Source organism: Psychrobacter sp. UBA3962 (assembly GCF_002385225.1).
Lineage (GTDB): Bacteria > Pseudomonadota > Gammaproteobacteria > Pseudomonadales > Moraxellaceae > Psychrobacter.
In genome coordinates, this window is the sequence record NZ_DGDC01000010.1 from 115,343 (window position 1) to 173,013 (window position 57,671).

Genomic DNA, 57,671 nt, shown 5'->3' on the forward strand with positions numbered 1-57,671 from the left:
GTATTTATGTTAAGCCGATGATTGCTTGGCTATGGACTGGTGCTATCGTTATGGCATTAGGGGCGCTTATCAGCATGCTAGATCGCCGCTATCGTCTAAAAAAATCTGCATAGATTTTATTTCCGGTAATCATTAGTGAAAGGCGATTATCGGTAAGAGCGGTAAAGAATAACGGTAAATAACTGATGCAAAATTTGTATTAAGGATATGGTAAATGTCTGACCCATTGATGAGTAAATCACAGTTTAAGGTTTGGTTTTTAATTCCTCTGATTGTTTTCTTAGGTCTTATCGTTATGTTCTTTGCCCGATTAGGTAAGGACACTAACGTGGTATTTGATAATGCATTAAACCGACCAGTGCCAGAGTTCAATTTACCTTTATTGTCTGACCCTGACACCAAGGTAACCAATGCTGATTTACCAAAAACCCCTTTCATCATTAACGTTTGGGGCTCTTGGTGTCCTACTTGTTACGAAGAACATCCTTTCTTTATGGAGCTGCACCAACAGCAGGTGCCGATAGTCGGGGTTAACTACAAAGATGAGCTGGATAAGGCTCAAGAATACCTCACAAATGGCGGTGACCCCTATGTATTTAGCTTCAGAGATTTTGATGGTAGTTTTGCCATTGATTTAGGGTTAACTGGTGCCCCTGAAAGCTTTATCGTTGATACTCAAGGTAATATTCGTCAACATATTGTCGGTGAAATTAGTGCCGAAAATTGGCAGTCTAGGATTAAGCCTTGTATGGACTTATTGACAGAGATGGGTCAAAAACAAGCAGCACTAGATACTCCAGAGATCACTAAGCAGATTGCTGAGGTGTGTAAATGATTACTATAAAGGCCACAGCCCTAACCAAGCGTCTCATTGCTTTATTTAAAGTGTTGGCTTTGGTGCTTACCTTAGGCTCAGTGAGCAGCTTATCAAATGCTGCTATTGAGGTATTTGAGTTTGATAACCCAAGACAAGAAGCACAGTACCAAGCTTTGATTGAAGAGTTTCGTTGTCCAAAGTGTCAAAACCAAAACTTAGCAGGATCAGATTCTGTTATCTCTCAAGATCTAAAAAGAAAAACTTATGAAATGGTTATGGCAGGGCAGTCCGATGCTCAGATACGCGAGTATATGTATGAGCGTTATGGAGACTTCATCAGTTATAAGCCACCGGTACGGCCTTCGACCTGGATTTTGTGGTACTTCCCACCCGTGATTTTATTATTATTAATAGCAGGCTGGCTGATGCGTACTAAAAAAGCCAATAATAAAAAACAGGTCAGTAGCGTACCAGGCGGTGCTCAAGCTATTGACTTAGATAAGGTCGGGTCAAATTTAAGTGATGAAGAAGCCCAAAAACTTAAAGCATTACTTAAAGAGCATAGTAACGACAATATAAGCGATAAGAAATAATTAATCGCTAATACTTGTGTATCTAAGACTAATGTTTACCCAAGATTAATGTTTACCCAAGACTAAAGTTAAGCAGTGCATTTTGCTGTCACCACCATTGCGGTTTATATCTCAACTTGTAAGGAGTTAAATCATGCCAACGTTAGTGATTTTTGTCGCGCTGGCAATTTTATTGGCAATCATATTAGCAATTATAGTGCTTATGCCATGGCTGCGGGTGGATAGATCTGCTCAAAACGATCAGCTGATAGCGCTTAATGTTGAGGTATTTAAAGAGCGACTGGAAGAGCTAAAAGCTGACTTTAATGCCGGAGCAATGACAGAGTCTGAGTTTAAGACTCAGAAGACAGAGCTTGAGCGTCAGCTATTATTAGCCAGTGATGATAAGAATAGTGTGGTGTTAAATGACGGGCTTAAAGAAGAGAGCTTTAGCAGTGAGCAGCTGCTAAAAGCAAAGCGTGAGCAACAATTTACACGAAGTAGCAAAGCACGTTTAACACTGCTAATTTGTGTGCCTATCCTAATGATACTGGGCTATTTCCTCGCAGGCGATAGATCGCCGGTGGTCAACTTATGGCAGGCACAGGATAAAGTAGGTCAAGTAGCCGACGATCTATTGACGGGTAAGATTGATGCGCCGCCAGAATGGGCTACTGAAGACTCAGTGGGCCTAATGGGTGCCATTCAAACCAACGTCCATCATCATGCTCACGACCCTATGCGCTGGATGAGATTGGCAGATATATTATTGGCTTTCGAGGCCAATGAACAGGCCATGGAAGCTCAGGCTCGCGCGTATCGCTTGGCGCCTGAAGATGAAAACATTGCTGTCAGCTATGCTCAAACTAACTTCTTCACTAGCGGAGGTATGTTAGATGCTAGTAGTCGAAAAGCGTTAGAAGGGGTACTACAAAAGAATCCGGAGCATCAAGGGGCTCAAATGTTGATGGCAATGGGAGAAGCCCGTTCAGGTAACTATCAGCAAGCACAGGCCTGGGTAGAAAGATTGAAAGCAGGCATTATGGCAAGAGAGGGTGATCACAGTGAGGCGCTAAATAGCCTGGATGAGCTGAGTCGCAATATCGCTCAACAGCAGCAAGCAAGTCTTTCTGCAGCCAATAATGGCACGGCTGCCGCGTCAACCCAGACAGTGGCGGTAACCGTCACCCTGAATCCCAGCTTGACTCCATTATTAGCACCTTCGGACATCTTGTTTGTAACGATTCAGCAAGCCTCAGGTGGCGCTCCGCTAGCAGTAAAACGTCTACCAGCTTCAGAGTTGGCAAATGCAGCGAATGGCTTTAATATTAAGCTAAGTGATGAAGATGCTATGATGCCGACACAAACCTTGTCAAAAGCGATGCAACAAGGCAAGCAGTTAGTGTTGAAAGCTAGAGTAAGTAAATCGGGACAAGCGATGCAAGAAGCAGGTGATTTGGCTGCTAATGATTTACCGCTTAACTATCAGGATAATACTGAAGGTGAGCTGAAAGTAACTACTGAAATTAATAAACAGCTTCCTTAGTTAATTGACAGCGAAGATTTAAGTTTTGTTTGACTACTAAGTTTTAATTATAGCGGTATTTATTATTAAAATAGCTTGAGCTTTTTTTCATCTCAAGGTAAGGTATTTATGCTTAATATAACAGTCAAACAAGACTTGTCTGAGGCGTCATTAGTTGTAGCCACCTAATGAATCAACCCTATTCAGGGCTAGGGCTTGTGGTTACCATTATATTGTTATTTAAGACATATTGTTATTTAAGACGCTTTTTTTTAAGATGATTTTTCATCGACACAATTCAAGAGGATTACCACTATGATGCGTATTATTTTGCTAGGGCCTCCAGGGGCAGGTAAAGGGACCCAAGCACAGTTCATCTCTAAAGAATACGATATTCCACAAATTTCAACCGGCGATATGCTACGTGCTGCTATTAAAGAAGGAACAGAGCTAGGCAAAAAAGCTGAAGGCATCATGAAGTCAGGTGGTTTAGTCTCTGATGATCTAATCATCAATTTAGTAAAAGAACGTATTGAGAAACCTGACTGTGCAAACGGTTGTATCTTCGATGGTTTCCCACGCACTATCCCTCAAGCAGAAGCTTTGATTGAAGCTGGCGTTGATATCGACCATGTGGTAGAAATTAGTGTCCCAGATGACGAAATCGTTTCTCGTTTATCTGGTCGTCGTCAGCATCCAGGTTCTGGCCGTGTTTATCACCTAAAATACAACCCACCTAAGCAAGAAGGCTTAGATGACGTTACTGGTGAAGCGCTAATCCAACGTGATGATGACAAAGAAGAAACGGTTCGTGATCGTCTGGCCACTTACCATGAGCAAACCTCTACTTTGGTTGGTTTCTATCAGAATAAAGCCAAAGAAGATGCTAATGCGCCTAAGTATCATCAGTTTGATGGCACCAAAGATATCGAAGTGGTTAAGCAAAATATCCTTAGCGCACTTAAAGGCTAATTTGATTTTATAACTAAATCAGAAGCTGAATTGAAGATTTAGTATATAAGTCACTAAAAAGCCCCTTAATCTAATAGATTAAGGGGCTTTTTTATTGGTCATGAAAAAAGCCACTATAAGTAACTTATAGTGGCTTTAGTGAGATTAGTTATATAACTGATAACCGATCAATCATAGAAGGATTAAGCGTTGCCTTCAGCGTCAGCAACTTGCTGTTGACTCTGAGCATAGGCTTGGTCAAAGTTAACAGGGGCTAACAATAATTGTGGGAAGCTACCGCGGGTTACGATATCACTGATCACTTCACGAGCATATGGGAACAAGATATTAGGGCAGTAAGCACCTAAAATTTGACCAATTTGATCTTCTGGAATGTCTTTGATTAAGAAGATACCAGCTTGATGAACTTCAGCGATAAAGGCTGCTGAACCTGCGTTTTGTGCATTTACAGTAACAGTTAAAACCACTTGATAATGATCTTCATCTAAGGGTTCTGCATTGGTAGCTAGATTAATGTCTAGCTCTGGTTGCCATTCTTTAGTAAATACTTCTGCACCTGCTACCTCAAGTGACATGTCTTTTACATAAATACGCTCAAGGGCTAGTTGAGGTTGTGCTTGTTGTTCAGCCATGAAAAATGTCCTTTTTTAAATTAGATTTTATGATTATAAAATTATAAAGCATACCCAATGCATAAATATTAAGCATTTAGCATTTCATCAAGTTTACCACTTTCATTCAAGGCGTTTAGTTGATCAAAGCCACCGATGAAAGTTTCGCCGATAAAGATTTGTGGCACAGTTCTGTAGTTGTTGGTCTTCTTCATTAAAGCCATACGCTCATCAGAACTCATATCATGCATACCAATTTCTTTATACTCAATGCGTTTTGATTTCAAAAGTTGTTTGGCGTTTGAGCAATAAGGGCAAATAGGGGTTGTATATACAGTAACAGGAGCAGTCATGAACAATCCTTTTAGTTTTATAAAATATTTACGGGTGTGGCCTTTAATATTAATTGTACCAAAACACCGTTCCTTATAATTAAGGGTTTATCTGACATTTTGTACCAGATATATTACTTAATGTGTGCAAGGTATCGTAGGGTAACTGCAGTCTATAAACAATCGCTGCTTTAAGGTAAAAATCAAAATAATAACATTAAGGCCATACTAAACTGTATAAACAGGGACGACCTTATTTTTGTTATTTATTTAGCTTTTACTTTGGCTTTTCCATCCACAGTTTTTGATTTTTTTACTGTGCCGCCAACCAGTGGCATGCCTGCTGCTTGCCAGCCACCAATACCGCCGTCAAGACGAAATACGTTTGGTTTGCCAATCATTTGAACCGCAGCCCCTGCTTGAATACCCATATCACAAACTACCACAACTGGAGCTTCAATGGCTCTGATCTCTTCTAAGCGGTCTTTTAATTGGGTGAAAGGGATATTGCGGCTACCCTGGATATAACCTGTCTCAAACTTTTTCTTAGCACGAATATCAATAATTTGTGCATTTTGAGAGTTAACTAAGGTACCTAAAGTATTGGGCGAAATCTTTTTACCACTGCGTTTGTTTTCCACCGTGAAAAATAAAAAGATAAGGACAGCTAGAGTACCAAATAAAAAAGGGTGGTTCCCCATAAATTCAAGCCAACGATCTAGTGACAAAACACTTCTCCAGTAAAATTTTTATGGCAATTATTATAACGTGATAAGCGTTAGAATGCATTAACGACAATAGAGAATTGCTAACTTAACGGTTAGAATTCTCTATTTAAAGTATTTGAGTCAATATCTAATAAGTGGGGGTGTCTGCCTCTGCTTGCAAGGTCACTAAGCTTTCGACCCGGCGCTGCATGACCTTACCTTCTGCTACCGCTTCCCACAGCGCACAGCCTTTACTATTGTGGGTATGTTTGCAGTCTCTAAACTGACAGTCACCAGCCAAAGGATATAATTCAACGAAGCCTGCAATAATATCATCCGGAGTTAAGTGCCAAATGCCGTATTCACGAATACCTGGGGTATCGACAATACCGCCTTGAGTAAGGTCTTCAGGATTAAAAGGCAATAAGCGACTGGTGGTAGTGGTGTGCTGACCTAGCTTGGAGTTGGTAGAGATGACATTAACGCTTTGATCAGAGTTGGGCAGTAAGGCGTTAACTAAGGTGCTTTTACCCACCCCTGATTGACCAGCAAAGATCACCAGCTTATCTTTAATTTGTTGCTGTAAATCAGTAAGGCCCAGTTCAGCCTGCTGCTGTAATGGCTCAATGTCTGTCAGCTTAGTCTTATCTGCAACTTTTTTACTACTGGCCTGTGAGGGATTGAGTAAAATATTTTCAGGGCAGGGGGCTGCGGTTAGCACAGTCTCATAGCCCAAGCTTTCATATTCGCTAAGTAAGTTCTTAGTGAAAGCGTAGTCTTCAATTGCCAATAGATCGGCCTTATTTAGCACCAACAGAGGCTTAACATCGGCATGATGACAAACCACCAAATAACGGTCTATAAGATTAGGAGCAGCAGCAGGCAGCGGGGCAAAAACAATGGCTAAAATGTCTACATTGGCGGCCACTGGCTTAAGCTTATGGTAACGGTCTGGGCGCGAGACTAAAGAGGTACGTGGTTGAACCGATTCAATACGGCCAAAGCCCGTATTAGGGTCAGCGACCCAGCGAACCTTGTCTCCCGTTGCTAACATAGGTAAGTTGGTACGGACATGACAGCGCCAAATATCACCTAACTCGATGGCCTGCCAAAAAGGTTCAGGCTCACCTTCTTCCACGACAGGCGGGTTTGGAATAATGGCCGGTAATGAGGTGACTTGAACCTCTAGCTGTTTGCCATAATGAGCCATAACCACACCATCCATCAAGCTACCATCAATTGAGTCTTGTTGCTGAGCTTGTTGTTTATCAATGCGTCGAAGTTGTTGCTTGGTTAGCTTACGTTGTCTTATCAAAGCCATAAATTCAAGTTACCTATAATATTGCAGTGTGCTTAAGTAAGCGCGAGGGTTACTAAAAACAGTGACAGTGAGTATCAGAGTGTCTAGGATATAGTTTATTGGGCGTTGGTACAATAAATTCAAAGTTTAAGTGTTATAGTGCGTGAATAGTTAAGGAGCCAGAGGCTAAATTTGGTAACATAGTCAGATTGAGTCTTCTAGCTATTTGTAGACCCTAATAAAGGACTTAGCTCCCTATAATTAACTCTATTTTTAATCTATTTTTGTGAACTAAAAGTGTCTAGGAAATGTTATGAGCGATCATCCCAATAAAATTAAAATTAAAAACCAAGGTAAAAAAGGTCTTATCTGGATTGATTTGGAAATGACTGGTTTAGATACCATGAATGACGATATCATTGAAATTGCAACCATCGTAACTGATGAAGACTTAAATGTACTGGCTGAAGGCCCAGTGTTTGCTATCAAGGTTTCTGATCAAAAGTTGAATGCCATGGATGAGTGGAACACCAAGCAGCATGGTCAATCGGGGTTGATTGATAGAGTGCGCCGTAGCACTGTGACGCTTGAGCAAGCCGAAAAAGAAACCATAGAATTTTTAAATAAATGGGTAGATGAAGGCAAATCTCCGATGTGTGGGAATTCAATTTGCCAGGACAGACGTTTTTTAGCGCGTCAGATGCCTCAATTGGAGCGCTTCTTCCATTACCGTAACCTAGATGTCTCTTCTATTAAAGAGCTATGCTACCGTTGGCGTCCTGATATTCTTAAAGGGGTAGAGAAGACCGGCAGTCATTTGGCTATGGATGATATTCGTGACTCGATTCGTGAGCTTAAGCACTACCGTCAGCATTTCTTTAAGTTATTAGACTAATCAAATGATATTAAAAGGATAGTCTTTAGGGAGTAATATCTCTTTTGTAAGCTAATATCTGGAGCTATCCAAACCGAGCCTTTGGCTAACTGAGTTTGTGTTTAAACTTTGATCATGAACTTAACCAGCTGAAGGCTTTCTTTTTGCTCTAATTCTGTGCTTGTGCTTACTGCAATAACAGCTTCGACCTGTTGATAAGAGCTGTCAGGATTTATTACTCGCCAATCCCCCAAAACGTAACGGGGCTTGGTTGAATTGTTTTCGTTATCAGTGATAACTTCATGGACATTAGGACGGTGAGTGTGACCATGTAATAAGGCCTCTACAGGCTTTAAAGCCTTATGTACTGCCTGTTGATTAACGTCCATAATGGACATTGATTTTTGGGTTTTATTTAAGGCACTTTTTTGACGAATTTTTCGTGCCCAAGCTATTCTTTTATGCAGGGGTCTTTTTAATAGTATCCACTTGATAAGAGGGTTACGGGCTATGACCCGAAAACGTTGATAGGATTTATCATCGGTGCATAACGCATCGCCATGCTCAAATCGGAAGGTTTTATTGCCGATACTTACTAAGTAGGGCTCAGTAACTAGCTCACCATGAAATAAATCACAGAAGCGTTGCCCGATCAAAAAGTCACGATTGCCGTGCATTATTTTAATTTTGCAGCCTTGATTACTCAGGTGCTTCAGCTTCTCGATGATAGGAGTGAGCCAGTGTTGTTTGGCTTCAACAGCTGTTAAACTTAAGTAGCGGTCATCACCGACCCAGGCATCGAACCAATCTCCAAGAATATAAAATTCAGTCAAATTGGGTAAAGCGATTAAATCATCAACTAAAGCTAAAAAAGCCTGCACTAAGGCAGGCTCATCCGCTGATAAATGCAAGTCACTGATAATCACTCGGCGTATATCATAGGGCCGAGTGGTTATCAAATGGCTATAATCAATAACAGCAGGGTCATCTGTTAGCATCATATCATCAGTAACTTATAATTAGCGATGGGCTAAATTATTCAGAAACCATAACTGCAGATTCGATGATAACAGGCTCTTTTGGCACATCAGCATGCATACCGTAACGACCTGTTGGAACGCCTTCAATTTTCTTAACCACATCCATGCCGCTGGTTACTTTACCAAATACAGTGTAGCCCCAACCTTGCATGTTTTTGCCAGAATGGTTTAAGAAAGCGTTGTTTTTTACGTTAATAAAGAACTGGCTAGTGGCTGAATGTGGGTCTTGAGTACGAGCCATAGCGATTGTGCCTTCTTCGTTCTTAAGGCCATTGTCTGCTTCGTTTTCGATAGGAGCGTTTGTGCTCTTTTCGTTCATGTCAGCGTCCATACCGCCGCCCTGTACCATGAAGTCTGGGATAACGCGATGGAAAATAGTGCCATCATAGTGACCAGATTTTACGTAAGACACGAAGTTTTCTACAGTCTTAGGTGCTTTTTCAGAATTTAATTCGATAACTACTTCACCCATTGAGGTGTTTAACTGAACTACAGGCATATCACTCATTTTTGTATCCTTAACATTGGTTGTAACATTGGTGTTGGTATTGGTGCCGGCATTATTAGTTGGGGTTGTATTGGTGTTGGTACAGCCCATTAAAAAAAGAGGCATCATTAAAGTGCCAAAACCTAAAGTTTTAAATGCATTCACAAGATGTCCTAGAGGGCTTTTATTGGACTGAGTGCCAAATAAACCCAAGCTATATTAACATTTGATTAATAATTGGTTTTTTTAGGGGTTAAAGATATTAACTACAACCAAGTCTTCGTTAATTTATTTCTGCTAGTAGCAGATAACCCCTTGTTTAAAAGGCGTATTAACTCTATATAAGTATTATTATTTAGTATATAGAATGGATACGCTTAAATTTAAAGGGGTAGTCTAACCTCTTTTTTTTAGGTTGTCATGTGTCTAGCTGTTACAGGGTTTGGTAAACCTGATAGAATGGGGCAAATTTTTACAAATTCAAAAGTAATACCCAAGTTTTTATAGGAGAAGTAATTCGATGAGTACTGAAAATAATAAAACAAATGCCTCAGCTGAGCCCAAAGAGGATCAAAAAAACGATTTTATTCGTCACATCATCCGTGAAGATGTTGCCAACGACAAATATGAGCAGATTATCACTCGCTTCCCGCCAGAGCCGAATGGCTATTTGCACTTGGGTCATGTGAAATCAATCTGCCTAAACTTTGGTATTGCTAAAGAGTTTGAGGGTATTTGTAACCTACGTTTTGATGACACCAACCCCACCGCCGAAAAGCAGGATTATATTGATAATATCAAAAATGATGTTAAATGGCTGGGTTTTGAGTGGGCGGATAAGCCTTACTATGCTTCTGATTATTTCGATCAGTTACATGAGTGGGCCATTAAGCTAATTAAGCAAGGCGATGCTTATGTAGACTTGCAAACTCCTGAACAAATTCGTGAAACTCGAGGATCATTTAATGAACCAGGTAAACCTTCTCCGCAGCGTGATGCGAGTGTAGAGGATAACTTACAGCGTTTTGACGATATGAAAAACGGTAAGTATGCAGAAGGTGAAGCGGTATTGCGTGCCAAGATTGATATGGCCAGCCCTAATATGAACATGCGTGACCCTGTAATCTACCGTGTGATGAAACAGTCGCATCACCAAACGGGCGACAAATGGTGCATCTATCCGATGTACGATTACGCCCATCCTTTATCAGATGCGATTGAGGGGATTACCCATTCAATTTGTACTCTAGAGTTTGAGGATCACCGTCCATTTTATGATTGGGCAGTAGAGAAAGTTAGTGCTGAAGGGGGTATTAAATACCCACCCCATCAATACGAGTTCAGCCGTCTAAATGTTGACCATACCATGACCAGTAAGCGTAAGCTTAAGCAATTGGTAGATGAAGGCATTGTGACTGGTTGGGATGATCCTCGTATGCCTACCATTGCTGGTATGCGTCGTCGTGGTTACACCCCTGAAGGTTTACGTGATTTCTGTGAGCGTGTGGGCGTAACTAAGTCTGATAGTGTTGTGGATTTCCGTTTACTTGAATTTAGTATTCGTCAGTCGCTTGAGAATACAACAGCACGCGGTATGGCGGTTCTAAAACCTCTTAAAGTAACCATTACTAACTTTGAGGAAGCTTTAAGTGAGTGGGAAAGCTTAAAAGATGAAGGGGTAAACGCGCGCTGGGATGAGGCTGAAAAAACCTTATGGATTAACCAGCCTAAGCATCCTAACGTGGATATGGGTGAGCGTGAAATTCCGTTTACTGAAACGATCTATATTGATCAAGGGGATTATGAACTTGAGCCACCAAAAGGCTACAAGCGCTTGTCTCCTGAAAAATCAGAAATCCGTTTACGTAACACCTATGTATTGGCAGTTACCGAGCATGTGCTAGATGACGCAGGCAATGTAGTGGAGTTAAAAGCCACCATTGATAAAACTACTTTGGGTAAAAACCCTGAAGACCGTAAAGTCAAAGGTGTTATTCACTGGGTATCTGCCACCAAAGGGGTACCAGCCACTGTGCGTATGTATGAGCATTTATTCTCAGCAGAAAACCCAAGTGCGGTGCCTGATCTTCATGATGCCTTGAATCCAAATTCATTGACCGTACTTGAAGCGGTGGTAGAGCCCTCATTGGCCAATGCCGAAGCGGGCAGCCGTTTCCAGTTTGAACGTGAAGGCTACTTCGTGGCAGACGCAGAAGAGCACACTGCGGATAAGCCAGTGTTTAACCAAATTGTTAGTCTGCGTGATAACTATAAGCCAGAATAGCACAAGCTATAAGCTAAGGTAGTAAACCGTAGATGCCCATACTTCATAACTCTTATAAGTAGGGCGCACAATAAAAAGAGGAGCTATATTTAGCTCCTCTTTTTTTATGGATAATTTATGGTAGGGAAGCTTTGAGAGCTTGGCATTAAGCGGTCTTTTCTTGTTTTGCAGTGACCAAGTGCTCAGTACCAAATTCTTTGCGTTTATTGGCAAAGAATCTATCTAGTCTGTCCATGGCATCTTCTAGATCAAACAAGTTTGGCAGGAAGACCACGCGGAAATGATCGGGTGCGTCCCAGTTAAAGCCGGTACCTTGAACCATTAATACTTTTTCTTCGATTAATAGATCCATCATAAACTGCATATCATCTTCGATAGGATAGATGGTGCGGTCTAATTTAGGGAAGCAGTAAAAGGCACCTTGTGGCATAGTGCAGGAAATACCTAGAATGGCATTTAAGCGCTCAACCGCCAATTGACGCTGCTTATACAGTCGACCTGATTCCGCTGTTAAATCTTGCATACTCTGATAACCGCCCACAGCAGTTTGAATCGCATGTTGAGCCGGCACGTTGGCACACAGTCGCATTGATGCCAACATATCCAAGCCTTCGATGAAGTCGCTAGCATACTCTTTATTACCTGATAGCATTAACCAGCCTGCACGGAAGCCGGCAATACGGTGCGATTTAGACAGACCATTGTAGGTTAGGGTTAAGACATCTTGGGCTAGGGTACACATAGGGGTATGAACCGCATCATCATATAAAATACGGTCATAGATCTCATCAGCCATTACCACTAGGTTATATTCACGAGCCAGCTCAAGAATCTCTAATAGCACTTCATTTGAATACAACGCCCCTGTTGGGTTATTGGGGTTAATGACCACAATACCGCGGGTTTTATCGTTAATCTTCGAGCGGATATCTTCAATATCAGGTTGCCAGTTTTTATCTTCGTTACAGCGATAATGGACGGCCGTACCCCCAGCTAAGTTAGCCGCTGCGGTCCATAGAGGATAATCTGGCATTGGGATAAGCACTTCATCACCATCATTCATCAGCGCTTGCATGGTCATAACAATAAGCTCAGACACTCCATTGCCTAGATAGACATCACGAACATCGACCGCAGATAACAAGCCTTTTGATTGGTAATACTGCAGAACCGCTTTACGGGCTGAGAAAATCCCCTGAGAATCTGAATAGCCTGTTGCATTATGCAGATTTAGAGCCACATCTTGTAAGATTTCATGAGGAGCATCTAAGTTAAAAGGCGCAGGGTTTCCCACGTTTAGCTTTAAAATTCGTTGACCTTGAGCTTCCATCTGCATGGCTGTCTTTAACAAAGGACCACGGATGTCATAGCAGACGTTTTGAAGTTTGTCAGATTTTTTTAGAGGTCGGCGATTGGGGGTAGGGGCAGTATTGGTCATGGTACGGTTACTCGTGCTTTGATTAGAAGACTGGGAATTAGTGGAGATTTGCGTTTCAGGGTCTAAAGAGATTGAAGGGTCAGCTGAGTTAGTAGCGGTATCTGGTAATTCACCGCGTAACAAATAACCTTCAGAGCAGCCTAAGATAGTGGCTAGAGCGGGAAGTTTTGAGGAGACAATACCATTTATACCTCGTTCCCAATTTGATATGGCACCACGGCTAACCTTTGAGCCGGCATCTGTCATGGCGGTTGCCAGTTGCTCAGCGGTTAGTCCTTTGGCTTTACGCAGCTTACTAAGCCGTTCTCCTTGAGCCTTGAACTCTGATTGCTCACTCATAGCGACTACTCTCTAAGTATTAAATTAAATAACAGCATTAAAATGCTTATAAAGGTCATTGCTAATAAAACAAAATCTATCAGCTTATGCAAGATATTATTGCATTGATAATTATTTTGCAATAGCCATAATGCAAGTAAAACTTGCATTCTAATATTAATTCTAATTTTCTATGCTAAGGGTCTATCTCAGCACTATTTAAAAAAGACCAGTAAAATAAATAGGTTAGTAATTAATATCAGTCCATTAAACTTACGAGAAATTATCTATTTATCATTATGTAACCAATCATGGAATTTAACTTTAATTTAGCTGTTGTCTCAGTTAGAGGTTGAAGCAGACGTTTTTAGCCTCATTAATTAACTTAGTCTCATTCAATTAATAACACAGTCACACTAGTATTGAAGTAGAGAAATAATCAATACTTTAGATTCCGGACTTTAAATTCAGAGTTATTAAAATAAATAGTTATTAAAATAAAATGAGTCAACAAATATTATAAATAAGGAACAGCTATGCAAGATTCTCAATTAACTAAAGAAGAAATTGCCCAATTAACAGAAGCCGATTGGCGTGAGCGACTTACTGATTCGGAGTATTTTGTACTACGTGAAAAAGGAACGGAACGACCTTTTACGGGCATTCACAATGATATGAGTGAGGAGGGAATTTACCGCTGTAAGGGGTGTGGTGCTAAATTATTTGACTCGAATAATAAGTTTGATGCTGGATGTGGTTGGCCAAGCTTTGATGCTACAATTGAAGAGTCGGCCATTGATGAGCACCTAGACACCTCTCATGGTATGCGTAGAGTTGAAGTGACTTGTAGTAACTGCGGTGGGCACTTGGGGCATGTGTTCCCTGATGGGCCTAGAGAGACCACAGGATTAAGATATTGTATTAACTCTGTGGCCATAGATTTAGAGCCCAAAGCTTAATTCTGTGACCAACTATTTTGTGACAAGCTATATAGCCCTAGATAATAATAATTCACTTCAAGGAAGCACACATGACAACAATTTATGATTTTAATGCCAAAGATTTAAATGGCAATGAGGTTGACTTTGGTCAATTCAAAGACAAAGTGTTATTAATCGTTAATACTGCCAGTAAATGTGGCTTTACCCCGCAATTTGAAGAGCTAGAAGAGTTGCACCAAAGCTATAAAGATCAGGGTTTGGTGATTATTGGTTTTCCTTGTAATCAATTTGGCAGTCAAGACCCAGGTAGTAATGAAGAGATTGGTGCTTTTTGTCAGAAGAATTACGGGGTAAGCTTCTTAATGATGCAGAAAATCGACGTTAATGGAGACAATGAGCATCCTCTATATACTTGGCTAAAAAAACAAGAAGGCGGGTTTTTAACTGATGGTATTAAGTGGAATTTCACCAAGTTTCTGATAAACCGTCAGGGTGAGGTAGTTGATCGCTATGCTCCTACTACTAAGCCTAAGGCCATAGAATCAGATATAGTCAAACTATTGGCGTAGCGTCGTTGCTACAGCAGTGATTTTGGTAGGTTTGGGTTAAATTTAATATTTGATCTCCATAGCCCATCAGTCATAAAACTATTTACCTAGAAAACACTGGTTGGCTGACCCTTAATATTTTATAAAACTAGCTTAAATAATGGGTAACACTTGAGGGTGTTATCCATTTTGTTTTTTGGCTAAAGTGTTAAACTATCGGCTATTGATAGATATTTTAAATTCAAAATAAAAGTTTTAGTGAGAAAAATCATGCGAATTCGTAAACTATTTAAATTTGAAAACGCACATATTGTGCGTAACTGTAGTTCGGATAGGTGTAAGCGCTCTATACATGGGCATAGCTATCAGATCGAGCTTATTTTGCAAGCTGATAGACTAGATAATGGTCAAATGGTTTATGACTTTGGACTGTTAAAATCGTCTATTAAAGACATTATTGATAGCTTTGATCATGCCATTTGTTTTTGGAACAAAGATGATCCTGAATACATTGAGATGTGTAAGAAATTCAGTGCCCGCTGGATTAGTTTGCCTGTTTCTCCTTCCGCTGAGCAGTTTTCAAGAGTAATTTTCTTTTGGGCGCAAAGTATTCTTGATCAGACTAAAATGGCCAATGGTGAGGCGGGAGTTAGTGTTTATTCTGTTATTGCTCATGAGACGGCGACAGGATATGCGCAATGCTTTGCAGAGGACATTACTAATGAACATATGGGCTTATTAAGGTTGGAGGACTTTGAATTTAGTCAGCAGGTAATGCAAGAGTGGACCGACCCAAAAATGTATCAAAAACTGATAGCGGGCGAGCCTTTTGTGAACCCTGAAGTGACGCTTCAAGTAAAAGCTTAATGCTTTAATTATATGAGCCAGAAATAACAGCTCAGTCCTTCTAATAACCGCTCAATTATAATAAGTAATATAAATATCGCCTTTAAAAAATTGATTGATAGTAACTATGCGAGGCAGACAATGGCAAGCCAACAAAAAGAGATTATCTTAAAATCTGAAGCAGATACCGAAGCTTTGGCTCAGAAATTGGCTAAGGCCAATCTTACTGGTAGCGTCTGGCTGTCTGGCGATCTGGGCGCAGGTAAGACCACTTTGACCCGCTATTGGCTAAAAGCCTTAGGCCATCAAGGCTCAGTAAAAAGCCCAACCTATACTTTGGTTGAGCCCTACGAGTTGGCTGAGTCTAACAATGCGTTGATAGAGCGTGTTTATCACGCTGATTTGTACCGATTACAAGACCCTGAAGAATTATCATTTATAGGTTTTGAAGAATATCTAGAAGATGATAAAGCCTTGGTTATCATTGAATGGGCCAGCCGAGCAGAAGACTACTTACCACCGCCCACAATGACTCTGGATATCACGGTGACAACCCAAGAGGGTGAACAAATTAGACGAGTCAATATACAGTCTAAGGAAGATATTAGCTTTGATATTCTTTGATTTCATTAGAGGTTACATGCGACTAGGCTAAAACAAATTAACCACCATAAGGTAGCCGTCTTGACGGATAATATTTTTTAATATCAGTGTTTATAACCCTCTGCATCTATCTGTTTTTCAATTCAATTTTAACTTCATTGACAGCCTATTATGACTTTCAGTAGTAACTCAACATCACTATCGCAGGAGCAAGCTGCTGCGGCTGGTGGCAGTAACCGTATCAAAAAGCTACCTCCGCTGTTGGTCAACCAACTTGCTGCGGGTGAGGTAGTAACGCGTCCAGCTTCTGTGGTGAAAGAGCTTATTGAAAATGCCATTGATGCTGGGGCCAAGCATATTGATATTCGAATTACTCAAGGCGGCATGGGCATTATTGAGGTAGCTGATGATGGTTGCGGTATTCATCCTGATGACATGATTATGGCAGTCACCCGATTTGCTACCAGCAAAATTGCTGATGTGGCTCACCTGCAAGGAATTGCAACTTTAGGGTTTCGTGGTGAAGCGCTGGCCGCGACGGCGGCAGTGTCTAGGCTGACATTGACCAGCTGTAGTGATGATAGTGGTATAGGGCGTGAATTGAATGTGGCTGGGATTTTGGAAGATACGCCGCAGCTGATACCTGTAGTTCGCTCTAAAGGCACCACAGTAACGGTCAAAGATTTATACTTTAATGTGCCGGCTCGGCGCGGTAATTTAAAGTCTATTTCAACTGAATATGCCCATATTGAAATGGTGGTAAAACAATTAGCCTTGGTTTCCAGTGATGTAAGCTTCAGCTTATGGCACAATGATAAGCGTAGATTTAACTTCGAATCTATCGCCAGCAGTGATAAAGGGACCACTTATAGTATTAGGGGTTCCGAAGCGATGAAATCTACAGTGATGCAGTCAGTGCTGGCACGATTGACAGCATTGCTGCCAACCAGCCATGATCAGGCTGAACTGTTTAGTGACAGTAACTTGCAGCCCATAAATATCAGTTTGGAGGGGCTGCGACCCCAAAGTGCATGGCAGGAAGGAACTGAGGAGAATTTAGCCATCACCGGCTTTCTGATTCCTAGCCCAAGAGCCCTATCAAGCTCAAGCTACAAACTCATTTATATTAATGGTAGATTGGTAAAAGATAGGCGGATTTCGCAAAGTATTCGTGACAGTGCGGCCAATTTATCAGGCATTAATAGTCTAGGCTATGTGCTGTTTTTTAATTTACCTAAGGCGTGGCTAAACTTAAACGTTCATCCCTCGAAACAATGTATCAAGATTCAAAACCTAGCCAATGTGATGGCTCATCTTGAAATAGGGGTTCGAGATGCGCTTCAGCTTTGGCAACATCGTCAGCCAGCTGAAGTTGTAGACGATGAGGCGAATCCCTCATCATCAACAGTAGCTGGCACTGATTCGGATTCGGTTGCGCCGAGCCAGTTTATCGATAAGGCTACTGATGACTTCATTAATTCCTCCATTAATAACGACAATAATTATTTAACTAAGCAGTTAGCTAATAATTTGAATAAAGTTCAACAGTCTAAAAGTGACTATGAGCTTAGCGAAGGGCAGAGTAATTTAACTAGCAAAGTAGATCGTGACGCCAGTACTGCTGTAGACTCTAACCAGAAGTTGCAAACTTTATTTACTCAGAACGTGGCTGCTAGCATTGTGGCTGGGACAGAAGCTGCTGAAGTAGCCTCAAATCAGTTGATTGGTCTGGCTATCTTAGATAAGTGTCAAATATCTCAAGCACTATTAAATAAACTGCAGGGAAATGAAGGGCAGGATGACCACTCGTTGTCGTCATCTGATAATGGCTTATTGCTGTTAATCCAGGCCAATCAAAGTGTTTATTTGTTGACAGAGCAGGGGTTTAAGTCAGGATTACAAAATATCAGCATAGATTTGGCCTCTTCCTTAACCAATCTTCAGTCATTGTCCGAGTTAAATGGGATACTCAGCAGAGTGGCGCTATTATCAGACGCAGACCATCAACAGCTTTTAGCAAGAGCTGTAACCCAATTATCGTTCCTAGAGCTGGCTTCACTGATGATTAAAAGGTTTTAAACAAAACCGCTATCAAAGTCACATACATCATTAACAATATATTCATACATTACTCAAAGAGAGCGTTATTATGAGTGTAGTTGACCACTCGATAAAATTAGCATCGGATCAGACAATTTTGCCAAAGCAGGGTTTACCAAAAATGCCTTTACCAAAAAACAGTGTGGTTTGTTTGATGGCACCCACCGCCAGTGGCAAAACCTCTCTGGCATACGAGCTATACGAGACAGGCAAATTTGAGATTATCTCTGTAGACTCTGCTCTGATTTATAAAGATATGAATATTGGCACCGCTAAGCCAACATCAGAGGAGTTGTTGCAATATCCGCACTATTTGGTTGATATCATTGACCCTACCGACACTTACAGTGTGGCAAGCTTCGTCAATGATGTGGAGCGTTTGATCGAAGAGATTCATGGTCGCAATAAAATCCCGTTACTTGTGGGTGGCACCATGATGTATTACATGGCTTTATTTGATGGACTTTCTGCAGTCCCAGACACTGATACACAGGTGCGAGAGGAAGTAGAGCAGTGGCGAAAACAGCAGGGTATAGAAGCGCTACATCAGTATTTGCAGCAAGTAGACCCAGTTATTGCTGAGCGTTTGCCATTAGGCGATACCCAAAGGATTACCCGTGCCATTGAAGTTTATAAGCAAACCGGTAAGCCATTAAGTGAGTGGCAGAAATTGCCTAAGCAGGCTTTGTCTAATAATCCAGAACAGTACTGGTTAGGGTTGGCAGTGATGCCAGATAGGGCTTGGTTACATGAACGTATTGAGCTGCGATTGCAACTTATGTGGCAGCAAGGTTTCTTTGAAGAAGTGATTAACTTATTACAGCAATATGAGCTATCAGCTGATATGCCTTCAATGCGCTGTGTGGGTTATAGACAGGTAATAGATTACTTGTTTTTAACAGATCATCCGGCGGCAAAACTGCTAGTAAATAATGGTGAAGCTGTTGAAAATAAAGGTTTAACTGTTGATGGCCTTGATGAGGTGACTGCTTGTCAAGATATGAAAAATAAGGCATTATATGCCACACGACAGCTTGCAAAACGCCAATATACTTGGCTTAGAAATTTAGTAGCCAGTTTTGATCCCTCTAATGTTGAACTAGCGAATGCTGACCAACAGGATAGTAATATCACTGATCAGCGTCAGATCCCTCAGACAGATACCCTCAACACGTCTGCCCAACTTGACTGTGGCAACAAAGTGGTTCATGCTTTTGCGACTATTACTGAAGCCAAAGATTATTTAAGCTCTAGATTGTAACAGTTCTAAAGCCGGTAATAAGTTTTCTAAAGCTAATAATAACAAGCTAAAAAAATTTACTTACACTATATAACACTTACTCTGGACTAATTTGCTAGTACGGACAGCCAAAAAAATGATATGGTAAAGCTATTATAAATATAAACGACGATATTTGAGAATAGAACCAATTTATAACAAAGCTTAATGGCTATTTTAGATTGACCGTATTAATCTAATAACTAATCTGTCATCCACATATAATAAATTAAAAATTTAGGAGACACACCCGATGTCAAAAGGACAAACATTACAAGACCCGTTTTTAAATTCATTACGTAAAGACCGAATTCCAGTTTCTATTTTTTTAGTAAATGGCATAAAACTGCAAGGGCAAATTGAATCATTTGATCAATATGTGGTGCTATTAAAAAATACAGTTAGCCAAATGGTGTATAAGCACGCTATTTCAACGGTAGTTCCCGCTCGTAATCCACGTAGCAGTGGAGCGACACCAGGAGGTATTGCCCAACAGCCCGCTGGATACCAAAGTGGCTTTGGGGCTAATCCTGCTGCTACTGGAGGCTTTGAGCGCAGTACTCCTGGCTTCGAGCCTGGTGGGTTTGCTAACAAACGTAGTAGTGGCTTTAATCGTGGTGGCTTTGCTGATCGCGGCTTTAATCAAGAAAGAGGTGGGTTTGCTCAAGAGCGAGGCTTCGGTGTTGAGCGCGGCTTTGAAGGCGATCGCGGTTTTGATTCTGATAGAACATTTGGTGTCAACCGTCCACAGCATGGTTTCGGTACACGTGGTTTTGAAAAACGTGGCTTTGCTGCTCCAGCGCATCAAGATGATGATGAAGATTTAACCAATAATTATGGTGATGACGAATAATCGTTTTGTGATCAACTATACAAAGCTTTTAATTTTATATTAGGCTAAGAGAGACAAAAAACCTGCATATAGCAGGTTTTTTTATTACTAAATTATAGATATTAATACAGGTAACTTACATCCTAGACTGCTTGTAACAGAGCTAATATGCTAAACTTAGTCCTTAATATAATTTTTGCAAAATTCTATAAATATAAGTTTGATAAGTGACGATTTTTCGACTAAAAACTTCACTAATCAAAAATATACCAACTAAAATTGTTATCGTATTAATCATAAAAATAACGAAAAGTATTCAAACACTATGAAAACACAGATTGAGCCGCCTACTACCGAACAATACATTACTTACGCTGTCGATGCGATTCGTACCGAACAAAACGCTCTTGAGCTGTTGATACAACAGTTAGATGAGAGATTCGTCCAAGCTTGTGAGCTTATCCGTAACTGTAAAGGACGAGTGGTGGTAACCGGAATGGGCAAATCGGGCCATATTGGTCGTAAAATTGCTGCCACTTTTGCGTCAACAGGTTCGCCTGCTTTCTTTATGCATCCTGGGGAAGCGGGACATGGTGATTTAGGTATGCTTGTGCCTGGAGATGTGTTGTTGGCCATTTCTAATTCAGGGGAGTCTGATGAGATTAAGACTTTATTGCCTGTAGTTAAACAGCTATCGATCCCTTTAATTAGTATCAGTCGTGATAAACGAGGCATGTTGCCCAAGTCAGCAGATGTGGCTTTAACTTTAGGCGCCTCAGAAGAAGCTTGTCCTTTGGGTTTGGCTCCTACCTCGAGTACTACTGCAACTTTAGCACTTGGTGATGCCATTGCCGTTGCTTTGGTTCATGCCCGTCAATTTACCTCAGAAGATTTTGCTTTATCGCACCCTGCCGGCGCTTTAGGTCGTAAGCTATTGATGCGAGTGAGTGACTTGATGCATCAAGCAGAAAAAGACTTACAACTTCCTTTGGTGAACACGGACACCACTTTGCACAATGCGCTGTTTGTAATGACCAGTGGTCGTTTGGGTATGGCTGTGGTAGTAGATGATAATAATAAGGTGGTGGGAATCTTTACCGACGGTGATCTACGTAGATGCTTAGAGAAAAAGATTGATTTGGAAACGCCAATGTCTCAAATCATGACTCCAAATCCAAAACAGGTCTCAAAAAACATGAGAGCCTCTGATGCACTTAGTGTCATGAATGAAAAAGCCATTAGTCAGTTATTGATTGTCGATGAAGAGCAACAGTTGGAAGGTGTCATTAGTATTCATGACTTATTACAGGCTGGTGTGAGTTAAAAACATCGTTCTTTGATACTCAAGTGTTGTAATCTATTCAGTATTTTTTTAATAAATAGAAGGCAGTTATGCAGGATTTAATTCAAGCAGCATCGAAAGTTAAATTACTGGTATTAGATGTGGATGGTATTTTATCTAATGGTCATATTATCTATGATGCTAATGGGGTAGAGACCAAGTGCTTTAACGTAAAAGATGGTATGGGCGTCAAATCGGTTAAATTAGCAGGGGTGAAAACTGCTATTATTACTGGTAGAAGTAGCGCTATGGTCAATCAGCGTGCCAAAGAAATGGGCATTGATTATGTGATTCAGGGACGTGATGATAAGCTTGAGGCTCTAAAGCAGTTACTCCTTGATTTGCCTATTGAGCTTGAAGAATGTGCTTATATGGGGGATGATTTACCTGATATTAAGGCCTTACAATCAGTAGGTTTTTCGGCCACTGTACCCAACGCTCATTCAGAAGTATTAAGCCGAGTGATGATGGTTACCACCAATGTGGGCGGTGAAGGTGCAGTACGAGAAGTGTGTGACTTAATCCTAAAAGGTCATGGCAAGTATCAAGAGTATATCAGTCAATACGTCCTTGATTAGTGTCTTAATAATCTCCATCTAATAAATTATCAGCTTAATTGGCCATAATTGGTGGTTATAAAGAGGTGTAATGAATACCCGGTTTCTGTTCGTAATTTCACTATTGATAGCCATGTTTGCGGTTTGGTTTTATAAAAACCAAGGCGATCTAGACGAAATTTTAAATATGTCTACCACCAATATTGAGTATGAAGCTACCGATATCTTAGCCGTCCAAACTAATGAAGAAGGGGTGGCGGAGTATTCACTCACTGCCGATAATTTAACCCACTATTCAGACCAGAACTTCGATAAGTTAGTGGCAATGAAACTTAACTGGCGCCCTAGTAGCAGCCAAAATGTAATGATTAATGCTGATGAAGCGGTCATGTATCACGAGCAATCTAAAGTGGTGATGACCAATAATGTGCTATTTTCTAGTCAATCAGATGCCAATACACAGGCAGCAAAACCGCCGATGAAGTTGGTTGCGTCTGAACTGATTGGAGATTTGGAACAAAACAAAGTCTTTAGTGAAAAGCCCATTAAAGTGACACAGGCTAATAATAGCTTTGAGTCTTCAAGTTTTGTGGCTGACGTAAATAATGGCGAATATGAATTCTCCAATGTTGCAGTGACTTTTATGCCTCCAGCACGCAGAGACGTCCCCTTATTCTAAAGAAAAATTATTAAATCAGATCTGTTAAATAATCGGTTAATTAACAAAATAGTAATTTGTTAAACCAAATTTGTAGGAACTAAACTGTGAATAAACGCTCTAATACACAAGCGCTAATCAACTCAAATCAATATTCAAATACCCTCAAAGAGATGGGCTTACCTATGTTAAATTTACCCAGAGTTGCCTTATGTGCTACTGCAGTAATAGCCTCAATGGCCGCTTTCCAGGCCAATGCACTGCCTTCAGATGCACAGCAGCCTATACGCTTATTGGCCGATAAAGCTACCTATAGTGAGCGGACAGGGGTAACCTCCTATTCAGGCAACGTTACTATTACTCAAGGGACCTTAAAGCTGGCTGCAGATAATATTACTGTGAATTTATCAGATGGTCGTAGTATCCAATCCGCTGTTGCAACAGGTCGCCCAGCTACCATGCAGCAAGTGGTTACCAAAGAGAAGGGGCTGGCCAAAGGTCAAGCCAATAAGATTGATTACAATGCCCAAAATGGCATTGTCACTTTGACAGGTAATGCTAAGTTAACCCAAAATGGCGCTAGCTTTGCAGGTAACGTGATTCGCTATAGCCTAAAAGTGGGTGATGTTGAGGCCACTTCAGGGGGCAGTCAGCGTGTTGAATTGATTTTCCCACCGAGCCAGTTAAACAGTCGTACAGGAATTAGATAGACCATGAGTAATTCACAGCCTCCAATCCCCTCTGATTCAGAGCAGGATTCAAAGCAAAATACAGCCAACACTTCAGGTGCTCAATCTGAGTCGGTCGCTACCCAGAACTTGATTCCCGAAGCTTCTAATACAGCTTTGACCATGCGCAATTTAGGTAAGCGTTATGGTAAACGCTGGGTGGTGAAAGACGTCTCTTTTAGTGTTGAGCCTGGACAAGTGGTTGGTTTGCTTGGACCGAACGGAGCGGGTAAAACCACCAGCTTCTATATGGTGGTGGGCTTAGTCAACATGGACAAGGGGGTAGTGAGGCTTGGTAATCAAGATTTATCTAAGTATGCTATGCACGAGCGGGCTAGGGCGGGGATTGGGTATTTACCCCAAGAGGCGTCCATCTTCCGTAAGCTGACGGTGGAAGATAATATTATGGCTATCCTAGAGACCCGAAAAGATCTGGATAGAGCGGCACAAAAACAAGAGTTAGAAAAGCTAATCTCTGACTTTAGTCTGGCCCACGTGCGTCATTCCTTAGGAATGAGTGTCTCTGGCGGTGAGCGCCGTCGCTGTGAAATTGCTCGTGCCTTAGCGGCTAATCCAAAGTTCATTTTATTAGATGAGCCGTTTGCTGGAGTAGATCCAATTTCTGTGAGCGATATTAAAGAGGTTATCATCGCGTTAAAGCATAGAGGCATCGGGGTTCTGATTACCGACCATAACGTGCGTGAGACTCTAGCTATTTGTGAACATGCTTATATCGTTAGTGAAGGGGCTATCATTGCGCATGGTAGTTCAGAAGAGGTGTTGAATAACAGCTTAGTTAAAGAAGTTTATCTGGGTAAAGATTTCCAAGTCTAGCAGACAGTAATCACTTAATCATTTAAACGCTTAGCAAGTTAACAGCTTTGCTATCGATCACCCTCCTTAATTACCTAATTATAAAAAATGGCTGGCTGAAATAAGCTGGCCATTTTTATCTTGTCATTTATAAGGGATCGCTATTATGTCCAAATCAAAAACCAGCTTTGTTTGTCAAAATTGTGGGGCACACTTTGGTAAGTGGTCTGGACAGTGCTCTGATTGTGGCGAATGGAATACTCTGGTTGAAGCACCGAATGTGTCTATGCCTCATCATAAAAAATCTAGCAAGCCGTCAGTATCTACTGGTCCCAACTTAGGCGCTATCGCAAAAAATGATAGGATGAACTACTCAGGATCTCAAAGTGGGGTGGTCACACTGGGGTCTGTGAATGTCACTTTTGATACTAGATTACCTACGGGTATTAGTGAATTTGACCGGGTGTTGGGCGGCGGATTGGTTGCTGGTTCAGTAGTACTGATTGGGGGTGACCCTGGCATTGGTAAATCGACAATCTTGCTGCAAACTGCGGCCAATATGGCAAATCCTGAATCTTTGGCAGGCAGTGCTTTATATGTAACTGGTGAAGAGTCTTTATCACAGGTGGCCATGCGCGCTCAGCGCTTAGGGCTTTCAAGCGATTACTTAAAAGTGATGACCGAGACCAATGTCGAAACCATCTGTGCGGCACTGACTCAAGAGCAGCCGGCTGTGGCGATTATTGACTCTATTCAAACTATCTATACCGATGCCATTAACTCAGCGCCTGGTGGTGTGAGTCAAATACGGGAGTCTGCAGCCATGTTGACTCGCTATGCCAAGCAGACAGGTACGGCCCTATTTTTAGTAGGCCATGTAACCAAAGAGGGAACGCTGGCTGGCCCCAGAGTGTTGGAGCATATGGTGGATACTGTATTGTATTTTGAGGGACAGTCAGACTCCCGATTTCGTATGATCCGCGCCGTTAAAAACCGTTTTGGGGCGGTCAATGAGCTGGGTATCTTTGGTATGACCGATACCGGACTAAAAGAGGTGGCTAATCCTTCGGCTATTTTCTTAAGTCGCTACGATAAACCCATCTCAGGCTCCGTGGTAATGGTCAGTCGTGAAGGGACTAGACCCTTATTGGTAGAGGTGCAGGCATTAGTGGATGATTCAGCCGGTCAACCAAGACGTATGGCATTAGGTCTAGATCCACAGCGCTTGGCCATGCTTCTTGCGGTTATGCATCGACATGGGGGGATTCATACCAGTGGTCAGGACGTTTATGTCAACGTGGTGGGCGGGGTTAAAGTGATGGAGACCGGCTCAGACTTAGCAGTGCTATTGGCCTGTGCTTCGAGTATTAAAGAAAAACCTTTGCCATCCTCTTTGGCCGTATTTGGTGAGGTAGGACTGTCAGGGGAGATTCGTCCGGTACCTAATGGGCAAGAGCGTCTTAAGGAGGCCATGAAGCATGGCTTTACCCATGCTATCGTGCCCAAGGCCAATGCCCCAAAAAATCTGATGGGGCAGTTTAAAGGAATCAATGTTATCACGGCCGACCGTCTGGACGATGCCATCGATCGGGCGTTCGAACTTTAATGGCATTTGTCTTAGTAGTATTTATAAAAGTGATGGACTGGGCCATGACCGTGACCCACGTTTAAAGTATCGGCTTTACTTAATGCGCCCGTCAGGTACTGTTTGGCTTTATCACAAGCAGTATATAAGCTATCGCCTTGGCCCCAAAAAGTTGCAATCGCTGCTGATAAGGTACAGCCGGTGCCGTGGCTATTCTTAGTATTGATGCGCTCTCCTTCAAACCAGCTTAACTCACCTTCAGCGCATAATAAATCTGGAGATTGTTCACTGCCCGCTAGATGGCCTCCTTTTAAAAAGGTGGGTACTTGCAAGTGCTGAGCTTGTTCAATCATTTGTTCGCGACTGGTGGCTTCAGCAGTTCCCAATAAGTCAGCAGCTTCTGGAAGGTTTGGGGTGATAAGTCCTACTTGAGGGAGTAAAACATCTTTTAAAGCCGCTACAGAGTCAGCATCTAATAACCGATCGCCACTCTTGGCTACCATAACGGGATCTAATACCACTTTGCTAGGCTGGTATTTGGCTAAAGCTTGGGCAACGCACTCAGTTACTTCTGCATTGCCTAGCATGCCAATTTTGACAGCATCTACTTGGACGTCTGAGAAGACTGAGTCAATCTGGGCTCGAATCATTTCAAGCGGCATCATTTGGATTTTTTGTACCCCTTGCGTGTTTTGGGCCACAACGGCGGTAATAACACTCATCGCATAGCTACCGTTAGCACTAATGGCTTTAATATCTGCCTGAATCCCAGCGCCACCCGTACAGTCTGTGCCAGCGATGGTCAGTATATTGGTAATCATGCTTACTCTCCTTCATTATGGTTCTAATTATAGTTTTATAAATTATTGTGCTAAAAAGTGTTGTTGTAATAAGTTTTGCGCGGCAAGTTTAGGCTCATCAGAGGCGCAAATAGCTGATACCACTGCGATACCATCACAGTGAGTTTTATATACTCCGCGGGCATTGTCTAAGTGGATACCCCCAATAGCAACAGTAGGTAATAGGCTGGCTTGTGCCAAGTCATCAAGCCCTGAAATACCTAGGGGGCGGGCATGATTGGGTTTGGTGTCAGTTGCAAATACTGGGCCTAAACCAAAGTAATCAAGTTGATCTAGGTGATGGTTATGAGCATATTGCAACTGAGATAGGGTGTTTATTGATAAACCCAACCAAGCGTCCGGGCCCAGTATTTGTCGGGCTTCAGTGACATTAAGATCGCCTTGGCCTATGTGAGCGCCGTCAAGATTTGCTTTTTTGGCAATACGTACCTTATCGTTGATTACCAAAGGCACTCTACCTGCGATGGCTTCTTTTAGTTCACACGCCATCTGATAAAGCTGCTCATCGTCCGCCTGTTTGTCTCGAAGCTGAACAAAGCTTACACCACCATCGATGGCTTCACAGACCGTTTCAATTAACCCCAGTTTTTGGCACATCACCCTATCTGTCACCAAGTATAACTTTAGAGCCGAGCCACTTTTATCTATTACAGCATGTGAATGAGCTGAGGAAGCTTGGTGTTGAGCGTCAAGGGTATTCGAAGCATTAGCTGCGCTAGTCATGATGAGGTTACTCGTAAATGATTGATTAGAGTTTGAGCTTCAAGGTTATATAAAGCATCTAAAAAATGGACATAAAAGCTGCCAGGGCCTTCAGCCTTCTGTGCGGCTAACTCTCCAGCTTGACCGTAGTAGCATAAGGCAGTGGTAGCAGCATTTAATAATAAGTTGCTATTAGATTCTGTTGCCTTTGGGCCATCAGCTCCGATAAAACCAGCTATCACAGCTGTTAAGGCGCAACCTATGGCAGTCACTTGGGTCATCATGGGGTGCCCATGATCAACTGAGTAGCTGTGAGTACCATCAGTGGCCCAATCTATCGCCCCAGTAATGACTACTACTTTTGCATATTGGGTGAGCTGCTGAGCGGCTTCTTTGGCTCGATCCACGCTGTCGCCACTGTCTGTTCCTTTGGTACGACTGCTCATCCCTGCCAATGCTAATATTTCGGACGCATTGCCTCGAATAACATCCGGTTTAAACTTTAAAAGTTCAGTACAGGCCTGCTGTCGAAAGGAGGTTGCGCCCACAGCGACAGGATCAAGTATCCAGGGAATACCCTCACTATGAGCCACTGCTACTGTGGCCAACATGCTTTGTAAAGTGGTCTGGGTCAAAGTGCCAATATTTATAGCAAGAGCTTGGGCCAATTTAACAAACTCGGGGGCTTCATTAATATCATGCACCATTGCAGGAGAGGCGCCGGCAGCCAGTAATACATTGGCAACGGTATTATTGGCCACATCGTTGGTGATGTTGTGTACTAAAGGGGAGGTGTCTTTGAAGGTGGTGAAACAGTGGTGAATAAGGTCGGATTGCATATTCCCTCCATATGGATAAAGAGGGCGTGAGAAACACACAGCAAAACAGTAGAGGGCTTTAAAAGAGTTGGCTCAGACTACTGCAACTGCTATACACTCCCTACGCCAGTATAATCTGGATCAGGTTCAAAGGGTGCATCTCAGCCATAAGGCGCCCCTGTGAATAACATTAATTATTTTTGATAAAACATCATAACCAACTTAAAGCCCAATCACAAGTTAAGACCATAAAAGTCACAAGTTAAGATAATAAAAACAAAAAAAAGACCTGCAGTGCAGATCTTTCTTATTCCATACTCAATGAGTAGGCAGAGTTTATAAGTTTAAAGGAGTAGGGGCAACGGATGTTGCTTGGACACCAATTAACAATTAAGGAGAACCTACTCTTTCAATGGTTACGTTAGCAATACCACGGCTAACCAAACCAATTTGCTTGGCAGCAGCATAAGATAAATCTAACACACGGTTGCCATGGAAAGGACCGCGGTCATTTACTTTTACTACTACGCTCTTACCATTACCTTTGTTGGTTACTTTAAGATAAGTGTTAAAAGGAAGAGAAGGGTGAGCTGCGGTTAATGAGTTCATATCAAAGCGTTCACCACTGGCAGTTTTTCTGCCATGGAATTTACCACCGTACCAAGAGGCACGACCACTTTGTTTGAATTTATTTACGGCATTCGAAGCCACTAAAGTTAAATGAGATAACACATCCTCATCACCTTGATTGGCTTTGCTAGAACCTCTATTACTAATCAATGAGCTGTTTGTAGAAAGCGTTGATGGCTCAAAAGAAGTTTGGAGTAACGAGGTGGGTTGATTTTGTTTACGTGCTAACTCGTTGAGGACACTGTCGATATCGCTTGGGCTTTTGACGCTAAGAGCTTGCTTTGATTCAGTAGCTTGAGCTAAGTTGCTAGCTCCTACCATGCAGGCTAATGCACATAAAGCTGATGAGAATTTCTTCATAATTGCCTCGTAAGCATTTATCTATTGTAATAATGCCACAAAAGATCATGCATTTACTATTTAAATAATACGTAATTAAAAACTTAATTAACAAAGTAATGAGAGTGATAAATCTCTGTGTAAATTATTAACAGAGACTGTAAAACAGTAGTGACTAAAGATACACACAAAGTGTCACAATTTGATTTGTAAATGTAGTTCGTTTGTAACTTAACATTAACCAATGTGAATATGCAAGTGACGCTAGAGTTCAATTTCGGGAGAATATTTATCAATATTTTCTTGTAGCGCTTGTAAACAGTGAACTCTAGCGAATAGGGCGGGCAGTATAAATAATTGTTAAGTTCTAATAATTATTCATAAATTACTTCGATGATTTCGAATTCAACCAAGCCACTTGGGGTTTCGATACGGGCTTCATCCCCTTCTGATTTACCAATTAAGCCACGAGCAATGGGAGAGTTAACCGAAATTTTATTGTTTTTAAAGTCGGCTTCATCATCACCAACAATTTGATAGCGCTTTTCTTCTTCAGTATCTAAGTTTTCGATTACAACGGTTACTCCGAAAACCACACGGCCTTCACGAGGTAAGGTTGCTGGATCAATAACTTGGGCACCTGATAGTTTGGCCTCGATATCCCGGATACGAGCCTCACAAAAGCCTTGCTGCTCACGAGCGGCATGATACTCGGCATTTTCTTTTAGGTCGCCATGTTCACGAGCCTCAGCAATGGCTGCAGTAATACGGGGACGATCTACAGTCTTGAGTTGTTTAAGCTCTGCCTCTAACGTAGCATGTCCTTGCGGAGTCATAGGGTAACGTTGCATATCATCTTCCTCATATACATATATAGATGAACGATTAAATAAAAAAACACCCCAACACCCTTAATTAAAGGTGCTGTAAGTGCATAATTTAGGATAAGTTTTGTTTTGTAGAGCGGTTAGAACCTCACTACAAAGATTTATCTTTACTGGCCTAAAAAAAGCCAATGGCTTATAACAAAAATTGCTAACCGAAGCCTTCGATTAGCAATTGATAAAAATAAGGGGTATAAATTAGCGAATACAAACTGAACTTACTTAAAATAATAGCCTATTATAAGCGTTTAGTTAAGATTGTACCGCTAATTTTTGTTACTTAGCTTTTAACTAGCCATTATTAGCAGCCAGCTGGGCTTGCTCATGTAAGGTTTGAAGTTTATAAACCTCAAAAGGAAGCTTAATGGCGTAAGACTTACAAACCGCTTCTGCTGCCCCTAAAGTGGTGACATAGAACACCTTGCTTTGTAAGGCGTTACGACGGATTGAGAAAGAGTCTTCCTGAGCTTGCTTGCCCTCTGTTGTATTGATAATAAGGTCAATTTCGCCATTTTTCAAGGCATCGACCACATGAGGACGGCCTTCAGTGACTTTATTGATACGCTTACATTCAATACCTTGCTCAGTCAAATATTGTTCGGTACCCGCAGTAGCCACAAGATTAAAGCCGTAGTCGATTAACTGCTTAGCAACAGCAGCGATGCCTGGTTTATCGCTATCGCGTACTGAAATAAAGACTGTCTTATGCTCACCTTCTTCTGGCAGACCTGGTAGACGCTCGTTAGTACCGATAATACTCTTATAGAAAGCTTCACCAAAAGTCTTGCCCACACCCATAACTTCACCAGTAGATTTCATTTCTGGGCTTAGAATAGGGTCAACGCCTGGGAACTTAGCAAACGGGAAGACCGATTCTTTCACTGCGAAGAACGAAGGCTTAATTTCTTTAGTGAAGTTTTGCTCTTGTAGCGACTGACCTGCCATACAACGAGCCGCTATTTGTGCCAATGAGGTGCCAATACACTTAGAAACAAAAGGCACAGTACGCGCAGCACGTGGGTTAACTTCTAGAATATAAACGGTACCGTCTTTCACAGCAAACTGAACGTTCATTAAGCCCACCACGCCAAGCTCTTTAGCCATAGCGATGGTTTGTGTACGCATCTCATCACAGATCTCATCTGATAATGAGTAAGGCGGTAGTGAACAGGCTGAGTCACCTGAGTGAACACCCGCTTGTTCGATGTGCTGCATGATACCGCCAATAACTACTTCATTGCCATCACTGACACAGTCCACGTCAACTTCGATGGCGTCATCTAAGAAACGGTCTAGTAGCACAGGCGCCTCATTCGAAGCTTGCACCGCAGTACGTAGATAGTGCTTTAGCTCTTCTTCGTTATAGACGATTTCCATTGCGCGGCCGCCTAAAACATACGATGGACGGACAACTAGAGGATAGCCCACATCTTTGGCTTTCACTAAACCGTCTTCCATGCTGGTCGCTAAAGCGTTAGGCGGCTGGATTAGGTTTAACTGATGGATCATGTGCTGGAAACGCTCACGGTCTTCGGCGCGGTCAATAGCGTCAGGTGAGGTACCGATGATGTTAACCCCAGCTGCTTCTAAAGCACGAGCAAGCTTCAGAGGTGTCTGACCACCGAATTGAACGATAACGCCTTCAGGCTTCTCAATACGTACAATCTCTAGCACGTCTTCTAGGGTGATAGACTCGAAGTATAAACGGTCAGAGGTGTCATAGTCGGTTGATACCGTTTCTGGGTTACAGTTGACCATAATGGTCTCATAACCGTCTTCACGCATCGCTAAGGCAGCGTGTACACAGCAGTAATCAAATTCAATACCTTGGCCGATACGGTTTGGACCGCCGCCGATAACCATGATTTTCTTGTTATTGGTTGGGTTGGCTTCACACTCTTCATCGTAAGTTGAGTACATGTAAGCTGTTGAGGTAGCAAACTCAGCGGCACAAGTATCCACACGCTTATAAACAGGGAAGACTTCTAAGTCCCAACGCTTTTTACGTAGCTGCTTTTGTGATACGCCCAGCAGGGTGGCCAAACGTAAGTCTGATAAGCCTTTGCGTTTCAGCTTGCGTAAGTTCTTAGCGGTTAGGCCGCCGAAGCCTAATTGTTTAACTTGTGCTTCAGTTTTAACGATATCTTCAATCTGAACTAAGAACCAAGGATCAATATTGGTGTAGCCAAACACTTCTTCTACACTAAAGCCTAGACGGAAAGCATCTGCAATATAGAAGATGCGTTCAGGAGTTGGTACGGTTAAGCGTTGTTTGATTTCAGATTTAACTTTATCTTCGCTGATTTTTCCTGCTTTTAAAGCAGCAAAGTCGATTTGCTCATCAAAACCGTCAGCGCCTGTTTCTAAGCCGCGTAGTGCTTTGTGCATAGATTCTTGGAAGTTACGGCCAATGGCCATGACTTCACCCACAGATTTCATCTGAGTTGAAAGAATGTTGTCTGCTTGTGGGAATTTCTCGAAGTTAAAGCGAGGAATCTTAGTCACAACATAGTCAATTGATGGCTCAAAGCTGGCTGGAGTTTGACCGCCAGTGATGTCGTTTTGAAGCTCATCTAAGGTGTAACCTACGGCTAACTTAGCGGCGATTTTGGCAATAGGGAAGCCAGTCGCTTTAGAGGCTAGAGCCGATGAACGAGACACACGAGGGTTCATCTCAATCACGACCATACGGCCTGTTTTTGGGTTAACGCCAAACTGTACGTTTGAGCCCCCAGTTTCCACCCCAATCTCACGCAATACAGCCAATGAGGCATTACGCATGATTTGATATTCTTTGTCAGTTAGGGTTTGTGCTGGTGCGACTGTGATTGAGTCACCGGTATGCACGCCCATAGGGTCAAAGTTTTCAATCGAGCAGATGATGATACAGTTGTCGTTTTTGTCGCGAACCACTTCCATCTCATACTCTTTCCAGCCGATTAACGACTCGTCAATTAATAACTGGTGAGTAGGGGATAAGTCAAAACCGCGTTCACAGATTTCGATAAATTCATCACGGTTGTAAGCAATACCACCGCCTGAGCCGCCCATAGTAAAGGAAGGGCGAATGATACAAGGGAACCCAAGCTTGGCTTGAATTTCAAACGCTTGTTCCATAGTTTCAGCAATTTCAGCACGAGGACACTCAAGACCAATACGCTTCATGGCTTGGTCAAACAGGTCGCGGTCCTCGGCCATTTCGATGGCTTCTTTGGTGGCACCAATTAGCTCAACATTGTATTTTTTTAGCACGCCGTGCTTGTCTAAATCTAGCGCACAGTTCAGAGCAGTCTGCCCACCCATGGTAGGTAAGATAGCATCAGGACGCTCTTTATCGATGATTTGCTCAACCGTTTGCCAAGTGATTGGCTCGATGTACGTGGCATCCGCCATAACGGGGTCAGTCATGATGGTGGCTGGGTTTGAGTTAACTAGGATAACTCGATAGCCCTCTTCGCGAAGAGCTTTACATGCTTGAGCGCCAGAGTAATCAAACTCACAAGCTTGGCCAATGACGATTGGGCCTGCGCCAATGATTAGAATGCTTTTGATGTCGGTACGTTTTGGCATAAGTCTCTCTTTTATATAATTAGTTCTGCGTAAGTTCTTTAGCAATCCGATTAAAACGGCGGTTTAAGCTTGTTTGGCTTGTTGCATCATCTCTGCAAATTTATCAAATAAGGCCGATGATTCATTAGGACCAGGGCTGGCTTCTGGGTGGCCTTGGAAGCTAAATACTGGCTTATTGGTTAGCTCAATACCTTGGTTGGTACCGTCAAATAAAGAGCGGTGCGTTGATTTGATGTGGGCAGGCAAGCTGTCTTCATCTAAAGCGAAACCGTGGTTTTGACTGGTAATCATCACCACTTTTGTCTCTAGGTCTTGCACCGGGTGGTTGGCACCATGATGGCCTGTTTTCATTTTCATGGTTTTAGCACCGCTGGCTAGTCCAATGATTTGGTGACCTAGGCAGATACCGAAAGTTGGGATATCCGTTTCTTCAATAAGATGACGCACGTTTTCGATGGCGTAGTCACAGGCTGCAGGATCGCCAGGGCCATTCGATAAGAAAATACCATCTGGATTCATAGCCAGCACGTCAGCAATAGGAGTTTGGGCGGGAACCACAGTGACTTTACAGCCTCTATCGACCAACATACGTAAGATGTTGGTTTTTGCTCCAAAGTCATAAGCCACCACGTCAAACTTAGGCTCGATATGCTCACCTAGTTTTTTGAAATAGCCACCGGTTTCACTTTCAGTGACGCCATGTACGCCGCGGTCTGCAAGCTCCCAAGTCCCTTCAGTCCAGACAAAGCCTTCTTTGCTTGAGCATTCTTTGGCCAAATCTAAGCCTTCAAGGCCGGAGAATTCATTAGCAAGCTTAATGGCTTGCTCAATGTCAGCGTCGGTAATGGTTTCACCATTTGAGGCAGTGAAGATACAGCCATTTTGTGACCCTTTTTCACGAAGAATACGGGTTAATTTACGAGTATCAATCTCAGCAATGGCAACTGTCTCATGACGCTTAAGATAATCTACTAAGCTTTCAGAACTGCGGAAGTTTGAAGTGGTCATAGTGATGTCACGGATAATTAAGCCTTCAGCCCAAACTTGATGTTTGCGATTGATATCACCAGACTCGCCATCCTCAGTGTTGGTTCCTGTATTACCAATATGAGGGTAGGTTAGGGTAACGATCTGTTTGGCATAGCTGGGATCAGTTAGGACTTCTTGATATCCTGTCATTGATGTATTAAACACCACTTCACCGACGCGACTCCCTGCTGCACCTATTGAGATGCCACGGAAGATGCTGCCATCAGCTAAAGCTAAAATAGCTTCGACTTCATTTACGCTATTATCTATTGTGTCTTGGTGTATACCCATATTCCTACCCTTTAAATTCGTGTTTATCATGACCTGACATTGGTTAAAGTTGCGACCGATTGAGTGCTATAAAAAATGAGTGTTGTCAAATTTTAGCCACAAAAAAGCGAGTAAGACAATAACAGAAAACAACAATATCACTAAAGTAATGGTCATTAGTGAGTGTTGCTAACTGGGTCATGTCTACTCGCTTAGGTACAGATTTTGCGTATTATACAAAACCTTACTCTAAATGGCTAGGCAATACTAAAAATAATAAATAAATATCTTGTTTGACTTCTCTAAAATTAATATTGCCTAATCTAAAGCTGATATTTTCTATCCTAAAAACTGATACTGTCAGCCCTAAAATCTATAGTGCATCGCTACTTGATAGGATTCAGGAGCTAAGTTGGCACTGATGATTAAATCATCGTTATGATAACTCTTTGTCAAAAACATACTGCTGGCCACGCCTAGTGCAGCCCCTGCCAAGACATCTGTGGTGTCATGTTTATCAGCATCAATACGACTATAGCCCACGAACGTTGCCCCGACATAGGCAGGGATACTATATTCTAAGCCGTAGCGTTTATGGATAAAGCTGGCTCCCTGAAAAGCCACTGAAGTGTGTCCTGAGGGAAAAGAATCATTATCACTGTGATCAGGGCGCTCTTTATCAATCGCTTTTTTTAAACCATAGGTTGCCACCGCATTGGTTGCAAAAGAAGTATAAAACTGCTGACGGCCTTCAGGGTCATCCATATAAAAGGTAGAACCGTAGGCAATCGCAGGAATGGTTACCGCAATAATATCGCCTGCAGTTTCTATATCTGATTTGGCATAAGCGGGGGTAATTGCCAATGCCGAACCGGATAATAATAAAGCAGTGATAACAGAGTTTTGCTTATTTAGCATCTATCAGCTTCCTAATTAGGGCTAGGTTGTGGGGTTTTAAGTGTAAATAAAAGTTTCTTATTGGGTATTTTCTTGACGTTTTCTATATTGGATAGAGTTATATAAAGACAATCCAATAAAGGCTACACCGATTAGACCAGTGACTAATTCAGGCACATGGAATTTCATAGACAACAGCATAATAATCGCCAACGCGCCAATGGCATAGTGCGCGCCATGCTCAAGATAAACAAACTCACTCAAAGTGCCTTTGTCCACTAGGTAAATGGTCATTGAACGCACAAACATAGCACCGATGGCCAGACCTAACATGATGATAATCACGTCATTAGTAATGGCAAAAGCACCGATTACGCCGTCAAAACTGAATGAGGCATCTAAGACTTCTAGATAGATGAAGCCGGCGATACCCCCTTTTAAGATAGTAGAAGAAACACCAGCGGTATTGGTAATGACATTGCCCTTTGCATCGGTAATCACTTCATCTTCATCAGAATCCGTGCCACCTTCAAGTAGGCTAGATAGTACGTTGACCCCAAGGTAAACTAAGATACCCCAAATACCTGCAATTAAGATGGCAGGCTCTTTGGCTTCTTCTACCCAGCTTAATGAAATCATGAGTACCACTATGGCCACAAAAGTGCTCATGGCATCGACTTTACTAAAGCGAGTTAGCTTACGCTCAAACCAATCAAACCAATGCACCTCTTTATCACCAAAGATAAAGGTTAGGAATACCAATAATAAGAACATACCCCCAAAAGCTGAGATTTCAGCATGGTGAGCATTCAGATGGGCCGCATATTGTGCAGGCTCATTGATGGCCAATTGAATCACTTCCATAAACCCTAACTTGGCTGTAACTGCCACAATAACGATTGGGAATATCAAGCGCATGCCAAATACTGCGACTAGAATACCCACAGTTAAGAATATTTTTTTCCAGAAGTCATTCCATCCTTTAAGGATAGAGGCGTTAACCACTGCGTTATCGAAGGACAAGGAAATTTCCATGATGGCTAAGATAGCGGTAACCGCAAGTGCCGTCATTAAACCACTGACACCCCCGTGCGAGAATCCCCACCAAGCAGCAACGACTAAACAGACAATGGTAAATATAAAATCGAATAAGAAGTGACGCATAGATTATCCAGTAAAAGGGTTATTTGTTGAGGTTGATAGTAACCTATTAGTTATTTGGCTCGTTAATAGGTCAGATGCTAATAAAACAACAAATAAGTGAGTTATTACTAAACTAGTAATAGATAAATACAATTTTAAGATGTGATAATAACATGGTAAAAAAATACAATAAATTGACTTATGCGTAAATGCTTAGATAATGGCTCTTTGTCAGAACAAAAACCAGCCAACAGCGTAGGATACAGTCATTTTATTAAATTTTAAGTAAATTAATGCTAACCTAATGACTTTTAATACTATTAATTTCTAATACTGTTAATTTTTAATGCTAGTGATTTATAGTGCTCATGACTGTCATCAAAAGTTATTAATAATATAAAGATAGTATTACTTAGTTATGACTTAAGCTGTGATTTAGTGATCATATAAGAGACAATTATTTTATAAAAGGATGTTCCCCATGATTTTTAAATACTTAGAAAAAACCCCACAATTTGCCACTCCTTTTCAAGGGTGGGTGGCAGACAGTGCTCAGGTTATTGGTGATGTTTATTTAGGTCATCAGGCCAATGTTTGGTTTGGTGCCGTTATTCGCGGAGACAATGAGCGTATTAATATTGGTAACTATACCAATGTGCAAGAAAACGCGGTCATCCATACTGATGCAGGGATTGAGGTCAATATTGGTGATTATGTGACTATTGGCCATTTGGCGATGTTACATGGTTGTAGCATAGGTGAAAATAGCTTAATTGGCATTGGGGCAGTGGTTTTAAATAACGCTAAGATTGGCAAAAACTGTATTATTGGTGCCAAAGCCCTCGTCACTGAAGGCAAAGAGATTCCAGATAACTCATTGGTGATGGGTTCGCCAGCTAAAGTGGTGAAAACTTTGAACGATCAGCAGGTAGCTATGCTGAAGATGTCAGCATTACATTATACTCAGAAAGCTGAACAGTTTAAGACAGGCTTACAACAGATTGAGGCACCGGAATAGCCTTTAAAAACAGACTTTCAAAGAAAACAGATCTTTAAACAATGGGTTTTAGTTAACAAGTTCATATTAATATTTTGGGTAAAGAGGGTGAGGGGCTAGATGCAGAATCAAGCAGCGAACAGTTCGCTAAATAATCAAACAGAGGCTTTAAATAACAGTAAAGAATTGGCTTTATTTGACTTGGATCACACCTTGCTAGATGTGGACAGTGATTACCTATGGGGTGAGTACATTGTCAAAAAAGGCCTGGTTGATGAGGCGCAATATAGAACGGCCAATCAAAGATTTTATGAAGAGTATATAGCGGGTACTTTAGATGCCACTGAGTACAATGAGTTTGTGGCAGACTTCTTAACCACCCTACCGTTATCACGACTGTTTGAAATTCGTGAGGATTACATCAAGACTGAAATTGAGCCTCACATTCGCCCCAAAGCCATCAGCGCCATTCAGCATCATATTGAAGCGGGGCATGATGTGGTCATTATCTCGGCTACCAATGATTTTGTGGTGTCAGCTATTGCTGAGCGTTTTGGTATTGAAGCGGCGAATGTGTTGGCCACCCCGCTTGAAGTCAAAGACGATCGCTATACTGGGAAATTAACCGACAAACCCAACTTCAAAGAAGGTAAAATATACCACCTTAATAAATGGTTAGAGGCCAAAAAAGAGCAGGGCGTAACTTATAGTAAAACCTATGGTTACTCTGATTCAAAAAATGATCTTCCCTTACTAGAGTGGGCCGACATGCCGGTGGCAGTGACCCCAGATGAAGTATTGCATGCCCATGCTTTAGCCCACAACTGGGCGGTTGAGGATTGGTCTATTTAGGCTGCTTTTGCCTCACTCAGACACTATAGTTTTAAATTTTTGGAATATTTATGGAAATTAACCAGTATCAAGAGCAAATTAAAGATTTAAGCGAGCGTTCAAAGGACTTACGGAGGTATCTTTGACTTTGATGGTAAGTCAGAGCGCCTAGAAGAGGTCAATCTTGAGATGGAGAGTCCAGAGCTTTGGAACGACCCAGAGCGTGCGACCCGAATTAGCAAAGAAAAAAGCCAGCTTGATGGTATTATCAATACTATCACTGGTCTTGAGACTACCCTTGAGGACGCAGCGGCTATGCTTGAGTTGGCAGTAGAAGCCGATGACGAAAGCCTACTGGCTGATGTACAAACTGAGCTCAATACGGCACAAGCCAAAGTCGAAGATTTAGAGTTTAAGCGTATGTTCGACGGTGAAATGGATGCCAATAACTGTTTCGTAGATATTCAATCCGGAAGTGGCGGTACTGAAGCTCAGGACTGGGCAGAGATGCTACTGCGCATGTACACGCGTTGGTGTGAATCGCACGGGTTCAAAGTTGAGATTATCGAGGTATCAGCAGGTAGTGTGGCCGGAGTTAAGTCCGCTTCGTTCAAGGTAAGTGGGGACTATGCCTTTGGCTGGCTACGTACCGAAACTGGTGTTCACCGTTTAGTACGCAAGTCTCCATTTGATAGCAATAATGGACGTCATACTTCATTTGCTGCGGTATTCGTATCCCCTGAGATTGACGATGATTTTGAAATCGATATTAATCCTGCGGACTTACGTATCGATACCTACCGCTCAAGTGGCGCTGGTGGTCAGCACGTAAACACCACCGACTCAGCGGTACGTATTACCCACGAGCCAACGGGTACCGTGGTGCAGTGTCAAAATGAGCGCAGTCAACACGGCAACAAAGCGACAGCGATGAAAATGCTACGCGCTAAGTTGTATGAGCTGGAAATGCAAAAACGGATGGAGAAACAGCAAGCCGTTGAAGACAATAAGTCTGATGTGGGCTGGGGCAGTCAGATTCGCTCTTATGTGTTGGATGACTCGCGCATCAAGGACTTGCGTACCGGCGTTGAGACCTTTAATACCGGTGCTGTACTTGATGGCGATTTGGATCAATTTATTGAGGCTAGTTTGAAGGCAGGGTTGTAGTAGTCTGCTTAATATATTAATTTGTTATTCATTAACTACTAAGTGTAAATTACGCAAAATTAAGGTGATATACCTATTCAAGCGACGGGTAATTATTGTTAAATGGTCTGAAGGTGGATCGAAGCCCATTCAACAATAATTACCCATCGTATCAAAAATTTTCTATGCGTAAGTTCAGTTATTTTCTATTTTAATGCAAATTTAGCTGTTTTCAATCTCAAGCAAAGGATGTAATACCTGTTGTAGTCCATATTCTTCAATGCTACCAGTAATAAAGTCAGCACGCTGTTGTAGGGCTGGCTGGCCATCTCCCATAGCAATGGCATAACCTACCGCATCAAACATCTCTAAATCATTAAATCCATCGCCAATGGCCATGGCCTCACTAATGTCTATATCAAAGTGTTGGCAGACATCACGCACCCCTCGCTCTTTGGAGGCATCGATGGGTAAAATATCGCCGCCAATTTGATGCCAATGAACCAGCTTTAACCCAAACTTTGCAAAATCAACTTCCTGCATTCTTTTTTCATCATCTTTAAAGAATACCGAACACTGATATACCGGATTGCTCTTGTAGTAATTGGGGTCGATGATGGAGCTGGGGTTGCTAGCAATAAAAGCTCGTATTTGCTCATTGTCATTGGCCCAAGCCAAATGAGTGTCTGAGTCAAACTTATGAATCAGGTGATCTTGACGACACAGCTCATCGATTTTAGCGGCCTGTTGCAGTGTTAACGGGTAATGACTGATAATACCTTTTTTATCAAAACTGTACTGACCATTGGTACAGACAATCGCATCAAAAACACCGGCCTCAAATAACCCTAAAATATCTTCAGGAATGATTGATTTCGAACGACCAGTGGCAATCACCAGTTTGATATCAGTATTTGATAACCGCTTTAAGGTGGTTTTATTATGCGGTGCAATGACTCCGCCACGGCTTAAAGTGTCATCAATATCAAAGAAGATAATTTTGGGGGTAAATGGAACCGGAGAAAGATTTACGGCAGTTGCCAAAGTCTGAGTCATGGTTATCCTATTGAAAGTGTACAAAAGTTTATCTAAAAGCTTAGAGTAGTAGGCGGTATTAGCTAGGCTACTGAATCATCAGAAAGTAGCTGGTGTAATAAATCAATTTGGTTGAGTCGATTCAAGTTTAATGAAAGCGTGCTTACCTCAGCGAAGCTGTCTTGTAATAATAGGGATTTGTAGCTCGGCATCTGGTGTGCCACTCTGTTCAATAAATCTTGCGGGCAATGAGTGATTAGCTGCTTGAAGGCTTGATAAGACTCTTCATAACAACCAAGTTTATAAGCATTAATACACCACTCATAAGCGGACCAATATTGATAAATATTTTTGGATAAAAATAAGCGATTACCTGTGGGCATAGGTAGCTGTGCCGCTTGGCGGCCAAAAACATACGCCAAATCGCTATGCTTATTCCAGCTGTGTCTTCGTGCTATGTGATACCAACACTCGGCACGTTTGGAGTCGTGAATGATGCCTTGCTGCCAACAATAGAGGGCTTGATCGAAGTCCTGCTTCTTTTCATACAGCAGGCCCAATTCGATGTAGCTGCAATATCTTTCATCGGCCCAGCCCGCTTCGATTTCTATTCGTTTTTTATACCAGTCAATTGCCTCATCTATCATAGCGGCATCCCTATAGGACTGTGCACAATAGAAAGCATAACGGGGCAGTAGGTCAGCGTCTTCAGCGGCTATAAAAGCGTTTTTTAATAACTGAGCATCTTTTTGATATTTGTTTTCATCTAGGCTACGGTTGCCTTTTCTACCAGAGATAATGGCATAGTCGCCTTGAAGCTCAGCCACGGTTTCAGTGCGATTGCATTGAAGAAACTCGTGTAATACCCCTCGCCAGCTATAGCTACCATCATTTTTTATAATGAGTTTACGTAAGTATTTTATGGCACCAGATTCACTGGTGAACTGTAGCATATAACTATCGGGCCCACTTTTTGGATCAAGATTAGGTAAGGTTATCTCACCAGTTACCTGATCATCAGCGTCAAATATCAATATATAGTCACTTTTACCTAAGCATTGCTTTAAAGCCACATTTCTATTGTGACTAAAGTTCTGCCAAGGTTCTTGATAAATATGTCCATCGATGCCTTGTTTCTCAAAAAACTGCTCAATTAATTCAATAGTATTGTCACTTGAGCCAGTATCACAGATGGCCCAATAAGTAATGGGAAAGTGTTGGCAGATATTTTGTAAAGTGGTTTCTATGATGTGGCTTTCGTCTTTCACAATCATATTTAAACAAAGTGACATTGAATTACCTTAAAATTATTATAAATACATTCCATTGCTTGTCGTTTGAGCCAGATAAATCTTAAAAAACTTGTTAATTAAGTCAGCCGCCACTTATAGACGTTACTTCTAAGTATAGACACAGTTATTTTGTATGGCAACAATAGCAGCTTTATAGCCACGGATAACATAAAATCTGTGCAATAATGCCAATCGACTTATTGTGTTTCATATAATGTGATAGACAAAGCTTAAGGTGGCTCTTAAACTTCTTTTTGTTGAATCGAAGATAAGAAAGAAAAATAACTTATTTGGAATTTATTTGGAGAAATAAGTGGAAACTATAGCTTTGGTCTGTTTTGTCATAGGTTTTATTATTCTAGTCTTTTATGGCATTCAGCTTATCATTATTGCGTTTAGAGAGTCGACAGCTTGGGGGCTTATATATTTATTTGTGCCTTTTGGTAGTCTTTATTATGTGGTAACGCGCTGGCAGAAATGCAAATCTCCTTTTCTAAAGTCGCTGCTGGCTTTGCCGTTCATCTTCTTTACCTTCTATGTAGTCAGCACTGGAGCAGGTGGCCCAGGCTATGAAATGATTGATACTTTACCTTAGTCTTGATGCCACAAAATATTGATGCCAGCAATGTTAAGCTTGTATGCCCGCAATGGTTCGCCTGTATATAAGGTATAATCGAAAATAACTGAATAAGTTTTGAGTCTGTTTTTGCTAATAGCTACCAAAGGTAAAGACAGTCACCAAGCTTTTCTTCCCTCACTTTTTAAGGCCCACTGATGATTAATACAAAAATATACCGAGCGATTTATAATTTAGCCGAAGAGCTGTTAGAGGCCGATAGTAAAGAGGATCAAGCTCGCTTTGATGAGCTTTATGCTGAGCTAAAAGCTATTTGTGAAGACAATGAAGGCACAGACAAAGACCATCCCGAGCAGTGGGAAACTTTGGCAGATTTTACTGCGGATTTGGATCAAGCCTTAGTAATCTACGACAAAGCTTTGGCTAAAGCTACTGCCATTAATTCAAAAGATCACCTGTCTTCTATCGCCTTTTCAATGGCAGAGCTACAACTTGAGATGGGCGAGAAGGAGGCAGCCATTGAGAGTCTAAAAAATGCCAAAGTTACTGCCAATAAAATCGAAGATAAAGAATTTAAACAAGAAATCGATGCCTTGCTTGAAAAGCTATTGGCTCAGTAAAAAAGTTCTATAGAGCCGTTATGATTTACCGTGTTTAATCATAAATAAAAAATAAATAAGCTACTAAACCCATAATAAGGATGCCACTTTGGACCGCCTAACTCTACCCACAGTCCCTAATATTGATAACCCAGAACTGGCCGCTAAACTGCAGTATTTGTTAGATGATAAAACCAAGCCACCTGGGTCTTTAGGACGCTTAGAGTCTTTGGCGATACAAATTGGCCTTATTCAAGGCAGCACTGCACCAAAGATCGAAAGTCCCCACATTCGGGTTTTTGCGGCTGATCATGGATTGACCAAACATGGTACTTCCGCTTTTCCCAGTGAGGTAACGGCACAAATGGTGCTGAACTTCTTAAATGGTGGAGCGGCCATTAATGTGTTGGCTCGTCAGCACAATATCGAACTAAAGGTGGTCGATGCTGGGGTGGCCACTGACTTTGCAGAGTTTGGGGTGACTAATCATCCGCAGCTGCTAGATTACAAAATACGTATGGGCAGCCGAGATGCACTTACTGAACCGGCCATGAGTAGCGAGGAGTGTGTGCAAGCACTGCAAGCAGGTATGGAGATCGCTAAGCAGCTTGAAGGGAATCTGTTTATCGCAGGCGAAATGGGTATAGGCAATACTTCGGCAGCCAGCTTACTGCTTGCTAAGCTAGAGGATGTGCCCGTTGCCGAGTGTATTGGGCGAGGGACGGGGCTAGATGATGCTGGATTGCAGCATAAAATTAAGGTGCTTACCGAGGTGCTACAGCGTCACGAGCAGGTAACCACACCGCTTGAAATATTGGCTGCAGTGGGCGGGCTAGAGATTGCCATGATGGCCGGCGCTTTCATTCAAGCTGCCAGTGACAGACGTATCTTATTGGTGGATGGGTTTATTGCCAGTAGTGCACTACTGGTGGCTGAACGTTTGGTACCAGGTGTGGTCAAGTTTGCGATATTCGCCCATCACTCAGTAGAGCCTGGGCATAGTAAGATGCTTGCAGCGCTCAATGCCGATCCTTTGTTGGGCTTTAATATGCGTTTGGGCGAGGGCACGGGGGCAGCTCTGGCTTATCCTTTATTGCAGTCTGCCTGCGCCATTATCAATGAGATGGCAAGTTTTAGTGATGCAGGGATTAGCACTCAAAGCGAGTCAAGGTCACAAGAAGATATGGCCCCAGTTATAGACACTAATGATGGGCAATAAAGCAGATGTCTCTTAAGCGGGAATGGCGTCTACTATTAGTCGCCACTCAGTTTCTTACTCGCATTCCGGTCAAGCTTGATGACTATCAGCCGCATTGGCTTCATGAAAGCAGCCGTCATTTTCCTGGGGTAGGGCTATTGGTGGGCGTGCTTTGCGCTGTCGTCTTTTGGGCAATAAGTATGGGCTTTTCGCCTTGGGTTTCTGCTATTGCCAGTACTGCTTTTGGGATAAAGCTTACCGGCGCTTTTCATGAAGACGGGCTAGCCGATACTTGTGATGGACTAGGTGGTGGGCTTACCCGAGAGCGGACGCTAACCATCATGAAAGACTCTCGTATTGGTACATACGGCACGTTAGGTTTGGCCTGTGCTTTACTACTGAAAGTGAGTCTTCTAGCCACGATGCCGATGATGACAGCGATAGTCGCTTTGATCATCGCACACAGTGCTTCGCGGCTACTGTGTACCTCACTTATAGTATTGCTACCTTATAGCGGTGAAATAGAGCATGCTAAGGCTAAGCCCATGGCGCAGCAAATGACTTTAGCCCAGTGGCTGGCAAGTGGACTTTGGCTGTTGTTTGTTGTGGCTATTTTATTTTTATTATTGCCACAAGCAATACAACAAATCACCGCGCAGCAGTGGATACTGGCTTTAATCTTTGCCCTATTGGGGGTAACCCATATGTATCGGCTGCTTAAAAGACGCTTGCAAGGGTATACCGGAGATGGTTTAGGCGCCACGCAGCAAATTACTGAAATTGCCATTTATGCCGGTCTAGCAGCCAACTTTATGGGATAGGCTTTTGTTTTATGGATTTATATATTTGGCGCCATCCTAAGCCTGATGAGATACAAGGGCTGTGCTTTGGCCAAAGTGAAGTGTCGGTCGATAGGCGTAAATTAAAGCGACTGGCGCATCAAATTCAGCGTTTTGTTAGAGTAAATCAGCTGCCTAATCAGATTTGGGTCAGCCCGTTACAGCGCTCTAAGCAGGTAGGAGAATATTTAGTAACTCAAGGCTTTGAGTGCTATGTCGATGACCAGCTTTTAGAGACCCATTTTGGCGTTTGGGAAGGCAAGCCCTGGTCGGAGATTAGCAAAGAGGAAATTGATAGTTGGTGTGACAATTTTGCCGACTTTGCTCCAACTGGTGGTGAGAGTTTAAGACACTTGTTTCAGCGAGTGGCTGCTTGGATTGAGCAGCAAAAACAGCGAGAAGCTCAAGCTACACTGAATACTGGCAATAAACTTGAAGAGAAACAAACAGCTTACGATAACCATAAATCGGTGTTGGTGGTGGGGCATGCTGGCTGGATTAATACCGCAAAACTAATTCATCAAGGTCAATCGGTACCCATGAAGGCGATACAGTGGCCACGCCCCGTGTGTCACGGTCAACTGACCCATTTAAAGTTTTAGTTTTGCTGACGTGATCGCTGATTTTGCGCTTCAATTTGCTCTTCGATAACATGGCCATCGGCATGATTCTCAATATGGTTTTCGATGCGAGTCTTGACCAAAGCAAACCAATACGCAGGCCACTTTTGATTAGGCTTAATATTATTGACCACCAAAGCCACGGCTATTAAAGCCAGTGAGCCTGCCAGCACCGGTACCAATAAAAAGTCCCAGTCATAAGTTATTTCATTGGCAGTTAAGAGCACCACCAGTGTCGTAGCCCCAGCAGGGGGATGGATGCACTTGTATAAATGCATCAAAAAAATAGAGATGCCCACTGCTAAAGCTGTGGTAAACGCCGAAACCCCCACATATTTTAGAATCACCAGTCCAACAAACGCTGAGATAAGGTGACCAAATATCACGTTACGAGGTTTGGCCAAAGGTGAGTGTGAAACGGCAAAAAGTAGAACACAAGTCGCCCCAAAGGGTGCCATAATAAATTTGTTACCGGTAAGCTGGCTTAACTCTAATAGAATAAATATCCCTAAAGTTCCGCCTATTAAAGAGCGTAATAAATCTATAAAGTTTGCATTTTCAGGAAGCTTTTCTGCCCTATCAAATAAAAAATGCATTAATCAAATCCCCAGATTGCTAAATACTTTTTTATGACCTATGGTCTAACCTTAGAATTACTCAGTTAAATAACTTTTTGATGAGTATTATTAATTGGATTAGCCGATACTAGCATAGGTACTGCACCTGAAATAGCGAATGTAATATGAAGTAATGCCTATTAAAAATTCTAAATTAGAATATTGGACTTGATTGGTACCCCCAAAAAATGAAGCTATAAATAGGCGGCTTTTTTTTGGTATCATCACTCCCTTTAATTACTTACTACCGCCAAAAAATAATAAAAGGTTTTTATTAAGGAGTTTTATGGAGATCTACGCAACAGCGCTCACTTTATTTTTAATTATGGATCCTTTGGGTAATATCCCTATTTTTTTATCTGTCTTAAATAAGGTGCCTGAAGAGAGACGTAAGTTTATTATCATCAGAGAGTTGCTGATTGCGCTGTTGTTAATGGTGCTGTTCTTATTCGCTGGTGGCAGTATTTTGCATACCTTAGGCCTGAGCACCGAAGCTGTGGCTATTGGCGGCGGCTTGGTTATGATGATTATTGCCATTCGTATGATCTTTCCGACCCGAGGTGGGGTGATGAGCGATGAGGAGGATGAAGATGGGGAGCCTTTTATTGTCCCCTTGGCAGTGCCGTTAATTGCCGGACCTTCAATTCTAGCCACTTTAATTTTATTAACTGAAAAGAATCCTGAAAGCCTGCCAAAGGCGTTGATGGCCTTGCTTTTGGCTTGGTTTATTTCAGCAGTTATTCTATTTTTCTCAACCAAATTATATAAGCTGTTAGGACATAGAGGTCTAAAAGCTATTGAGCGTTTAATGGGGATGATTCTAATCTCAATTTCTGTGCAAATGCTATTAAATGGCTTTTCTTCGTTCATGGGATAGCTCAGACCTTTATTAAAAATCTGGCCCTCTTACTAGTTGTTAATGCTCATTCTTAGCGTTAATTTACTGTGAGGATTGTCTCTATTTCTGTTAATAAATTGCTTTAATAAATAACTATTTATCTGCTCAATCAGCTGTTGAGCAGATAAATTTTGTAATGATATAGCCAAACGGCATAAACTTATGCAATAATAGTATACAAAATTATATAATATGTTTATGTGTAGGCTAGGTTTGTTGTATATAATAAGTATCCATAATATAAATCTAGGATGTTGTAACCATGTCAACCGATACCTTAAATGTAGAAAGTATTGATGTAGAAGCCTTAAAAGCTTCTGCTTCTAAAGCCTCAGCCTTACTTAAGTCGCTTTCCCATTCTGATCGCCTATTATTGCTCTGCCAAATAGTGGGCTCTGGTGAGGCCTGTGTGCGTGATTTAGAACAATCAACGGGTATCAAGCAGCCCAGTTTGTCACAGCAGCTTGGTGTACTTCGTGAAAATGGGCTAGTGAATACTAGACGAGAAGGCAGACAAATTTTTTATAGTATTGCTAGTGAAGATGCACTGGCCGTTATGCAAGTCTTGTATCAGCGTTTTTGTGCTACTGACGAATAGGATATTTGCAGTGCCTCTGCATACCGATCCATTAAAAGTTTGCGCATGACTGATACTGAAACAATATATATTTAAATACAATATTAGGAGCGCGTATGTACGCTTGGATTGATATGGCAAGCTTTACCCCTTGGAGTGCCTTAATTGGGGGACTTATCATTGGGTTAGCCGCCTCAGTTTTGATAGTGGGCAGTGGCCATATAATGGGTATGAGCGGAATACTAAAAAGCTCTATTTCTCAATTACCAAAATTTAGTTGGCAGTTGGTGTTTATTCTAGGAATGGTAGTAGCGACTTGGGGCTATGGGTTAATTTACGGCTTCCCACAGCTAGAGATGGGGCAACCTATCTGGAAAATTATTGTAGCAGGATTATTAGTAGGGTTTGGCACTCGATTAGGGTCTGGCTGTACCAGTGGGCATGGAATTTGCGGTATTTCGCGACTCTCTGCACGCTCAATTACCGCAACGATTTTATTTTTATCGAGCGGTATTGCCACAGCGACTCTATTTGCCATGCTTCAGGGCTAAACCTAAGCATCGTTATGAAATCATTTGCTTTAAAATTTATATAATGAGCCACTTATGACTACTAATAATCGATTAACCCTAATCTTTAGCTTCCTATCCGGCATTATCTTTGCTATTGGACTAATTGTTTCACAAATGGTGAACCCAGAAAAAGTACTCGGCTTCTTACGTTTATTTCATGGCTGGGATCCCTCACTGGGTTTAGTAATGGGCGGCGGGATTGCGGTTGCCATGCCAACCTTTTTTTACGTTAAGTCACGCATGAGCAAAGGCGGAAAGGCCTTAGATAACGGCAACTTTGAGTTACCTACGGCCACCAAAATCACGCCACAACTGGCGATTGGCAGTTTAATATTTGGGATAGGTTGGGGCATGTTAGGATTTTGCCCAGCCCCTGCATTGGTCACCGCTTTAGCCGGCTATACTGAGTCCATGTTGTTTGTGGTGGCGATGTTAGCAGGATTTTGGCTACACGCTAAGTTAATTAAAAACTAATGAAACCCTAAAGCTAACCGGTTTAAGTTTTGAGCTAGTAATATTTTGAGCTAGTAGTAATTGGGGCCAATAGCGAAAAATTTGATATTTGGCTACTGGCCCCCTATAATCTGTTTACTTTTGACCCAAAACCATCGCGGTTTTAAGCGGTTAAAACAATCATTATTATCCAATCACTTGCTTTGTTGTAGATCAACCTGCATATAAGCCATAACCTACGGAGGATTCAGCATGTCATTGTGTGAAAAAGACTGTGTTCAAGATAATGCAAAGCAATGCGATGTTTGTTATGACTTCGCTCAGGTTAGACTAAGCTTGATTTAAGTCAGCTTTAAAAGTCATCTCTAATACTTCCTGTTTTTGTATCTTTGACACTCATTGACCTTAGGTTAATGGGCTTTTATGCGTCTGTCATTTAACACAGTCTTTACTCTCATTTCTCTATTTGCTTTAGGCAAACCAATATAAATAAGCTTGTGTTGTCGCCATTTATTCCAGTTGAATAAATACAGGATTTAGGGTCGGGCATAAGCTCAGTAAAATGAATAAAATTTAAGGTAAAACAAAATGGGCATACAGCTAATTTTGAATGAAAACAGTAAAAAAGGGGTGCCAGTTAAGGTTTATACCAAAGACATCGCCCAAGATGCCATCAAGCAATTACGCAATATGGCACAGCTTGAATTTGTCCACTCGCACATTGCGGTGATGCCAGATGTGCATGTAGGTAAGGGAGCAACAGTAGGCAGCGTCATTCCAACCAAATCAGCGATTATTCCCGCAGCGGTTGGGGTAGATATTGGCTGTGGTATGAATGCGGTGCGTACCTCGTTAACCGCCAGTGATTTGCCAGACAGTCTAAGAGCGGTGCGCTCAGCGATAGAAAAGCAAGTGCCAGTTGGTTTTAATATGCACAATCAAATCACCGCCAAAGCCTCAACCCTTGATCCGCTTGGCAAGAGATTAAAGCCAATCACTGATAAGTATCCTGGGCTATTGAAGATGTTAAAAGGCTTTGAGCGTACTTGGGCAAAACAGCTGGGCACATTAGGCGGCGGCAACCACTTTATTGAGATTTGTCTCGATGAAAATAACGATGTGTGGGTAATGCTACATTCAGGAAGTCGTGGCATTGGCAACTGCATCGGTCGCTACTTTATTAATTTGGCCAAAAAAGAACATCAATCTCGCTTTGGTCATGTGCCTGATAAAGACCTGTCCTACTTTGCCGAGGGCTCAAATAGCTTTGATGACTATGTGGAGGCGGTGCAATGGGCGCAAGATTATGCGGTGCAAAACCGTAAAGAGATGATGCGCTTGGTATTGGAGGCGATGCAATCGAAGCAGGCAGGCTTACCGCATTTCACGCTGACCAAAGAAGCCATCAACTGTCATCACAACTATGTGGAAGAAGAGACGCACTTTGGCGAGAGTGTCTATGTCACTCGGAAAGGCGCGATTAGTGCTTATGAAGGCGAGCTGGGTATTATTCCAGGCTCAATGGGTGCTAAGTCTTTTATCGTCCGAGGTCTGGGCAATGAAGAATCATTTTGCTCGTGCTCGCATGGGGCAGGGCGCAAAATGAGCCGAACCAAAGCAGCTAAAACCTTTACAGTTGATGAGTTAAAAGCACAGACCGCAGGTGTTGAGTGCAAAAAAGACAAAAGTGTCCTCGATGAAATACCGGGTGCCTACAAAGACATTGATGAAGTCATGGACAACCAAAAAAGCTTGGTGGAAGTGGTGCATACCCTGAAGCAGGTGCTTTGTGTGAAAGGCTAGATATCCTAAGTGCTAAAGCCTAGATAGCTAGGGGTAAGTTTTTAAACCAAGGAGAACAGATATGCTAGTAAATAATAAACAGCCCTTAGTGGCAAATAATAAAATCTATAAAACAACACTATGTTTAGGACAAATTTATGAGCTTAAAACAAACTCTAAAACTGGCGAAACAGTTAGAAAATCAGAGTAATAAACAGGTAGGTAGTAATAAAGACGCTGCCAATTTAAGCGCTTTAAAAAATGCAACCAAGACTCGTAATCATCTGGCTTTTAACCCCCTGCTTAAAAAGGGTGGGGTGCATCAAAAAGATGATGTTGAAGCGGTGCGTAAGAGAAAGCGCCGTGAGACTAAGCAAAGTCTGCGTCAGAAAGACTGGTTATCAGAGCTATAAAAGGTTTGATTTACAGCTTAGTGAATAAACTTTTAACTAGAAATTTTAGATATTAGTTTAAGGGTAAACCTAGTAGAATAGGCGAGTATTTAAGACCTATACTTATTTAATTTAAGTAAAGGTTTACCCATTCTAAGGAGGGCCTATGCCAAGCGTTAATCAGTATTTTGATAATAAAGTGACTTCAATTGCCTTTCAAACGGCCACCAAACCTGCGACTGTGGGTGTCATGGAAATCGGTGAGTATGAGTTTGGCACCAGTGAATTTGAAACCATGACTGTGGTGAGCGGTTCATTAACCGTCAAACTTCCAGGCTCTGATGAGTTTGTGACTTATGAGGCCGGTCACAGCTTTACCATTGAAGCCAATCAAAAGTTCCAAGTGAAAGTTGCGGTCGAGACGGCTTATCTTTGCACTTATGGTAAATAGCACTTGTCGAAAATAGCACAGCTGTCAAATGCTTTAATAGCAGATACTCAGTTGAAGCTAATTGGCGATAGCTTGTAAAAAGGCAACAAACTTCGGTTTGCTGCCTTTTTTATTATTGTTATTAATGATACATTTTGTATTGAAATAAGTTTTGAAATCGGTTATTAATAGAAGGGTTAAAAGGAAATTAACGGTATATAGCCCTCAAAATAGATACTCCTCCTAAATAGGGTAAGGGGGCAAGGGTCAGGACTTTTTTGCGGAGCCCACATGCTCCCCCTTCATCAATAACTTAGCTAAAGGAATAGCGATTATGTCAGTGACTACAGTAAAGTCTAGTGCTTCTCAAAACTATGCTGATTTTTATCAAGCATTCACTCCACACGCTCTTATTAAAGAAATCTTTAATGACCATCCGCAAGATCAATTTAACGCCTATTTAGCTTGTTGTGGTAGACATGTTCGTAACGGCTTAGGTAATAAGGTGGCTTTGGTTCATGAAGATACCGAGCAAAAAATCACCCAGCTTACTTTCAACGAGCTAGATAAAAAGAGTGCTCAAGTGGCCCATATGTTACAAAGCTATGGGGTAAAAAAAGGCGATAGGGTGGCTACTATGCTGCCCCGTACGCCAGAGCTGCTTATTATTGTTTTTGCAACTTGGCGTATTGGTGCGATTTATCAGCCGCTATTTACCGCTTTTGGGGTAGAGTCCATCGAGTACAGACTGGAGAAGGCCGATACTAAGGTGGTGTTTACCAATCTTGAGAACCGAGCGAAGTTTGAGGGTATTGCTAACTTACCAAAAATGGTGTTGTTCACCAAAGAAGGTGAGGCGACCGATGCCTATCCAGATGCTAATTTTAAGGATATTGAGACTTTTGATACTGACTTTGAGGCGGTGATATTAGATACCGACGCGCCATTTTTACAGATGTTTACTTCAGGCACCGTGGGCAAGTCAAAAGGGGTGAGTGTGCCTCTTGCTGCCTTACCAACGTTTTATTTATATATGCGCTATGCCATTGACTTACAACAAACAGATAACTACTGGAATATGGCGGATCCAGGCTGGGCGTATGGCTTATATTATGCCATTACCGGTCCTTTATTAATGGGAGTAACCACTCACTTTAATGAAATGGGCTTTGATGCTCAGAACACCCTTGATTTTCTAGTGCGTCATAAAATTACCAATATTGCCTCATCGCCAACTGCTTTTAGAATGATGAAGTCTAGTGGCGTGTTTGAAAATGTCGCAGATAAATTATCCTTACGTGTTGCTAACTCAGCTGGCGAGACCTTGAATACCGAAGTGGTCAACTGGGTCGAAGAGAACCTGGGCTGTACAGTGTTTGACCAATATGGGCAGACAGAGACGGGCATGACCTGCTGTATGCACCATGCATTGACTCATGAAGCCCCTATAGGCAGCATGGGTGTGCCTATGCCAGGACATAAACTGGTGGTGCTTGATGATAACTTACAACCGGTTGCGGACGGTACGCAAGGTCAATTGGCAGTAGTGGTCAGCGAGTCGCCAGCCTTTTACTTTAGGGGCTATAGCTGGGATGAAAAACAAGCTTTCTCAGGCGATTACTATTTGACTGGTGATGTGGTCGAGCGGCATGAAGATGGCACCTTCTGGTTTGCTGGGCGTGATGACGACATTATCATTACCGCAGGCTATCGCATTGGGCCTACCGATGTAGAGAACTGTATGATGGAACATGAGGCAGTTGCTGAGTCGGCAGCGGTGGGTGTGCCAGATGAGATGCGTGGTCATGTCATTAAGTCATTTGTGGTCCTAAAACAAGGTATTATGGGTACCGAGGAGCTGGTTAGCGAGATTAAGGCTTTGGTGCAAAAGCGCCTTTCGGCCCATGCTTACCCACGTTTTGTTGAATTTGTCGAGGCCTTACCAAAGACGCCTAGTGGTAAAATCCAGCGTTTTTTATTGCGTCAATAAGATATAGTATAGGAGGGCTTGACCAAAGAGGTATCCCTTGATTACTTTTTTGATGGGTCATTTTTTAGTTAAATAAAAATATTAGAAGGATTTTATATGAAAACTGAATCACAAACTTTTATCGTAACCGGAGGCGCTTCAGGCCTTGGTGAAGCCACCACTAGAGAATTGGTCTCACGCGGAGCTAATGTGGTCATCGCTGATCTAAATGAAGAGGCGGGTGCGGCATTGGCTAAGGAATTAGGGGAGTCTGTACGCTTTGTCCGCTGCGATGTCACCAGTGGTGAGCAGGTTCAAACTGCGGTTGAAACTGCAGAAAAAGAGTTTGGTGGTTTGGCTGGTAGCGTCAACTGTGCAGGGATTGCTATTGTACAAAAGCTATTGGACCGAGATAATAATCCAGCAGACCTAGATCAATTTAATAAAGGGGTTCAGATCAACCTAACAGGCAGCTTTAATGTGGCTCGCCTTGTGGCCTCAAGCATTGCTAAGCGAGTAGCCGCCGAGGGTGGACCTAATAACGAGGACCAAGGTATTATTATCAATACAGCATCTATCGCGGCGTTTGATGGTCAAGTAGGACAAGCCAGCTATTCTTCGTCTAAGTCAGGCGTAGTAGGCATGATGCTACCTTTAGCGCGTGAATTGACCCGTCATGGTATCCGAGTGATGACCATTGCTCCTGGTATTTTTGCCACACCTATGATGGCAGGCTTACCTGAAAAAGCACAAGAGCAATTGAAAGCCAGTGTGCCTTATCCTAAGCGTTTAGGTGATCCGACGGAGTTTGCAAAATTAGTAGTCCATATCATTGAAAACGCTTATCTAAATGCTGATGTCATTCGTTTGGATGGCGCAATTAGAATGACCTAATTTGGCAGTAATTGAAGATTGATAGCATTGATAACAAGAAGGCTGTGCCTATAAATAGGGTGCAGCCTTTTTTATTGTTGGCTAAGGCATATCAGGAGCCAAGTTACAGGCAGTAACTATTTTGCTAAACGGGCGCACTGTGTTAATTATTGCCCCTCTTTAAAATAAAAGACACTTATCCATTTATTGCCATTCCCCTTTGACTTTATCTAGAGGCTTTTATGAGTACGTCAAAATCTACCCCAAAGTCTACAACTTCAAAAAATACTGCTTTGGAGGCACAAGCTGAACACGATATTCGTCATAACTATGAGGCTTTAGCAAAAAAAGCTAAGTTACGATATGTTAGTGATGAGGAGCCAGGATATACCCGAGTACGGTGGGGCAAAGGTTTTAGTTACCGAGATGGGCAGGGGAATACCGTTAGAAGTAAACAACTGCGCGAGCGTTTTGATTCGCTAGCCATCCCCCCTATGTGGTCTGAGGTTTGGATTTGTCATTATGATAATGGGCATTTGCAATGTACCGGAAGGGATGAAAAAGGCCGTAAGCAATACTTATATCATGAGCTGTGGAATAAGGTCCGTGACGAAGCTAAGTTTGAGGCAATGATTGGCTTCGGAGATAAGCTTCCAGTACTAAGAGCACAAGTAGAACAGGATTTGCAGTCAGAGACGCTTAGTCGAGAGAACGTATTAGCAGCCGTGGTAAAGCTGTTAGAAACCACGCTAATTCGTATTGGCAACGACCGATATGCTAAGCAGAATAAAAGCTATGGTTTGAGCACCTTAAGAAGTAAGCATGTGACAGAAACCGAGGACGGCTTAGCTTTTGATTTTGTGGGTAAAAGCGCTAAAGATCATCATATTGAGCTTGAAGATGAGCGTTTGATACAGATAGTAAATACCTGTTCTGACTTACCAGGCTATCGTATTTTTAAATACCTAGATGAACAGGGTAAGAAACAGGTGGTGGAAAGCGACGATATCAATGAGTATCTACGTGAGCACACTGGAGAGGAATATAGTGCCAAAGATTTTCGAACCTGGATGGCCTCGGTGTTAGCCGCTGAGTACCTGTATCAGCATGCTAACTCAGCAGTTTTAGACAGCGAGCCGAATAGTAAAGAACGTCAGCAGCTGGTGGTGGATATGGTAAAACAAGTGGCTGATAGCCTGGGTAATACCCCCAGTGTTTGCCGTGCCTCTTATATCCATCCCAAAGTTATCAATAGATTTTTAGAAAAAACCTTTATTGAAAGCTATAAAAAGGGCTATCGGGGACGCACCCGGAAGTTTCAACAGCTTAATGAGAAAGCATTGTTGGCATTTTTAACCTCAAGCGAGTAATCTATCGCTAAGCTCTGTATTCTTAATAATAAATACCCAACCAGTCGTATAACTTATGGCTCCATTTGCACTTTCTTCTTACGTCCTGACGGCTCAAGCAGATTTAGTCCAGCTACTAGATCGGATTATGACGTCGCTAGAATCTTTCTCAGCAGGCAACTGGGCTTGGTTGGGGGTAGCCATTCACCTGGTGCTAACCATTTTTATGGTGGTGCGTATTTTATCAACGCAGCGCAATACAGGTATCGCTATCGCTTGGTTGGTTCTGCTATTTGCCATTCCTTTTTTTAGTATTATTGCTTACATGTTAGTGGGCGAGCCTTATCTGGGTAAGAGCTATAAGCTACGTAACTCACAAGCCCAAGATATGTTAAATGGAGTGGCCAAACGTCAAGATATACAGCTAGCAAAAGTGGATGATACTCTATCTGAGCGCTATCAAGGTGTGAGCCGTATTGGTACATTTGATACTGGTTTTGGGGTTTATGATAACCACAGCATGCAGCTATTAACTTCTGCAGATAGTACTTTTGACACTTTAATACAAGATATAAATAATGCCTCCACCTTAATCTTGATGGAGTTTTATATTATTTACCCCAAAGGCCGAGTCCAAGAAGTGTTTCAGGCTTTAATTGAAGCGGTTCAAAGAGGGGTAGAGTGTCAAGTTTTGGCTGATAGTGTGGGAAGCTTTAGCTTCTTTGCCGATGATTGGCATGAAAAGCTGGTCGAAGCGGGGGTTATTATTCATCAGTCCTTACCCGTCGGTCTGTTTAAAACTTTATTAAAACGCAGTGATCTACGTAATCACCGAAAGATTGTGGTGATTGATGATGATATTGGTTATACCGGTAGTTTTAACTTAGTTGATCCTGAGTTTTTTAAACAAGACAAAGCCGTGGGGCAATGGATTGATCTGATCATGCGCATTCAAAGTGATAATGCGGTGAGTGTAGTCACGGCGTTGGCAGCGGTTAGCGTTACCGATATTGGGGCAGAAAGCACGCGTAATCTAGAGCAGCTTGGCTATCGGATTGAAAATAATATCAATATGTATACCCGTAAGTTGTATCGCCCCAAGCCTGCAATTAATGACATTAATGATAAGGCATCCGGCTATTTGGCCAGACAAATATCCTCCCTTAATTTAAGTGATGAATATGGTCATGACTTTAAGGCCTCAGAGCAAGATCCTGATTATGAGGTAGATTCAGACCCAAGCTTACCGGATTATATGCGGGCTATTGCCAATATGCCGGTGATAGACAATGTGATGGCTCAGGTTATCCCTTCAGCTCCGCGTATTACCGAACATGTAATTTATAATACTCTATTGACGATTTTTCATAGGGC

Annotated in this window: 57 protein-coding genes, 1 pseudogene and 1 riboswitch (2 of these 59 running past the window's edge); of the genes and pseudogenes, 39 read left to right on the forward strand and 19 right to left on the reverse strand. The window is 42.1% G+C overall.

What is annotated here, in order from left to right; genetic code table 11:
* From B3S92_RS02615 to adk, 5 genes are all read left to right on the forward strand, one after another.
* Nucleotides 1-113, forward strand: the 3' end of a protein-coding gene (locus B3S92_RS02615) for a heme lyase CcmF/NrfE family subunit (RefSeq protein ID WP_296202435.1). 1,840 nt of this gene lie to the left of the window's left edge; the window shows 113 of its 1,953 coding nt (coding positions 1,841-1,953); its start codon lies beyond the left edge, outside the window; it ends in the stop codon at nt 111-113.
* 101 nt (nt 114-214) lie between these two features.
* Complete coding sequence (locus tag B3S92_RS02620; protein WP_296202437.1) at nt 215-835, forward strand: DsbE family thiol:disulfide interchange protein; 621 nt, start codon at nt 215-217, stop codon at nt 833-835.
* Nucleotides 832-1,410 carry a cytochrome c-type biogenesis protein gene (locus B3S92_RS02625; protein WP_296202440.1) on the forward strand — a complete coding sequence of 193 codons (579 nt, stop codon included), beginning with the start codon at nt 832-834 and terminating at the stop codon, nt 1,408-1,410. The genes B3S92_RS02620 and B3S92_RS02625 overlap by 4 nt, the downstream gene beginning before the upstream one ends.
* Nucleotides 1,411-1,543: 133 nt before the next feature.
* Nucleotides 1,544-2,935 carry a c-type cytochrome biogenesis protein CcmI gene (gene ccmI, locus B3S92_RS02630; protein ID WP_296202442.1) on the forward strand — a complete coding sequence of 464 codons (1,392 nt, stop codon included), beginning with the start codon at nt 1,544-1,546 and terminating at the stop codon, nt 2,933-2,935.
* A 297-nt stretch (nt 2,936-3,232) separates the two neighbouring features.
* Complete coding sequence (gene adk / locus B3S92_RS02635) at nt 3,233-3,886, forward strand: adenylate kinase (RefSeq protein WP_296202633.1); 654 nt, start codon at nt 3,233-3,235, stop codon at nt 3,884-3,886.
* Between the two features lie 182 nt (nt 3,887-4,068).
* Here adk and secB read toward each other — a convergent pair whose 3' ends face one another.
* The 4 genes from secB to rsgA form a co-directional block, all read right to left on the reverse strand.
* Nucleotides 4,069-4,518: a protein-export chaperone SecB gene (gene secB, locus B3S92_RS02640; RefSeq protein WP_077450942.1), complete on the reverse strand. Its 450-nt coding sequence runs from the start codon at nt 4,516-4,518 to the stop codon at nt 4,069-4,071.
* Nucleotides 4,519-4,586: 68 nt separating this feature from the next.
* Complete coding sequence (gene grxC, locus B3S92_RS02645) at nt 4,587-4,850, reverse strand: glutaredoxin 3 (protein WP_077450941.1); 264 nt, start codon at nt 4,848-4,850, stop codon at nt 4,587-4,589.
* Nucleotides 4,851-5,095: 245 nt separating this feature from the next.
* Entirely contained in the window at nt 5,096-5,530 is a 435-nt protein-coding gene (locus B3S92_RS02650; RefSeq protein WP_296202635.1) for a rhodanese-like domain-containing protein, read from the reverse strand.
* A 154-nt stretch (nt 5,531-5,684) separates the two neighbouring features.
* A complete protein-coding gene (gene rsgA / locus B3S92_RS02655) occupies nt 5,685-6,857 on the reverse strand; it encodes a ribosome small subunit-dependent GTPase A (RefSeq protein WP_296202449.1) in 1,173 nt (390 codons plus the stop codon).
* A 292-nt stretch (nt 6,858-7,149) separates the two neighbouring features.
* On the opposite strand from rsgA, the gene orn reads away from it, so the two are divergent.
* Complete coding sequence (orn, locus tag B3S92_RS02660) at nt 7,150-7,731, forward strand: oligoribonuclease (protein ID WP_296202452.1); 582 nt, start codon at nt 7,150-7,152, stop codon at nt 7,729-7,731.
* Between the two features lie 101 nt (nt 7,732-7,832).
* Here orn and B3S92_RS02665 read toward each other — a convergent pair whose 3' ends face one another.
* Nucleotides 7,833-8,711, reverse strand: coding sequence for a UDP-2,3-diacylglucosamine diphosphatase (locus B3S92_RS02665; RefSeq protein ID WP_349678943.1), 879 nt, complete (start codon nt 8,709-8,711; stop codon nt 7,833-7,835).
* 34 nt (nt 8,712-8,745) lie between these two features.
* Entirely contained in the window at nt 8,746-9,258 is a 513-nt protein-coding gene (locus tag B3S92_RS02670; RefSeq protein ID WP_077450969.1) for a peptidylprolyl isomerase, read from the reverse strand.
* A gap of 499 nt (nt 9,259-9,757) precedes the next feature.
* Here B3S92_RS02670 and B3S92_RS02675 point away from each other — a divergent pair, with 499 nt between their 5' ends.
* Entirely contained in the window at nt 9,758-11,521 is a 1,764-nt protein-coding gene (locus B3S92_RS02675) for a glutamine--tRNA ligase/YqeY domain fusion protein (RefSeq protein ID WP_296202454.1), read from the forward strand.
* Between the two features lie 145 nt (nt 11,522-11,666).
* Here B3S92_RS02675 and B3S92_RS02680 read toward each other — a convergent pair whose 3' ends face one another.
* The gene (locus B3S92_RS02680) at nt 11,667-13,298 is read right to left on the reverse strand and encodes an aminotransferase class I/II-fold pyridoxal phosphate-dependent enzyme (RefSeq protein ID WP_296202456.1); all 1,632 of its coding nucleotides are present in this window, start codon (nt 13,296-13,298) and stop codon (nt 11,667-11,669) included.
* A 515-nt stretch (nt 13,299-13,813) separates the two neighbouring features.
* Between B3S92_RS02680 and msrB the strand changes: the two genes are divergently transcribed.
* The 13 genes from msrB (at nt 13,814) to radA (ending at nt 26,130) form a co-directional block, all read left to right on the forward strand.
* Complete coding sequence (msrB, locus tag B3S92_RS02685; RefSeq protein ID WP_296202458.1) at nt 13,814-14,236, forward strand: peptide-methionine (R)-S-oxide reductase MsrB; 423 nt, start codon at nt 13,814-13,816, stop codon at nt 14,234-14,236.
* A 71-nt stretch (nt 14,237-14,307) separates the two neighbouring features.
* Nucleotides 14,308-14,787 carry a glutathione peroxidase gene (locus tag B3S92_RS02690; protein WP_296202460.1) on the forward strand — a complete coding sequence of 160 codons (480 nt, stop codon included), beginning with the start codon at nt 14,308-14,310 and terminating at the stop codon, nt 14,785-14,787.
* Between the two features lie 249 nt (nt 14,788-15,036).
* Nucleotides 15,037-15,633, forward strand: a complete 597-nt coding sequence (locus tag B3S92_RS02695; RefSeq protein WP_296202462.1) for a 6-pyruvoyl trahydropterin synthase family protein — start codon at nt 15,037-15,039, stop codon at nt 15,631-15,633.
* Between the two features lie 120 nt (nt 15,634-15,753).
* Entirely contained in the window at nt 15,754-16,236 is a 483-nt protein-coding gene (gene tsaE / locus B3S92_RS02700; protein WP_296202464.1) for a tRNA (adenosine(37)-N6)-threonylcarbamoyltransferase complex ATPase subunit type 1 TsaE, read from the forward strand.
* Nucleotides 16,237-16,386: 150 nt separating this feature from the next.
* Nucleotides 16,387-18,294, forward strand: coding sequence for a DNA mismatch repair endonuclease MutL (mutL, locus tag B3S92_RS02705; protein WP_296202466.1), 1,908 nt, complete (start codon nt 16,387-16,389; stop codon nt 18,292-18,294).
* A gap of 142 nt (nt 18,295-18,436) precedes the next feature.
* Nucleotides 18,437-19,576, forward strand: coding sequence for a tRNA (adenosine(37)-N6)-dimethylallyltransferase MiaA (miaA, locus tag B3S92_RS02710; protein WP_296202638.1), 1,140 nt, complete (start codon nt 18,437-18,439; stop codon nt 19,574-19,576).
* Between the two features lie 271 nt (nt 19,577-19,847).
* Nucleotides 19,848-20,447 carry an RNA chaperone Hfq gene (gene hfq, locus B3S92_RS02715; RefSeq protein WP_296202468.1) on the forward strand — a complete coding sequence of 200 codons (600 nt, stop codon included), beginning with the start codon at nt 19,848-19,850 and terminating at the stop codon, nt 20,445-20,447.
* A 304-nt stretch (nt 20,448-20,751) separates the two neighbouring features.
* Complete coding sequence (locus B3S92_RS02720) at nt 20,752-21,750, forward strand: KpsF/GutQ family sugar-phosphate isomerase (protein ID WP_296202470.1); 999 nt, start codon at nt 20,752-20,754, stop codon at nt 21,748-21,750.
* Between the two features lie 68 nt (nt 21,751-21,818).
* Nucleotides 21,819-22,346 carry a KdsC family phosphatase gene (locus B3S92_RS02725; RefSeq protein ID WP_296202472.1) on the forward strand — a complete coding sequence of 176 codons (528 nt, stop codon included), beginning with the start codon at nt 21,819-21,821 and terminating at the stop codon, nt 22,344-22,346.
* Between the two features lie 70 nt (nt 22,347-22,416).
* On the forward strand, nt 22,417-23,004 hold the full coding sequence (lptC, locus tag B3S92_RS02730) for an LPS export ABC transporter periplasmic protein LptC (RefSeq protein WP_077450812.1): 588 nt from the start codon (nt 22,417-22,419) through the stop codon (nt 23,002-23,004).
* A 215-nt stretch (nt 23,005-23,219) separates the two neighbouring features.
* A complete protein-coding gene (lptA, locus tag B3S92_RS02735; protein ID WP_296202640.1) occupies nt 23,220-23,693 on the forward strand; it encodes a lipopolysaccharide transport periplasmic protein LptA in 474 nt (157 codons plus the stop codon).
* 141 nt (nt 23,694-23,834) lie between these two features.
* Nucleotides 23,835-24,545: an LPS export ABC transporter ATP-binding protein gene (lptB, locus tag B3S92_RS02740; protein WP_095532572.1), complete on the forward strand. Its 711-nt coding sequence runs from the start codon at nt 23,835-23,837 to the stop codon at nt 24,543-24,545.
* A 145-nt stretch (nt 24,546-24,690) separates the two neighbouring features.
* Nucleotides 24,691-26,130: a DNA repair protein RadA gene (radA, locus tag B3S92_RS02745; RefSeq protein ID WP_296202477.1), complete on the forward strand. Its 1,440-nt coding sequence runs from the start codon at nt 24,691-24,693 to the stop codon at nt 26,128-26,130.
* Between the two features lie 11 nt (nt 26,131-26,141).
* Here radA and thiD read toward each other — a convergent pair whose 3' ends face one another.
* From thiD to B3S92_RS02790, 9 genes are all read right to left on the reverse strand, one after another.
* Nucleotides 26,142-26,930, reverse strand: a complete 789-nt coding sequence (gene thiD, locus B3S92_RS02750) for a bifunctional hydroxymethylpyrimidine kinase/phosphomethylpyrimidine kinase (protein ID WP_296202480.1) — start codon at nt 26,928-26,930, stop codon at nt 26,142-26,144.
* 42 nt (nt 26,931-26,972) lie between these two features.
* The gene (gene thiE / locus B3S92_RS02755) at nt 26,973-27,692 is read right to left on the reverse strand and encodes a thiamine phosphate synthase (protein WP_296202483.1); all 720 of its coding nucleotides are present in this window, start codon (nt 27,690-27,692) and stop codon (nt 26,973-26,975) included.
* The gene (thiM, locus tag B3S92_RS02760) at nt 27,689-28,510 is read right to left on the reverse strand and encodes a hydroxyethylthiazole kinase (protein ID WP_296202485.1); all 822 of its coding nucleotides are present in this window, start codon (nt 28,508-28,510) and stop codon (nt 27,689-27,691) included. Before thiM ends, thiE begins: the two co-directional genes overlap by 4 nt.
* Before the next feature lie 80 nt (nt 28,511-28,590).
* Nucleotides 28,591-28,679: riboswitch (TPP riboswitch) on the reverse strand.
* Nucleotides 28,680-28,879: 200 nt separating this feature from the next.
* A complete protein-coding gene (locus B3S92_RS02765) occupies nt 28,880-29,479 on the reverse strand; it encodes a septal ring lytic transglycosylase RlpA family protein (RefSeq protein WP_296202487.1) in 600 nt (199 codons plus the stop codon).
* A 353-nt stretch (nt 29,480-29,832) separates the two neighbouring features.
* The gene (gene greA / locus B3S92_RS02770; RefSeq protein ID WP_077450819.1) at nt 29,833-30,309 is read right to left on the reverse strand and encodes a transcription elongation factor GreA; all 477 of its coding nucleotides are present in this window, start codon (nt 30,307-30,309) and stop codon (nt 29,833-29,835) included.
* A gap of 324 nt (nt 30,310-30,633) precedes the next feature.
* Entirely contained in the window at nt 30,634-33,912 is a 3,279-nt protein-coding gene (gene carB / locus B3S92_RS02775; protein ID WP_296202491.1) for a carbamoyl-phosphate synthase large subunit, read from the reverse strand.
* Between the two features lie 63 nt (nt 33,913-33,975).
* On the reverse strand, nt 33,976-35,232 hold the full coding sequence (carA, locus tag B3S92_RS02780; protein ID WP_296202493.1) for a glutamine-hydrolyzing carbamoyl-phosphate synthase small subunit: 1,257 nt from the start codon (nt 35,230-35,232) through the stop codon (nt 33,976-33,978).
* Nucleotides 35,233-35,577: 345 nt separating this feature from the next.
* Complete coding sequence (locus B3S92_RS02785; protein ID WP_296202496.1) at nt 35,578-36,129, reverse strand: phosphatase PAP2 family protein; 552 nt, start codon at nt 36,127-36,129, stop codon at nt 35,578-35,580.
* A gap of 57 nt (nt 36,130-36,186) precedes the next feature.
* Nucleotides 36,187-37,272 (reverse strand): DUF475 domain-containing protein, encoded by a 1,086-nt coding sequence (locus B3S92_RS02790; protein WP_296202499.1) that lies wholly within the window; start codon nt 37,270-37,272, stop codon nt 36,187-36,189.
* A 460-nt stretch (nt 37,273-37,732) separates the two neighbouring features.
* Here B3S92_RS02790 and B3S92_RS02795 point away from each other — a divergent pair, with 460 nt between their 5' ends.
* The 3 genes from B3S92_RS02795 (at nt 37,733) to prfB (ending at nt 40,246) form a co-directional block, all read left to right on the forward strand.
* Nucleotides 37,733-38,269: a gamma carbonic anhydrase family protein gene (locus B3S92_RS02795; RefSeq protein WP_296202501.1), complete on the forward strand. Its 537-nt coding sequence runs from the start codon at nt 37,733-37,735 to the stop codon at nt 38,267-38,269.
* A 99-nt stretch (nt 38,270-38,368) separates the two neighbouring features.
* A complete protein-coding gene (locus tag B3S92_RS02800) occupies nt 38,369-39,100 on the forward strand; it encodes an HAD family hydrolase (protein ID WP_296202504.1) in 732 nt (243 codons plus the stop codon).
* Nucleotides 39,101-39,150: 50 nt separating this feature from the next.
* Nucleotides 39,151-40,246 (forward strand): peptide chain release factor 2 gene (prfB, locus tag B3S92_RS02805; RefSeq protein WP_296202505.1). Its coding sequence is split into 2 segments (ribosomal slippage): nt 39,151-39,222 and nt 39,224-40,246, totalling 1,095 coding nucleotides; the frame shifts between segments, so codons are not numbered across the junction.
* Nucleotides 40,247-40,447: 201 nt separating this feature from the next.
* Here the strand turns inward: prfB and B3S92_RS02810 are convergent.
* Together B3S92_RS02810 and B3S92_RS02815 are read right to left on the reverse strand one after the other, a co-directional pair.
* A complete protein-coding gene (locus B3S92_RS02810; RefSeq protein WP_296202507.1) occupies nt 40,448-41,281 on the reverse strand; it encodes an HAD family hydrolase in 834 nt (277 codons plus the stop codon).
* Nucleotides 41,282-41,343: 62 nt separating this feature from the next.
* Nucleotides 41,344-42,552: a glycosyltransferase gene (locus B3S92_RS02815; protein WP_296202509.1), complete on the reverse strand. Its 1,209-nt coding sequence runs from the start codon at nt 42,550-42,552 to the stop codon at nt 41,344-41,346.
* Nucleotides 42,553-42,865: 313 nt separating this feature from the next.
* Here B3S92_RS02815 and B3S92_RS02820 point away from each other — a divergent pair, with 313 nt between their 5' ends.
* The 5 genes from B3S92_RS02820 to B3S92_RS02840 all read left to right on the forward strand — a co-directional run bounded on the left by B3S92_RS02820 (nt 42,866) and on the right by B3S92_RS02840 (nt 46,367).
* The gene (locus B3S92_RS02820) at nt 42,866-43,147 is read left to right on the forward strand and encodes a hypothetical protein (RefSeq protein WP_296202512.1); all 282 of its coding nucleotides are present in this window, start codon (nt 42,866-42,868) and stop codon (nt 43,145-43,147) included.
* A 179-nt stretch (nt 43,148-43,326) separates the two neighbouring features.
* Nucleotides 43,327-43,749 carry a tetratricopeptide repeat protein gene (locus B3S92_RS02825; RefSeq protein ID WP_296202514.1) on the forward strand — a complete coding sequence of 141 codons (423 nt, stop codon included), beginning with the start codon at nt 43,327-43,329 and terminating at the stop codon, nt 43,747-43,749.
* 88 nt (nt 43,750-43,837) lie between these two features.
* On the forward strand, nt 43,838-44,947 hold the full coding sequence (gene cobT, locus B3S92_RS02830; RefSeq protein ID WP_296202516.1) for a nicotinate-nucleotide--dimethylbenzimidazole phosphoribosyltransferase: 1,110 nt from the start codon (nt 43,838-43,840) through the stop codon (nt 44,945-44,947).
* Between the two features lie 5 nt (nt 44,948-44,952).
* On the forward strand, nt 44,953-45,747 hold the full coding sequence (gene cobS, locus B3S92_RS02835; RefSeq protein WP_296202519.1) for an adenosylcobinamide-GDP ribazoletransferase: 795 nt from the start codon (nt 44,953-44,955) through the stop codon (nt 45,745-45,747).
* An 11-nt stretch (nt 45,748-45,758) separates the two neighbouring features.
* Nucleotides 45,759-46,367, forward strand: coding sequence for a histidine phosphatase family protein (locus tag B3S92_RS02840; protein ID WP_296202521.1), 609 nt, complete (start codon nt 45,759-45,761; stop codon nt 46,365-46,367).
* Between the two features lie 86 nt (nt 46,368-46,453).
* On the opposite strand, the pseudogene B3S92_RS02845 reads toward B3S92_RS02840, so the two are convergent.
* Nucleotides 46,454-46,981, reverse strand: a pseudogene (locus tag B3S92_RS02845) (HPP family protein); the annotation flags it as partial.
* A 307-nt stretch (nt 46,982-47,288) separates the two neighbouring features.
* On the opposite strand from B3S92_RS02845, the gene B3S92_RS02850 reads away from it, so the two are divergent.
* The 11 genes from B3S92_RS02850 to B3S92_RS02900 form a co-directional block, all read left to right on the forward strand.
* Complete coding sequence (locus B3S92_RS02850) at nt 47,289-47,879, forward strand: YhgN family NAAT transporter (protein ID WP_077451593.1); 591 nt, start codon at nt 47,289-47,291, stop codon at nt 47,877-47,879.
* Nucleotides 47,880-48,162: 283 nt separating this feature from the next.
* Complete coding sequence (locus B3S92_RS02855) at nt 48,163-48,498, forward strand: ArsR/SmtB family transcription factor (protein WP_077451594.1); 336 nt, start codon at nt 48,163-48,165, stop codon at nt 48,496-48,498.
* Between the two features lie 95 nt (nt 48,499-48,593).
* On the forward strand, nt 48,594-49,028 hold the full coding sequence (locus B3S92_RS02860; RefSeq protein ID WP_296202526.1) for a YeeE/YedE family protein: 435 nt from the start codon (nt 48,594-48,596) through the stop codon (nt 49,026-49,028).
* A gap of 54 nt (nt 49,029-49,082) precedes the next feature.
* The gene (locus tag B3S92_RS02865) at nt 49,083-49,523 is read left to right on the forward strand and encodes a DUF6691 family protein (protein WP_296202529.1); all 441 of its coding nucleotides are present in this window, start codon (nt 49,083-49,085) and stop codon (nt 49,521-49,523) included.
* A gap of 567 nt (nt 49,524-50,090) precedes the next feature.
* Entirely contained in the window at nt 50,091-51,305 is a 1,215-nt protein-coding gene (locus B3S92_RS02870; protein WP_296202530.1) for an RtcB family protein, read from the forward strand.
* Between the two features lie 137 nt (nt 51,306-51,442).
* Nucleotides 51,443-51,697 carry a hypothetical protein gene (locus B3S92_RS02875; protein ID WP_296202531.1) on the forward strand — a complete coding sequence of 85 codons (255 nt, stop codon included), beginning with the start codon at nt 51,443-51,445 and terminating at the stop codon, nt 51,695-51,697.
* 145 nt (nt 51,698-51,842) lie between these two features.
* On the forward strand, nt 51,843-52,127 hold the full coding sequence (locus tag B3S92_RS02880; protein WP_296202533.1) for a pyrimidine/purine nucleoside phosphorylase: 285 nt from the start codon (nt 51,843-51,845) through the stop codon (nt 52,125-52,127).
* A gap of 313 nt (nt 52,128-52,440) precedes the next feature.
* Complete coding sequence (locus tag B3S92_RS02885; RefSeq protein WP_296202535.1) at nt 52,441-54,096, forward strand: AMP-binding protein; 1,656 nt, start codon at nt 52,441-52,443, stop codon at nt 54,094-54,096.
* 96 nt (nt 54,097-54,192) lie between these two features.
* Nucleotides 54,193-54,969: an SDR family NAD(P)-dependent oxidoreductase gene (locus B3S92_RS02890; protein ID WP_296202537.1), complete on the forward strand. Its 777-nt coding sequence runs from the start codon at nt 54,193-54,195 to the stop codon at nt 54,967-54,969.
* A 221-nt stretch (nt 54,970-55,190) separates the two neighbouring features.
* Nucleotides 55,191-56,318, forward strand: a complete 1,128-nt coding sequence (locus B3S92_RS02895) for a DNA topoisomerase IB (protein WP_296202539.1) — start codon at nt 55,191-55,193, stop codon at nt 56,316-56,318.
* A gap of 55 nt (nt 56,319-56,373) precedes the next feature.
* Nucleotides 56,374-57,671 carry the 5' portion of a phospholipase D-like domain-containing protein gene (locus tag B3S92_RS02900; protein ID WP_296202542.1) on the forward strand. 463 nt of this gene lie beyond the right edge of the window, so the window shows 1,298 of its 1,761 coding nt (coding positions 1-1,298); it begins with the start codon at nt 56,374-56,376; the stop codon falls past the right edge of the window.

Bases quoted from the DNA above. Each gene is read 5' to 3' on its own strand.
- B3S92_RS02795 (WP_296202501.1), top strand. From the start codon at position 37,733: ATGATTTTTAAATACTTAGAAAAAACCCCACAATTTGCCACTCCTTTT.
- hfq (WP_296202468.1), top strand. From the start codon at position 19,848: ATGTCAAAAGGACAAACATTACAAGACCCGTTTTTAAATTCATTACGT.
- grxC (WP_077450941.1), bottom strand. From the start codon at position 4,850: ATGACTGCTCCTGTTACTGTATATACAACCCCTATTTGCCCTTATTGC.
- msrB (WP_296202458.1), top strand. From the start codon at position 13,814: ATGCAAGATTCTCAATTAACTAAAGAAGAAATTGCCCAATTAACAGAA.
- B3S92_RS02810 (WP_296202507.1), bottom strand. From the start codon at position 41,281: ATGACTCAGACTTTGGCAACTGCCGTAAATCTTTCTCCGGTTCCATTT.
- carA (WP_296202493.1), bottom strand. From the start codon at position 35,232: ATGGGTATACACCAAGACACAATAGATAATAGCGTAAATGAAGTCGAA.
- B3S92_RS02695 (WP_296202462.1), top strand. From the start codon at position 15,037: ATGCGAATTCGTAAACTATTTAAATTTGAAAACGCACATATTGTGCGT.
- B3S92_RS02815 (WP_296202509.1), bottom strand. From the start codon at position 42,552: ATGTCACTTTGTTTAAATATGATTGTGAAAGACGAAAGCCACATCATA.
- B3S92_RS02765 (WP_296202487.1), bottom strand. From the start codon at position 29,479: ATGAAGAAATTCTCATCAGCTTTATGTGCATTAGCCTGCATGGTAGGA.
- B3S92_RS02680 (WP_296202456.1), bottom strand. From the start codon at position 13,298: ATGAGTGAGCAATCAGAGTTCAAGGCTCAAGGAGAACGGCTTAGTAAG.
- B3S92_RS02875 (WP_296202531.1), top strand. From the start codon at position 51,443: ATGAGCTTAAAACAAACTCTAAAACTGGCGAAACAGTTAGAAAATCAG.
- B3S92_RS02675 (WP_296202454.1), top strand. From the start codon at position 9,758: ATGAGTACTGAAAATAATAAAACAAATGCCTCAGCTGAGCCCAAAGAG.
- B3S92_RS02850 (WP_077451593.1), top strand. From the start codon at position 47,289: ATGGAGATCTACGCAACAGCGCTCACTTTATTTTTAATTATGGATCCT.
- secB (WP_077450942.1), bottom strand. From the start codon at position 4,518: ATGGCTGAACAACAAGCACAACCTCAACTAGCCCTTGAGCGTATTTAT.
- B3S92_RS02840 (WP_296202521.1), top strand. From the start codon at position 45,759: ATGGATTTATATATTTGGCGCCATCCTAAGCCTGATGAGATACAAGGG.
- B3S92_RS02800 (WP_296202504.1), top strand. From the start codon at position 38,369: ATGCAGAATCAAGCAGCGAACAGTTCGCTAAATAATCAAACAGAGGCT.
- B3S92_RS02865 (WP_296202529.1), top strand. From the start codon at position 49,083: ATGACTACTAATAATCGATTAACCCTAATCTTTAGCTTCCTATCCGGC.
- thiD (WP_296202480.1), bottom strand. From the start codon at position 26,930: ATGATTACCAATATACTGACCATCGCTGGCACAGACTGTACGGGTGGC.
- B3S92_RS02825 (WP_296202514.1), top strand. From the start codon at position 43,327: ATGATTAATACAAAAATATACCGAGCGATTTATAATTTAGCCGAAGAG.
- ccmI (WP_296202442.1), top strand. From the start codon at position 1,544: ATGCCAACGTTAGTGATTTTTGTCGCGCTGGCAATTTTATTGGCAATC.
- rsgA (WP_296202449.1), bottom strand. From the start codon at position 6,857: ATGGCTTTGATAAGACAACGTAAGCTAACCAAGCAACAACTTCGACGC.
- B3S92_RS02890 (WP_296202537.1), top strand. From the start codon at position 54,193: ATGAAAACTGAATCACAAACTTTTATCGTAACCGGAGGCGCTTCAGGC.
- B3S92_RS02690 (WP_296202460.1), top strand. From the start codon at position 14,308: ATGACAACAATTTATGATTTTAATGCCAAAGATTTAAATGGCAATGAG.
- greA (WP_077450819.1), bottom strand. From the start codon at position 30,309: ATGCAACGTTACCCTATGACTCCGCAAGGACATGCTACGTTAGAGGCA.
- thiE (WP_296202483.1), bottom strand. From the start codon at position 27,692: ATGACTAGCGCAGCTAATGCTTCGAATACCCTTGACGCTCAACACCAA.
- radA (WP_296202477.1), top strand. From the start codon at position 24,691: ATGTCCAAATCAAAAACCAGCTTTGTTTGTCAAAATTGTGGGGCACAC.
- orn (WP_296202452.1), top strand. From the start codon at position 7,150: ATGAGCGATCATCCCAATAAAATTAAAATTAAAAACCAAGGTAAAAAA.
- B3S92_RS02855 (WP_077451594.1), top strand. From the start codon at position 48,163: ATGTCAACCGATACCTTAAATGTAGAAAGTATTGATGTAGAAGCCTTA.
- lptA (WP_296202640.1), top strand. From the start codon at position 23,220: ATGGCCGCTTTCCAGGCCAATGCACTGCCTTCAGATGCACAGCAGCCT.
- B3S92_RS02620 (WP_296202437.1), top strand. From the start codon at position 215: ATGTCTGACCCATTGATGAGTAAATCACAGTTTAAGGTTTGGTTTTTA.
- B3S92_RS02720 (WP_296202470.1), top strand. From the start codon at position 20,752: ATGAAAACACAGATTGAGCCGCCTACTACCGAACAATACATTACTTAC.
- miaA (WP_296202638.1), top strand. From the start codon at position 18,437: ATGCCTTTACCAAAAAACAGTGTGGTTTGTTTGATGGCACCCACCGCC.
- B3S92_RS02725 (WP_296202472.1), top strand. From the start codon at position 21,819: ATGCAGGATTTAATTCAAGCAGCATCGAAAGTTAAATTACTGGTATTA.
- B3S92_RS02885 (WP_296202535.1), top strand. From the start codon at position 52,441: ATGTCAGTGACTACAGTAAAGTCTAGTGCTTCTCAAAACTATGCTGAT.
- B3S92_RS02880 (WP_296202533.1), top strand. From the start codon at position 51,843: ATGCCAAGCGTTAATCAGTATTTTGATAATAAAGTGACTTCAATTGCC.
- B3S92_RS02670 (WP_077450969.1), bottom strand. From the start codon at position 9,258: ATGAGTGATATGCCTGTAGTTCAGTTAAACACCTCAATGGGTGAAGTA.
- B3S92_RS02790 (WP_296202499.1), bottom strand. From the start codon at position 37,272: ATGCGTCACTTCTTATTCGATTTTATATTTACCATTGTCTGTTTAGTC.
- B3S92_RS02625 (WP_296202440.1), top strand. From the start codon at position 832: ATGATTACTATAAAGGCCACAGCCCTAACCAAGCGTCTCATTGCTTTA.
- lptC (WP_077450812.1), top strand. From the start codon at position 22,417: ATGAATACCCGGTTTCTGTTCGTAATTTCACTATTGATAGCCATGTTT.
- B3S92_RS02895 (WP_296202539.1), top strand. From the start codon at position 55,191: ATGAGTACGTCAAAATCTACCCCAAAGTCTACAACTTCAAAAAATACT.
- cobS (WP_296202519.1), top strand. From the start codon at position 44,953: ATGTCTCTTAAGCGGGAATGGCGTCTACTATTAGTCGCCACTCAGTTT.
- B3S92_RS02785 (WP_296202496.1), bottom strand. From the start codon at position 36,129: ATGCTAAATAAGCAAAACTCTGTTATCACTGCTTTATTATTATCCGGT.
- lptB (WP_095532572.1), top strand. From the start codon at position 23,835: ATGCGCAATTTAGGTAAGCGTTATGGTAAACGCTGGGTGGTGAAAGAC.
- carB (WP_296202491.1), bottom strand. From the start codon at position 33,912: ATGCCAAAACGTACCGACATCAAAAGCATTCTAATCATTGGCGCAGGC.
- B3S92_RS02870 (WP_296202530.1), top strand. From the start codon at position 50,091: ATGGGCATACAGCTAATTTTGAATGAAAACAGTAAAAAAGGGGTGCCA.
- B3S92_RS02650 (WP_296202635.1), bottom strand. From the start codon at position 5,530: ATGGGGAACCACCCTTTTTTATTTGGTACTCTAGCTGTCCTTATCTTT.
- adk (WP_296202633.1), top strand. From the start codon at position 3,233: ATGCGTATTATTTTGCTAGGGCCTCCAGGGGCAGGTAAAGGGACCCAA.
- tsaE (WP_296202464.1), top strand. From the start codon at position 15,754: ATGGCAAGCCAACAAAAAGAGATTATCTTAAAATCTGAAGCAGATACC.
- mutL (WP_296202466.1), top strand. From the start codon at position 16,387: ATGACTTTCAGTAGTAACTCAACATCACTATCGCAGGAGCAAGCTGCT.
- B3S92_RS02665 (WP_349678943.1), bottom strand. From the start codon at position 8,711: ATGATGCTAACAGATGACCCTGCTGTTATTGATTATAGCCATTTGATA.
- thiM (WP_296202485.1), bottom strand. From the start codon at position 28,510: ATGCAATCCGACCTTATTCACCACTGTTTCACCACCTTCAAAGACACC.
- B3S92_RS02860 (WP_296202526.1), top strand. From the start codon at position 48,594: ATGTACGCTTGGATTGATATGGCAAGCTTTACCCCTTGGAGTGCCTTA.